The sequence below is a fragment of the Streptomyces sp. NPDC050549 genome (assembly GCF_040655035.1).
GTDB lineage: Bacteria > Actinomycetota > Actinomycetes > Streptomycetales > Streptomycetaceae > Streptomyces.
This window is the reverse complement of sequence record NZ_JBFAJD010000054.1, coordinates 1-50,066: the sequence shown is the minus strand read 5'-3', so window position 1 is coordinate 50,066 and position 50,066 is coordinate 1. Positions and strand designations below refer to the sequence as shown.

Genomic DNA, 50,066 nt, shown 5'->3' with positions numbered 1-50,066 from the left:
CCGGGGGCCCGCGGGGGGGGGGGGGGGCGCGCCCCCCGCCCCCCCCCCCACCCCCTTCCGTCAGCCGATGATGCGGTGCGTCGTCCAGAACGAGGTCAGGTCCGTGGTCGTCGCGGCCTGGGCCGCCGCCTTGAACTCGGCCGTGGTCGAGACGCCGTACCAGTGCGAAGCGGCGTAGTCCTTCAGGAGTTTGGCCATCACCGTGTCACCGAGGGTGCGGCGCAGGTCGTGCAGGGCGCACTTGCCGTAGCCGTAGACGACGGTGGAGTAGCGGGACGAGTGGGCGTCCCAGTAGGCCATCGAGTTGGTGATGTTCTCCGCGGAGGACGCCCAGGAGACGCTGTTCCAGCAGTTGGTGCCGGTCAGGCCCTGGGCCAGGTCGGTGGCGTAGTCGGTGAACGCCTCGTCCAGCCAGGGGCTGTTGTACTCGTCGTCGCCGACGATGCCGTAGAACCACTGGTGGCCGATCTCATGGGTGAGTGCCGTGGTGCTGACCAGGTCGAGGACGAAGCCGGGGTACTCCATGCCGCCGAACCAGAAGTTGTTGTCGATGACGGCGTCCAACTCGCCGTACGGGTAGGCGCCGAAGCGTCCCGCGTGGGCGTCGACCGCGGACTTGGCGGTGGTGAGCATCGACTGCGCGTTGGCCGAACTGATGCCGGTCACCGAGTAGATGTTGATCGGGGTGCCCGCCGTCGACGTACCGGAGATCTTGGTGAACGGGCCCGCCGCCCACGCGAAGTCGCGGACCTTGGACGCGGTGGCCGTGGTGACCGTGCGGCCGCTGGTGCCGGGGGTGTCGACCGAGGTGCCGGTGGCCGGGACCAGCAGGGTGGTCGGGTGGTCCAGGGTCACCTTGAAGTCGGCGGCCAGGGAGTAGAAGGACTCGCCGTTGTTCGTGTACGGGTCCAGGTGCCAGCCCGAGCCGTCCTTGATCGCGAGGACCGGCAGCGCGTTCCCGATCATGCTGAACGCGCCGTCGTAGCCGAACCGGTCGGCGCCGCTCGGGACGGTGATCCCCAAGTCGAAGCCGATGGTGGTCGATTGACCCTGTGCGAGCGGGGTCGGCAGCGCGATCTGGAGGGCCGTGCAGGCCACCGAGAGGGCTCCCGCGGTGCCGCCGGTGACGTTCGTGACGGTGATCGGCGGGGCGGAGCAGGTGCCGTGGTAGTTGTCCCACAGCCGCAGGTACACCTCGGTGAGCGGGGTCGCCGAGGCGTTGGTGAAGGTCGTGCTCTCGTGGCCGGTCCAGACCGTGCCGGCGGTGTTGCTGCTCAGACTCACGGTGTACGCCGGGGCGGCCGGGGTGCGCGTCGAGTCGGCCGGCGGGGCCGTGTCGCCCGAGGTGTTGAGGGCGATGTCGTCCAGGACGAAGCTCGTCTGGAGGCTGGAGTCCTCGACGCCGCTGAAGGCGAGGCTCACGGTCTGGCCCGCGAACGACGACACGTCGAACGACTTCTGGACGTAGCCGGTGGCCTTGTTCAGGTTCGAGTAGGTCGCCAGCGTCGTGCTGCCGATCTTCGCCGTGAGCTTGTCGTACGCGGTGGACGAGGTCGTCTCGGCGGTGTCGATGTGCAGCCAGAAGGTCAGCGTGGCGCTGCTGCAGCCGGACGGGATCGTCACGCTCTGGGAGAGCGTGTCGGTGTGCGTGCCTCCGGTGCCGTCCAGCCAGGCGAAGCTGGTGCCGCCGTGGGCGCTCTGGCCGGTGCGGCTGGTGATGACGGTCGTCGAGGACTGGGTCCAGGACGAGGTGCCGCTCTCGAAGTCGCCATTGCCGACCACCTGCGCCGGGGTGCAGGCTGCGGCAACGGGAGCCGCGGACGGTGCCGCGGCGGCCGGGGTGACGGGGAGTGAGAGGGCGGCCACCGCGGCGACGGCGAAGATGCCGGCTGCGAGGGCTCTGTGGGGGGTCGGTCTCACACGGAACTCCTTATACGGCGGCCGGGATCCCGGCCTGCTCGGTGGCCGCCCGGCCGGACTGGGTGTGCCGGTGGGCGGCCTCGGGAACGCGCGTAGTTGTTGCGTGATCGCGGAGGAAGCTTCGCAGATTTGACCGGGCCATGCCATAAAAAGAAGGAAGTGTGCGCATGAAGTGCAGGAAGGTGCGAGCGGGGGCCGGAGGGGGCCGTACGTACGCCCGCGTTGACCGGGCCATGCCTGGATTTGGTCTCGGGTTGGCCGAATGTACGCCTTCGGTTGCTTCCATCGAGCGATGGACCACATCACGTTCCTCGTGGCGGTCGTCATCGTCACGGCCTTGGCCTTCGACTTCACCAACGGATTCCACGACACCGCCAACGCGATGGCGACGTCCATCGCCACCGGGGCACTGAAGCCCAAGACGGCGGTTCTGATCAGTGGGGCTCTCAACATCGTCGGCGCCTTCCTGTCCACGGAAGTCGCCAAGACGATCTCCGGCGGCATCGTCGACGACACCCTGGTCACGCCGGGGATGATCTTCGCGGGGCTGGTCGGAGCGATCCTCTGGAATCTCCTCACCTGGCTGCTCGGGCTCCCTTCCAGCTCCTCGCACGCCCTGTTCGGTGGCCTGATCGGTGCCGTCTGGGTCGGCGCGGGCACCAGCGGGGTCCACTTCGACAAGGTCGTGGAGAAGATCCTGATCCCCGCGGTGGCCTCCCCGCTCGTGGCAGGAATCGCCGCTCTCCTCGCCACTTACCTCGCCTACAAGATCACCGCCCGGGCCCGCAAGGACTCGGTCACCAAGGGCTTCCGGATCGGCCAGATCGCCTCGGCCTCGCTGGTCTCCCTCGCGCACGGCACGAACGACGCCCAGAAGACGATGGGCGTCATCACCCTCACCCTGATCTCCGTGGGCGCGCTCGGCCACGACGCCGGCCCGCCGGTGTGGGTCATCGCCTCGGCGGGACTCGCGATCGGCCTCGGCACCTACATCGGCGGCTGGCGCATCATCCGCACGATGGGCAAGGGCCTCACCGACATCCAGTCCCCGCAGGGCTTCGCTGCCGAGGCCGCCTCCACGACCGTCATCCTGACCTCCGCCCACCTCGGCTTCGCGCTCTCCACCACCCAGGTCTGCTCCGGCGGCATCCTGGGCGCGGGCCTCGGCCGACGCCTCGCCGAGGTGCGCTGGGGCACGGCCGGCCGCATGGTCATCGCCTGGCTGGTCACCCTCCCGGCCGCCGCCGCGGTCGGCGGTCTGTCCGCGACCGTCGTCAAGCACGGCGGCAACCTCGGTACGGCCCTGATCGCCCTGATCGCCGCCGCCGTGGCCGGATTCATCGTGATCGCCTCGCGCCGCAACCCCGTGCACGCGGACAACGTCAACGAGACCCACGAGGTCACCATCCGCAGCGAGGCGTCCACGGACGTCCGTACGGCCGCCTGAGTCAAGGGAGTTGAGGAATGAGTCTGGACTGGAACGCCCTCGGCGAGGTCTTCGCGGTGAGTGTCGGAGTGACCGTCGGCGTGGTCGTCGTCTTCGCGCTGGGCGTGCTCGGCATCGCCCAGGTCGAGACCGCCCGCGAACAGGACGGCGGCACGCACGCCCTCGGGCTCGCACAGGCGGGCTTGTGCTTTCTCGCGTGTGCGGCTGTCGTGGCCTACGGCATATATCTCATCGTGCCGCAGTTCCACTGAATGCCGCTGATCAACCGAACACCATCGAGAAGGAGGCCGGGATGACCGAACTGTTGTCGGGGCTGCGCGTCGACTACACCGATCAGGACGACCCGGTGCTGATCCGGCCCGACGGCAGCCCGGTGGACACCTGGCGCGAGAACTACCCGTACGAACAGCGCATGGAGCGCAAGGAGTACGACTGGCACAAGCGGCTCCAGCAGATCGAACTGCTGAAGCTGCAGCGCTGGATCAAGGAGACCGGACGCCGGCTCGTCATCGTCTGCGAGGGGCGCGACGCGGCCGGCAAGGGCGGCACGATCAAACGGTTCACCGAGCACCTGAACCCGCGCGGCGCCCGCGTGGTCGCCCTGGAGAAGCCGAGCGAGCGCGAGAGCGGTCAGTGGTACTTCCAGCGCTACGTCCAGCATCTGCCCACGGCGGGCGAGATCGTGCTGTTCGACCGGTCCTGGTACAACCGGGCCGGCGTGGAGCGCGTGATGGGGTTCTGCTCGGACGACGAGTACCGCCGCTTCATGCGCCAGGCCCCGCTGTTCGAGCGGATGCTGGCGGACGACGGCATCGACCTGATCAAGTTCTGGTTCTCCGTCTCACAGGGGGAACAGCGCACCCGGTTCACGATCCGCCAGGTGGATCCCGTACGGCAGTGGAAGCTCAGCGCCATGGACCTGGAGTCCCTGGACCGCTGGGACGACTACACGGCCGCCAAGGTCGCCATGTTCCGGGAGACCGACACCGAGCAGGCGCCCTGGACCGTGGTGAAGAGCAACGACAAGAAGCGCGCCCGCGTCGAGGCCATGCGCAGCGTGCTGGCCCGCTTCGACTACGCCGACAAGGACGAGGAGGTCGTCGGCCGCCCAGATCCGCGTATCGTCGGCGCGGCGGCCACGCTCCTGGAGGCGGGGGAGGACGACACGGCGGCGGTGTTCTAGAGGACAGGGCCCTTGGGGACCGTGTCCTAGTCGCTGTCGCGCGGCACCAGCGTCACCCGGTGGAAGTTGCAGCCGGTCATGGGCGGGCTCCCGGACGGGGATCCGCCCGCGTGTGCCTTGAGGGCGACACTTACCAGGCTCAGCAGCAGGTCGACGTCCGTCTCGCAGTCCAGGTGGACGGTCACCCAGCGGGAGCCCGGGATGATCCGGATAGCGGTCGACTCACTGAGATCGTGATGGAACCGGAGGATGGCCCCGACAGTGAGATGCAGGTCCACATCGTGGTCGGAGTGGAAATGCACGATCTCGCTGTGGGCGGACCGCAGCGCCCGCCCCGTACCGCAACTGGCCGGGACCGCGCTGAGGTCGCGCCAGCCTTCCAGTCGCTGCATGGCTCTCTCGGCCAGGGTCATGTCCCCATCGTGGACTGCTCACCGCCTCGCAACCAGAGGTTGAGCGATTTGTAACCGTGGCGTGAGGTACCGCACACCTCCGGATCATCCGGTGTGCGGTACCTCGCGCCGGGTCAACTCGCGTCCGCCACCAGCTTTTCGTAGCCGACGAGCCGTACGCACGTGGCCACCCCCTCGATGATCTCCTCGATCTCCGAGGCGTCCGGGAAGGAGGGGGCGATCCGGATCGTACGGTCCCTGGGGTCGTCGCCGTACGGATGGGTGGCGCCCGCCGGCGTCAGGGCGAGACCGGCGTCCGCCGCGCGGCGCACCACCTCCCGGGCGCAGCCGTCGGGGACGTCGAGGGTGATGAAGTAACCGCCCCTGGGCGTGGACCAGGTGGCGAGACCGGTGTCTCCCAGCCGGTCGGTGAGGATGCGCAGCACGGTGTCGAACTTCGGCCGCAGCAGCTCGCGGTGCTTGCGCATATGGGCGCGCACCCCGTCGGGATCGCGCAGGAACATCGCGTGCCGCAGCTGGTTGACCTTGTCGGGTCCGATCGAGCGCTTGGCGCTGCAGGCGCGCAGCCAGGCCACGTTGGCCGGGGACGAGCCGAAGAAGGCCACGCCCGCACCGGCCAGCGTGATCTTCGAGGTGGAGCCGAAGACGAAGACCCGGTCGGGGTGTCCGCTGTCGGAGCAGGCCGCGAGGATGTCGGCGATCTCCACCTCCTCGTCGGTGAGGTGGTGCACGGCGTACGCGTTGTCCCAGAAGATCCGGAAGTCGGGGGCCGCCGTCGGCATCGCGGCGAGCCGTCGTACGACCTCGTCGCTGTAGCAAGTGCCGTCCGGGTTGCTGTACTTGGGCACACACCAGATGCCCTTGACCGCCGGGTCCTCGGCGACCAGCCGCTCCACCACGTCCAGGTCGGGACCCTCGGCGGTCATCGGCACCGGGATCATCTCGATGCCGAAGCGCTCGCACAGCGCGAAGTGCCGGTCGTAGCCGGGGACCGGGCACAGGAACGCGACCCGCTCCTCGTCGGCCCAGCGGCGTGCCGCCCCGGGAAGCGTGCCGAGCAGCGCGTGCACCAGACAGTCGTGCATCAGCTCCAGGCTGGAGTTGCCCACGGCGAGCAGCTGCCCGGCCGGCACCTGGAGGAACCCGGAGAAGATCTTCCGGAGCTCCAACAGCCCGTCCGCGCCACCGTAGTTGCGGCAGTCCGTGCCGTCGGCGGAGGTGTAGCGGCCGTCGGGCAGCGAGAGCAGTTCGGCAGACAGGTCGAGCTGCCGCGCGGAGGGCTTGCCGCGGGTCAGGTCGAGCGACAGCTTCTTCGTGAGGAGGGCTTCGTAGTCGCTCCGGGCCGCGTCGAGACGGGCCGGGAGGGAATCGGCGCTGTGCGAGGGTGAGGGAGGGGTCACAGAGGTCGACGCTACAAAGCCGGGCGTCACACTACAAACCGATGGGCGCGGCCTTCACCGGCAATGAACCGGACGGGGACCAGGCCACGGGACGTCGATGTCGGATTCCCGCCAGCCCCGGCCCAGCCCGTATCGGATGCTGGACACATGCAGAACGGGATGCACACCGACACGGAGCGCTGCGTGCGCGCGGTCCAGTCCAAGGATGCGCGCTTCGACGGCTGGTTCTTCACGGCCGTCCTGACCACCCGCATCTACTGCCGGCCCAGCTGCCCGGTCGTACCGCCCAAGCCGGAGAACATGACGTTCTACCCGAGCGCGGCGGCCTGCCAGCAGGCGGGGTTCCGCGCCTGCAAGCGCTGCCGCCCCGACACCAGCCCCGGTTCCCCGGAGTGGAACCAGCGGGCCGACCTGGTGGCCCGCGCGATGCGCCTGATCGCCGACGGAACCGTGGACCGCGAGGGCGTCCCCGGCCTCGCGGCCCGCCTCGGCTACAGCACCCGGCAGATCGAACGCCAGCTCCTCGCCGAACTCGGCGCCGGTCCGCTCGCCCTGGCCCGCGCCCAACGCGCCCAGACGGCAAGGCTGTTGATCGAGACGAGCGCGCTCCCGATGGCGGAGATCGCCTTCGCCGCCGGGTTCTCCTCGATCCGCACCTTCAACGACACCGTGCGCGAGGTCTTCGCCCTGACGCCGAGCGAGTTGCGCAACAGGCGCCCGAGGACGACCGTCCTCACCCCCGGCACGCTCACCCTCCGCCTGCCGTTCCGCGCCCCCCTCAACCCCGACAACCTCTTCGGCCACCTGGCGGCGACCGCCGTACCCGGGGTGGAGGAGTGGCGGGCCGGCGCGTACCGCCGCACCCTCCGCCTCCCCTACGGCCACGGCATCGTGTCCCTCACTCCCCAGTCCGACCACATCGCCTGCCGCCTCACCCTCAGCGACCTGCGCGATCTGCCCGTGGCCATCAGCCGCTGCCGCCGCATGCTCGACCTGGACGCCGACCCGGTCGCGGTGGACGACCAGCTGCGGACCGATCCGGTACTGGCGCCGCTGGTGGACAAGGCGCCGGGCCGCCGCGTCCCGCGCACGGTCGACGAGGCGGAGTTCGCCGTACGGGCCGTACTCGGCCAGCAGGTCTCCACGGCGGCGGCCCGCACCCACGCGGCCCGCCTGGTCACCGCCCACGGCGAACCGGTCGACGACCCCGAGGGCGGCCTGACCCACCTCTTCCCGTCCCCCGAGGCACTGGCGGCGGTGCACCCGGAGTCCCTGGCGATGCCGCACACCCGCCGCACCACCTTCACCACCCTGATCACCCAACTGGCCGACGGCAGCCTCCACCTGGGCGTGGAGAGCGACTGGGCGGAGACCCGAGCCCAGCTGTTGGGCCTCCCCGGCTTCGGCCCCTGGACGGTCGACGTCATCGCCATGCGCGCCCTCGGCGACCCCGACGCCTTCCTCCCCACCGACCTCGGAATCCGGCGCGCCGCCCAGGAGTTGGGCCTCCCGTCGACCCCGGCAGCGCTCACCGCCCGCGCGGCGGCCTGGCGGCCGTGGCGGGCCTACGCGGTCCAGTACCTGTGGGCGACCGACAGTCACCCGATCAACTTCCTGCCCGTATAAGGGAAGTGCAGACAAGCGGAGTGCAGACCAGATGAAGCAGCACACAGTGATCGACAGCCCCTACGGCCCCCTGACCCTCGTCGCGGACGACGACGGCACCCTCTGCGGCCTCTACATGGTCGACCAGCGCCACCGCCCCCCGGAGGAGAACTTCGGAACCCGGGACGACGCACCCTTCTCTTCCGCGATCGACGAGCTACAGGCCTATTTCGCGGGCGAGTTGAAGGAGTTCACCCTCGAACTGCGCCTGCACGGAACCCCGTTCCAACGCGCCGTCTGGGACCAGCTCCGCCGCATCCCCTACGGCGAGACCCGCTCCTACGGCGACCTCGCCGACGCCCTCGGCACCCCGGGCGCCTCCCGCGCGGTCGGCCTCGCCAACGGCAAGAACCCCATCGGGATCATCGTCCCCTGCCACCGGGTCGTCGGCGCGAACGGCAGCCTCACCGGCTACGGCGGTGGCCTGGACCGCAAGCAGCGGCTGCTGGACTTCGAGAGCGGGGCGGCGCTTTTCTAGACGCCCTGCAGGGTCAGCAAAAGCTCGGGCAGGGCCGTCCCGATCGGCTTCCGCACGATCTCGTCGGCGAGTTCGTCGTACGGCGTCGGCTCGGCGTTGACGATGATCAGCCGAGCCCCGTGGTCGGCGGCGACCCCGGCGAGTCCGGCAGCGGGCTGGACCTGGAGGCTGCTGCCGACGGCGATGAACACCTGGCAGGCCTTGGTGATGGCAGCGGCCTCGCCGAGGACGACGGGGTCGAGCCGCTCGCCGAAGAAGACGGTCGCCGACTTAAGGATCCCGCCGCACTCCAGGCACGCCGGATCCGCCTCGCCGGCCGCGACCCGGGCCAGGGCGTCCTCCATCGACCCGCGGGCATGGCATCCGGTGCAACTGAACTCCCGTGCGGTGCCGTGCAGTTCGAGCACCTTGCGGGCGGGCAGGCCGGCGAGCTGGTGCAGCCCGTCGACGTTCTGCGTGATGACCCGCACGGGTACGCCGGACTTCTCCAGCTCGACGATCGCCCGGTGCGCGGCGTTCGGCTCGGCCTGAAGCACGCGGTTGTCGCGGCGCATCTGCCACGAGCGGCGCCGGATCTCGGGGTCACCCATGTAGTACTCGTACGTCACGAGCTTCTCGGCCTCGGGGTCCCGCCGCCAGAGCCCGTCGGGACCGCGGTAGTCGGGGATCCCGGAGTCGGTGGAGATGCCCGCGCCACTCAGGACGGCGACGAGAGGCTTGTTCATGGGCCGAGGGTAGGTCGCCCGGGCGCGGGGAGGCGAACGGATATCAACTGCCCGTCGCCCAGCGGATCGCCGCGATCGCGCCGGTCAGCACGGCCGGGCCGGTCCACCACCAGCCCACGATCCGCCGCACGGACGGCAGCAGGCACACGGCCACCGCCGCACCGGCGGCACCGATCGCGAGGACGCACGAGAGCACGATCCCGGCGTACGCGTCGTCGTCCCAGGGCCCGGACGGGCGGATGGCCAGCGCCGTCCAGCAGCACAGCGCGGCGACGAGGGTGAGCAGTACGAGCGGTACGGCGAGGACCGGACGCAGGCAACCGTGGTCGTCGTCCACGGGGGAAGGGCTGGTCATCGGTGCGGTGGGCTCCTCGCCTCGTGCGGATGTTCGGGGTGTGCGCCGACTGGCACGGCCTGATGTTCGGGGTGCGCCGACCGACACGGCCCGGCGTCCGCCCATGGCCGGGTGATCGTCTCGCTTGACACAGCGCTCGTCGTGGAGGTCACGGTGCCCGCCGGCGTGAGCAACCCGCAGGACGCCCCCTGGGAGCGATCGGCGTCAGCTCGCCCTCTGTCCGTTCTCCAACTCCGCCGTCCCCGCACCCTCCGCCAGCACATCGAGGCCGACCAGGACCCGCAGCCCCAGGGAACCCGGCAGGTACTCGGTGAGTTCCGCGCGCGGGACGAGGCGCCAGGACAGGAGCTCCTCCTCCTGGAGCCGGATCGACTTGAGGTCGTTCGGGGTGAGGATCCCGCCGTCGTACAAGTAGGCCACCAGCGGCGGGTAGCCCGGCCCGTGGTAGATCCAGTCGACGGCCAGCAGTCGGCCGAGTTCGACGTCGAGGCCGATCTCCTCCAGCGTCTCGCGGCGCGCGCCCTGGCGCGGTGTCTCACCGTCGTCCGACTCGACGGTGCCGCCCGGAAGGGCCCAGCCCTCACGGTAGTTGGGCTCGACGAGCAGGACGTTGCCCTCGGTGTCACGGAAGAGCGCTGCCGCCCCGGCGAGGATGCGGGGGAGTCCGGCGAGGTACGTGGCGAAGTCTGGCGTGGTGGTCATTCAGGAAGGGTAACCAGCCCGTGCAGGCGCCTCTCCGACTCGCCGTCCGGCTCCGGGAAGCGACGGATCGCCGGGCAAGGTCTCAACGTCGGCCCGCCACCGCCGAGATGACCGAAGCGCTGCCACCCTCGGCCGCCCTGTGCCCGATGCCACGGTCCATCAGCGCCACCGTCGTCGCCGACAAGGCCATCGCCGAGCGTGAACTGCCCCCGAGGCCAATTCGGTTGGCGGCCTTCGAGTGTCCGTGTCGCGCCCTGCCGAGGTGAGACGGCAGGGCGGGACACCACGGCGCGGTGAGCCGGTCAGCCGAGCGAGACCAGACGTGCGCCCCCGTCGGTCTCGAAGACGGCGCCGGTGAGGTTGGCGTTGGTGGCGGTCAGGGCCACCACCTCCGCGATCTCGTGCGCCGAGGCGATGTGACGGACCGGCAGAACGTCGGCCGTCTGCGCGAAGTACGCGCGCTTGGCGTCCTCCGGCAGGCCGCTCCACCAGGGCGTGTCGACGAGCCCGGGAGAGACGGCGTTCACCCGTATCGGAGCGAGTTCCGCGGCCAGCGGCCTGACCAGGGCCTCGACGGCGCCGTTGAGGGCGGCGATGCCGGCGGTTCCCGGCATGCCGGCCCGCGCGGTGATGGCGCTGAGCAGGGTGATCGACCCGTCCGGTGCGAGGTGCGGCAGCACCGCCTGGATCGTGGTGATGTGCGGCCAGAACTTGGCCTCGAACGCACGTCGCAGCATCGTCAGGTCGAGATCGGAGACCGGCCCCGGCCCCTCGCTTCCCGCGGCGGCCAGGACCAGCCAGTCGACGCTGCCGATCGCCTCGGCGAGGGCACTCATCTCGTCGGGGTTTCCGGCGTCGGCCCGATGCCCGACCAGTCCGGGGTCGGTGTCGGCAAGGGCGTCGAGGCGCTCCTTGCCGCGGCCGGCGATATGGACCGCGGCACCCCGTGCCTGGAGCAGGCGGGCCGTCGCGAGCCCGATGCCGGACGTTCCCCCGACCACTAAGGCGGTGCGCTGGGACATGACGTCTCCTTATTTCGAACCGTGGCGTCTCGAATTAAGCTAGCCTCCATGGTCATGGACAAGCAACCCCCTTCGGAGTCACGCCCGGGACGCAAGCGCAGCGAGGAGAGCCGGATGGCGATCCTGGTCGCGGCGTTCGAACTGGTCGGCGAGGTCGGCTACGCGGGCCTGACGATCGAGGGAATCGCCCACCGCGCCGGATGCGGCAAGCAGACGATCTACCGCTGGTGGCCCTCCAGGGCCCACGTTCTTCTCGATGCGCTCGCCGTGAAGGCCGATCTGTACGTCACGAACGCCGACCACGGTTCCTATGCCGACGACCTGAGGGTCTTCCTGGAGGACTCGTTCCGGCTCGGCCGCCGACAGCGCGTCGTCGACATCCTGCGCGTCCTGATGGCGGAGGCCCAGATCAACGAGGAGTTCGGCCGGCTCTTCCGCAGCGCCTTCCTGCAGCGGCGGCGCGACGCACTCCAGGTCGTCCTCGACCGGGCCCGGGCGCGGGGCGACCTGCCGCCTCGTCCCGCTGCGTCCACCGTCCTGGACATCGTGTTCGGCACCTTGTGGTATCGCATCCTGGCCACGGGCGAGCCCCTGGGCGCCGACCTCGTCGAGGAGCTCACGGCTCTCCTCGTGCAGGCCGCACCACCCCCGACCGGCACAGCGACCGCCCTGGGAGACCGGCGATGACCCCTTCCCGCACCGTCCTCGTCACCGGCGCCACCGACGGCCTCGGCCTGGCCCTGGCCGAACGTCTGGCGGCGGACGGCGCCGACCTGATCCTGCACGGACGCGATCGGGCCAGACTCGACCGCATCGCGGACCGGTTCACCGCCCGCGGACCGGCCGGGCCCCGGACCGTGACCGCGGATCTCGCCGACCTCGACCAGGTCCGCCGTATGGCCGCCGAGATTCGCGCGTCGACGGACCGGCTCGACGTCCTGGTGAACAACGCGGGCATCGGCGGCGGGCAACCGGACGGCCGCACCCGCCGTACCAGCGCCGACGGCCACGAGCTGCGCTTCGCCGTCAACCATCTCGCCGGCGTCCTGCTCACCCTCGAACTCCTGCCGCTGCTGCGCGCGTCGGCACCGGCCCGCATCGTCAACGTCGCCTCCATCGGCCAACACCCGCTCGACTTCGGGAACCTGATGCTGGAGCACGACTACGACGGCTTCCGGGCCTACGGTCAGAGCAAGCTCGCCCAGATCGCGTTCGGCTTCGAACTCGCCGCCCGCCTGCCCGCCGGCGAGGTCACGGTCAACAGCCTCCATCCCGCCACCTACATGCCGACGAAGATCGTCCTCGCCGAGGTCGGATACAGCGTCGACACGCTGGAGGAAGGAGTGACCGCCACCCGCCGGCTCGTCACCGATCCCGCACTCGCCGGCATCACCGGACGCTTCTACGACCGCACCCGTGAGGCACGCGCCCATTCCCAGGCGTACGACACCGAGGACCGGCTGCGGCTGTGGCGGGCGAGCCTGGAACTCACCAAAGCCGAGAGCCCCCTGTGATGAGCGCCGCTGACGGCGTTCGCCGCGCCGACTAGTAGTGCTTCGTTGGGTTGTGGGCTGTCTGCGGCTGTTCCGGGGGCTGGGCAGGAGGCGTCCGCAGGTGGTGCAGGTACCGGTCCAGCACCTCAGCAGGTCCTGAAGAACGTCGAGGACCTGGTAGAGGGTCAGGCCGGTGTGCGGACTTTTGGGTCGAGTCGCCCGAGGGTGAGGAATGCCTGGGCGGCGGTGACGAGGGTGACGTGGTGGTGCCAGCCGCGCCAGGTGCGGCCCTCGAAGTGGTCCAGCCCGAGGCCGCGCTTGAGCTCGCGGTAATCGTGCTCGATCCGCCAGCGCATCGTGGCCCACCGCACCAGGTCAGCGGCCGGTGTGGTGGCGGGCAGGTTCGATATCCAGGCGTCCGTCGGAGTGTCCTGGCCGTCCGGCCATTCGACGCGGAGTGTCTGGACGGGCAGGACACCGTCCCAACGGTTGCGGCCGCCGCCCGCCTCCTGGGCTGCGGCCAGGGACTGCTTGCCCGCGGGCCGCACTGTCAGCACCGCGAACCGTGAGGTCATCGTGCCTTTGCCGCCCTGCCTCCAGGTCACCTCGGTGAACCTCGGCGCACCCGCCTGCGCTGCGAGGACGCAGACGGCCCGCGGTGGGGTGCGGTAGCGGGGAAGGGCGGGCGGTCCGAGCCCGCCGTAAGCAGGCTGGTGCGGTTCGACATCCTCCGGGTGGGCGACTTCCTTCCCGGTCAGGGCCAGGACATAGGACAGCCCTCGCTCCTCCAGGCCGAGCCGGAAGGGGGTGCTGACGCCGTAGCCGGCATCAGCGACCACCACCGGCGCCTTCAACTGCCAGTCGGCGAGTGTGTCCAGGAGGCCGAGTGCGAGACGCCACTTCTCCCGGTGCACCACGTCGTCGGGGCTCCTGCCCTGCGGCATCGGTCGGGCTCGTCCGCCCACTCGCGCGGCAGGTACAACTGCCACTCCAACGGGCACGAGGCGGTGTCGGCGGCGGCATGGACACTGACCGCGACCTGGCAGTTCGCCCGTTTGCCGACCGCTCCGCAGTACTGGCGGGCCACCCCGACCGACGCCTTGCCGCACTTGGGGAACGACACGTCGTCGATCACCCACACCTCGGGCCTGACAACTCCGGACAGCCGCTCGGCGATCCGCCGTCTGACCGGAAGCGGATCCCACGGCGACTGGTTCACGAACTGCTGCAGGGCCTGCATGTTCCCGTCCGGCAGACGCCCGGCCATCGGCTGGATCGACTTGCGCCGGCCATCCGGCATCAGCCCCCGCAGATAACACTCGCCCCGGAGCCGTTCCACTTCCCCCAACCTCACTCCGGGAAGCTGCCCACGATCAGCCGAGATCACTCAACGTAACGAAGCAGTACTAGCTGTCCGCGACCGCCAACTGCACGGTCCGCTTTGCCAGTTCACTGATCCGCACCCCGTCGAAACCGAACACCGCACTGCGCACGGTGTCCTCCAGCGGGTCCTTCCACTGCCCGGGGATCGCGTCCGCGCCGGTGAGGACCCCGGCGACCGAACCGGCGGTCGCGCCGTTCGAGTCGGTGTCGAGGCCGCCGCGGACGGTGAGCGTGATGGTGCGGGTGAAGTCGCCGTCGCCGTACAGGAGTCCGGCGGTGAGGACGGCCGCGTTCGGGATCGTGTGGATCCAGCCGAGCCCCGCCGTCTCCTCGGACAGTGTGGTGAGCGTGTCCTCCCAGGTCATCCGGGTCTCGTGCAGCGTGAGCACCCGGCGTACGGTGCGCGCGAGGCGGCAGCCCGGCGGGATCACGGTCAGCGCCGTGTCCAGCGCGTGCCGCACGGTCGGTGCGGTGAACGCCGCCGAGATCAGCGCGGCGGCCCACATCGAGCCGTAGACGCCGTTCCCCGTGTGGGACAACACGGCGTCCCTGCGCGCCAGTCGGGCCGCGCGGCGCGGGGAACCGGGACTGGTCCAGCCGTAGATGTCGGCGCGGATCAGGGCGCCGATCCACTCCTGGTAGGGGTTGTCGTGCGTGGCCGTCAGCGGGGGTTTGAGTCCGTTCGCGAGGTTGCGGTAGGCGGCGCGCTCGGCCGTGTACGTCTGGAGGTACGGCAGGCGCAGCAGCCACAGTTCGCCGACCTGCTCGGTGCTGAAGCCGAAGCCGTGGATCTCCAGGAGGTCGAGGCCGAGGACGGCGTAGTCGACGTCGTCGTCACGGCAGCTGCCGTGGATCCGGCCGCGCACGCACCGCTGCCACTCGGGGCGCAGCTCGAAGCCGTCGTCCTCGCCGGCCGGCTCGGGCAGGTAGTCGGTGAGCGGCAGGGCGGCGGCCCGCCGGAGATAGCGGTCGATGCGGTCGCGCGTCCACAGGTCGCCCTGCTCGACCGGCTTACCGAGCATGTTGCCCGCGATCCGGCCCAGCCAGCCCCCGAGGATGCGGTCCGCGAGCTCTGGCTCACTGCCCACAGGGGTCATAGGACCGGTCTACCCGATTCAGGGGGTGACCGCGCGGGGTTCGACCGGTCCGCACAGGGTACTCGTAGGCCGGTCCCAGGGTTCGGTCGGGGCATGACGTCGTGGGCGTCCGCCGGTTAAGGTCGCAGCGGCGCGACTGGCCCCGGAACACGCGGGGGCCCGTAGAGCAAGGGGATCGCAAGGTGGCGAACGCTGCACAGAGGGGCACCCACAGGGTGCTCATCGCCGCGGACAAGTTCAAGGGGTCGCTGACGGCCGTGCAGGTCGCCGAGCGGGTGACGGCCGGGCTGCGCCGGGTCGTACCCGAGCTGGAGGTCGCGGCGATGCCGGTCGCCGACGGCGGCGACGGCACGGTGGACGCGGCCGTCGCGGCCGGGTTCGAGCGACGGGAGATACGGGTCGCGGGCCCCCTCGGCGACGAGGTCACCGCGGCCTTCGCGGTACGCGGCGACACGGCCGTCGTGGAGATGGCCGAGGCGAGCGGGCTGCAGCGACTGCCCAAGGGCGTCTTCGCCCCGCTGACCTCCTCGACGTACGGTTCGGGCGAGCTGCTGCGGGCCGCGCTCGACGCGGGCGCGCGGACGATCGTGTTCGGCGTCGGCGGTAGCGCCACGACCGACGGCGGCGCGGGCATGCTCTCCGCGCTCGGCGCACGCTTCCTGGACGCGGACGGCGAACCGGTGCCCCCGGGCGGCGGCGGCCTGGGCGAGCTGGCCTCGGCCGACTTCTCCGGCCTCGACCCGCGTCTCGCCTCCGTAACCCTCGTCCTCGCCAGCGACGTCGACAACCCGCTCACCGGCCCCAAGGGCGCCGCCGCGGTCTACGGCCCCCAGAAGGGCGCCGCACCGGACGACGTGGACGCCCTCGACGCGGCCCTCGGCCACTACGCGAAGATCCTGGAGGAGACGATCGGTGCCAGGGCCGCCGAGTGCGCTATCGCACCCGGCGCAGGCGCGGCGGGCGGCATCGGCTACGGCGCCCTCCTCCTCGGCGCCCGCTTCCGACCCGGCATCGAGGTCATGCTCGACGTCCTCGGCTTCGCCTCCGCCCTGGAGGGCGCCACCCTCGTCATCACCGGCGAGGGCTCCCTCGACGAACAGACCCTGCACGGCAAGGCCCCGGCCGGCGTCGCCGCGGCGGCCCGCGCGGAGGGCAAGGAGGTCGTCGCCGTCTGCGGCCGCCTCGCCCTGCCCCCACAGGCCCTCGGCCACGCGGGCATCCGCCGCGCCTACCCGCTGACCTCGGTCGAGCCGGACGTCGTGAAGTGCATCGCCGACGCGGGACCGATCCTGGAGCGGGTGGCGGAGAACATCGCCCGCGACTTCCTGGTCTGAGCCGCGCCCGAGGAACGCCGAAGGGCCCCGAGCCAAGTGGGATGCTGTTGGTAAATCGGGGCCTTACGTCCGCTTCGCCCCGTCGATCGTTTGGTCGGCGGGGCGAAGTCGTGCGAAGTGGCTGGTTCGGGTGTGTGCTCGTGGGGTGCCGGTGAGGTGGGCGTCGATGCGAGCGAGGTTGAGGGCGGCGCCTGTGAGCTGGTGCTGGAGGCTGGTCTTCGTCAGGCCGCGGTAGCGGGATCTGCGCAGGGCGCTGACCAGGGCGGCGCCGGTGGGATAGCCGGCATCGACCCAGTGTTCGCCCGGTGTGCAGCCCCGTGCGGCGAGCTGGGTGTGGATCGTCTCGGCCATCGACCGGTCGGAGACGGTGGCCACCGTGGTGGCGACGTTCGTGATCAGGTTCGGGGTGTCCGGCTCGCAGGTCTCGGTCAGGTGGACCTTGTATCCGTCCCACATCGTGTCGCGTTTGACGCTGCAGCGTGCGTCGGTGTCATACGGGGTGACCGGGCGCATCGCGCCCGGCGGGCGGTCTTTTGGGCCCCGCCGCCTCACCTCGCCCTCGACCTGGTGGAAGTGCTGGACCCACATCTGCCGCAGTGTTTCCACCTCGGCAAGGGCGCGCAGACCGGCGGGAGCACCGGGCGCGAAGACGGCCGCCAGCAGGCGTGTTCCGTCCCGGCCGATCCGTTCACCCACCTCGTCGCGTTTCGCCCGGCCGGCGGGGAACCGGCTGTCCTCCGCCCTGGTCGCGTAGTGCCGAAACCAGTCCGGCTCGGCGATGCCGGCCAGCCAGTCCGGCGCCGTCTGTGCCAGAGCGTTCAACGCCGACCGCAAGGTCTCCGCCACCTGCTCCAGCCAGCACAGCTCACGCGCCGCCGTCAGCACGTGCGTGGAGTCCGTGCGGGCCCGGCCCGCCTTCCTGAGCAGCCCCTTCGCACGGGCTGCGGCCAGGACACCGTCCAGCACCCGCCGCCCGCCGTCCGCCTGGGCCAGCCGGTCCCTGAACTCCGACAACACGGAGAAGTCGAAGCCCGGATCGTCCAGTTCCAGCCCGAGCGCGTACTTGACGTCGATCCGCGCCCGCACCGCCTCCGCCGCCTGCCGGTCGGTCAGCCCCTCCACGAACTGCCACACCAGCGCCAGCGCCAGCCCCGCCGGGGACCATGCAGGACGCCCCCGGACGGGAAAAAGATCCGCGAACTCCTCGTCACGGAACAACGGCCCCAGCTCATCCCTCACCCGGATCGCCAGACTCCCCTTCGGGAACGCGGCCCCCGCCACCCGCACCGTCTCTGCCGGAATCTCCCCGGACCCCTTCGGCTGCATCGACATCCGCACCCACCCCAAACGACAACGTCGGCCTTCAAGACCACAACCAGGTCTTGAAGGCCGACGTCACGCACGACCCCGCCTTAACCAACAGCATCCCAAGTGGCTCGGGGCCCTTCGTATGGTCTGCTACGACCGCTACGGCAGCTGTGCGGCTCGCGCCTCACGCCGGTTGCCGCGGAAGGTGTTCACCCGGCGGGCCGTCGCGAACAGCGGGATCACCGCGCCCATGACCAGCTGGAGCGCGCAGCCCGTCTGCAGGAGCAGCTGACCGCTCGGGGCGTCGAACGCCCAGGCCGCCAGCAGGCCCATCGACAGGACGATCCAGGCGAGCATCGCCACCGCGAGGCGGCCCCGCGGCTTCGGGTACTCGACCCGGCTCACCATCAGCCAGGCGGTGCCCAGGATCGCCATGAGCGTCGCCACGAACGGCAGCTCCAGGAGCACGATCGAAACCACCGTCAGCGCGCCGAACGGGGAGGGCATGCCCTGGAACATGCCGTTCGGCGGGGTCACGCACGAGAAGCGGGCGAGTCTCAGCACCACCGCCAGCAGCACCACGATCGCGCCGACCGCGGCCACTCTCTGGTGCGCGTCGTCCGCGACCATGCCGTAGACGAGGACGAAGTACGCCGGTGCGAGGCCGAAGCTGATCAGGTCCGACAGGTTGTCCAGCTCCGCGCCCATGGGGGAGGAGCGCAGCTTGCGGGCGACGAGGCCGTCGAAGAGGTCGAAGACCGCCGCGCACAGCATCAGGATGACCGCGGTGGCCGCGCTGTGGCGGGCCATGCCGGTCGACTCGTCGTTGCCCGTCAGGTGCGGGATCAGGATGCCGGTGGTGGTGAAGTACACCGCCATGAAGCCGCAGGTGGCGTTGCCGAGGGTGAGGGTGTCCGCTATTGAGAGGCGGAGAGAAAGAGGCATCTCCTCCTCGTCGTCCACGTCATCGGCCTCGGGCACCCAGCCCGCCTGGGTCTCCGGATCAACCACGGTCAATGCGAGTCACCCCAGCCACCGTCTTCTGACCGACCTCCACGTCCACCTCGACACCCTCGGGGAGGTAGATGTCGACACGCGAACCGAAGCGGATCAGTCCGATGCGCTCGCCCTGCTCGACCTTCGTGCCCTGCGGAACGTAGGGGACGATGCGGCGGGCGACGGCGCCGGCGATCTGGATCATCTCGATGTCACCGAGCTCGGTGTCGAAGTGCCAGACGACCCGCTCGTTGTTCTCGCTCTCCTTGTTGAACGCGGGAACGAAACCGCCCGGGATGTGCTCGACCGACGTCACCGTGCCGGAGAGCGGCGCGCGGTTGACGTGGACGTTCAGCGGGCTCATGAAGATGGCGACGCGGGTGCGACCGTCCTTCCACGGCATGATGCTCTGCACCACACCGTCGGCGGGCGAGATGACCCGGCCCTGGGTGATCTCGCGCTCGGGGTCGCGGAAGAACCACAGCATGCCCGCCGCGAGCGCGGTGGCGGGTACGGCCACGGCCTTGGCGGCGCCGGACTTGCGCGCACGTACCAGGCTGAGGGCTGCGGTGGCGACGGTCGGCAGGAGCCACGGCGATGCTCCGCGCGCGAGGCGTACGCCTGCCAGGCTGTCGCGTGGTGCAGAGGTTTGGCTGTGGGGCATGGATGACCTTCGTAGCGGATGATGCCGCACTGTAACGGGGGACGGCGGCTTTCCCGGGATCGTACCGGTCGCGGGCCACAACTGGCTAAGCCAGTAAGTCGAGTCGGCGGCTGAAGAGCGTTGACGGGGTGTGATCTTCTTCTCGATGAAAACACCCCGAAACGGACAATCAGCCCTGGAATCGATACTCTTCGAGCAGTCTGCGCCCGATGATCATTTTCTGGATTTCGGCGGTACCTTCGCCGATCAACAGCATCGGCGCCTCGCGGTAAAGGCGTTCGATCTCGTACTCCTTGGAGAATCCGTACCCGCCGTGGATCCGGAAGGCGTCCTCCACAACCTCTTTGCAGTACTCGGAGGCGAGGTACTTCGCCATCCCTGCCTCAAGGTCGTTTCGTTCGCCGGAGTCCTTTTTGCGTGCCGCATTTACCATCATCGCATGGGCGGCCTCGACCTTGGTGGCCATCTCCGCCAGCTTGAACTGGATCGCCTGGTGCTGGGCGATGGGCTTCCCGAACGTGTGACGCTGCTGCGCGTAGGAGACGCCCAGTTCGAAGGCACGCTGAGCGACTCCGCAGCCACGCGCAGCCACATTTACGCGGCCCACCTCGACTCCGTCCATCATTTGGTAAAAACCTCGGCCGGTCTCGCCGCCGAGCACCCGGTCGGCCGGGATCCGGAGGCCGTCCATGATCAACTCGGTGGTGTCGACGCCCTTGTAGCCCATCTTGTCGATTTTCCCGGGGATGGTGAGACCGGGCCGGACCTCGCCGAATCCGGGTTCCTTCTCGACCAGGAAGGTCGTCATCGACTTGTGCGGCGCGGTGCCCTCGGGGTGCCCTTCGTCACTTCGCACGAGTACGGCCACGAGGGACGACGTACCGCCGTTGGTCAGCCACATCTTCTGGCCGTTCAGGACGTACTCGTCGCCGTCCCTGACCGCCTTCGACGTGATGGCCGAGACGTCGGAGCCCAACCCCGGCTCGGACATGGAGAACGCGCCCCGGATGTCGCCGGCCGCCATGCGCGGCAGGAAGTGGTCCTTCTGCTCCTGAGTGCCGTGCTGCTTGAGCATGTACGCCACGATGAAGTGGGTGTTGATGATGCCGGACACCGACATCCACCCGCGCGCGATCTCCTCCACGCACAGGGCGTACGTCAGCAGCGACTCGCCCAGGCCGCCGTACTCCTCCGGGATCATCAGGCCGAAGAGGCCCAACTCCTTGAGCCCGTCGACGATCTGCTGCGGATACTCGTCGCGGTGCTCCAGCTCGGTGGCGACCGGGAGGATCTCCTTGTCCACGAAGTCGCGGACGGTGGACAGGATTTCCCGCTGGATGTCGGTGAGACCGGCGGTCTGGGCGAGTCGCGCCATGGCTACTTCTCCGTCTGCTTCAGCTCCGGGCGGCCGGGCTGCTCGCCGCCGCGCTCCTTGATGTACGTCTCGGTCGGCACCATCACCTTGCGGCGGAACACGCAGACCAGAGTGCCGTCCTGCTTGTAGCCCTTGGTCTCGACGTAGACGATTCCGCGGTCGTTCTTCGACTTCGACGGCGTCTTGTCGAGGACCGTCGTCTCGCCGTAGATCGTGTCCCCGTGGAAGGTCGGCGCCACGTGCTTCAGCGACTCGATCTCCAGGTTGGCGATCGCCTTGCCCGACACGTCCGGCACCGACATGCCCAGCAGCAGCGAGTAGATGTAGTTGCCGACCACCACGTTCTTGCCGAAGTCCGTCGTGTTCTCGGCGTAGTTGGCGTCCATGTGGAGCGGGTGGTGGTTCATCGTGAGGAGACAGAAGAGGTGGTCGTCGTACTCCGTGACCGTCTTTCCGGGCCAGTGCTTGTAGACCGCGCCGACCTCGAACTCCTCGTAGGTGCGTCCGAACTGCATGGTGCTCAGGCCTCCGGGGCTTCGAACTTGGACGTGCGCTCCATGCCGGCGGCCCGGCCCTTGCCCGAGATGACGAGCGCCATCTTGCGGCTGGCCTCGTCGATCATCTCGTCGCCGAGCATCGCGGAGCCCTTCTTGCCGCCCGCCTCGGACGTGTAGTAGTCGTACGCGTCCAGGATCAGCTCGGCGTGGTCGAAGTCCTCCTGCGACGGCGAGAAGATCTCGTTGGACGCCTCGACCTGGCCCGGGTGCAGCACCCACTTGCCGTCGAAGCCGAGCGCGGCGGCCCGCTGGGCGACCGCGCGGTAGCCGTCGATGTTGCGGATCTGCAGGTAGGGACCGTCGATCGCCTGGAGGTTGTTGGCGCGGGCGGCCATCAGGATCTTCATCAGGATGTAGTGGTAGGCGTCGGCCGGGTAGCCAGGAGGCTGCTCGCCCACGACCAGCGACTTCATGTTGATCGACGCCATGAAGTCGGCCGGGCCGAAGATGATCGTCTCGACGCGCTGGGAGGCCGTCGCGATCTCATTGACGTTGTTGAGGCCCTGCGCGTTCTCGATCTGCGCCTCGATGCCGATCTTGCCGACCTCGAAGCCCATCGTCTTCTCGATCTGCGTCAGCAGCAGGTCCAGGGCGACGACCTGCTGGGCCGTCTGCACCTTCGGCAGCATGACGCAGTCGAGGTTCTGGCCCGCGCCCTCGACGACCGTGACGACATCGCGGTACGTCCACTCGGTCGTCCAGTCGTTGACGCGCACGACCCGTGTCTTGCCCGTCCAGTCGCCCTCGTTGAGGAACTTGACGATGGTGTGCCGCGCGTCGGGCTTGGCCAGCGGCGCGCACGCGTCCTCCAGGTCCAGGAAGACCTGGTCGGCCGGGAGGCCCTGCGCCTTCTCCAGGAAGCGCGGGTTGCTTCCCGGGACCGCGAGACAGGAGCGCCGCGGGCGGAGCCGGTTGACGGGGGCGGGCGTGGTCATGCGGGGACCTCCAAGGGGTCGAGCAGGGGGTCGAGCTTGTTCGCTTTCCGGATCTCGTCGACGATGCGGCCGATGATTCCGGTGATGTCGAAGTCCTTCGGTGTGAAGACCGCGGCCACTCCGGCCGCCCGGAGCTGTTCGGCGTCACCATTCGGGATGATGCCACCGGCGATCACCGGTATATCTGTGGCACCGGCCACACGGAGCCGGTCCAGGACGTCCGGCACCAGCTGGGCGTGCGATCCGGACAGGATGGACAGGCCGACCGCGTGCACGTCCTCGGCGAGGGCCGCGTCCACGATCTGCTCCGGGGTCAGCCGGATGCCCTGGTAGACCACCTCGAAGCCGGCGTCCCGCGCGCGTACGGCGATCTGCTCGGCGCCGTTGGAGTGCCCGTCCAGGCCCGGCTTGCCGACCAGGAAGCGCAGCTTGCCGACGCCCATCTCGCGCGCCGTGAGATCCACCTTGCGGCGTACCCCGGCCATCGCCGAGCCCTCCTCGGCGGGTACCGCGACCGGCGCCGACGAGACGCCCGTGGGCGCCCGGAACTCGCCGAACACCTCGCGCAGGGCCCCGGCCCACTCACCGGTCGTGACACCGGCGCGTGCGCACTCCAGGGTGGCCTCCATGAGGTTGTCGGTGCCCTTGGCGGCCTCCTTCAGCCGCTCCAGCGCCTTGCACGGGCGCGGATGGTTGAACGGCGGCTGGTAGCGCGTGTCCCGCCAGTGCTGCAACGACTTGACGACCCGCGCCTCGACGGCCGGGTCGACCGTCTGGATCGCCGTGTCGAGGTCGGCGGTGAGCGGATTGGGCTCGGTCGTGTCGAAAATGTTGACGCCGACGATCTTCTCCTGACCGGACTCGATACGGCCCCTGCGCTCCGCGTGCGAGGCGACGAGCTGCGACTTGAGATAGCCGGACTCGACGGCGGCCATCGCGCCGCCCATCTCCTCGATGCGTTCGATCTCCGCGAGGGACTCCTCGACCAGGGAGGCCACCTTCGCCTCGATGACGTGCGAGCCGTCGAAGATGTCCGCGTACTCCAGCAGGTCGCTCTCGTACGCCAGCACCTGTTGCATGCGCAGCGACCACTGCTGGTCCCAGGGGCGGGGGAGCCCCAACGCCTCGTTCCACGCCGGGAGTTGGACGGCACGCGCGCGTGCGTCCTTCGACAGCGTCACGGCCAGCATCTCCAGCACGATCCGCTGGACGTTGTTCTCCGGCTGCGCCTCCGTCAGCCCCAGCGAGTTGACCTGGACGCCGTAGCGGAACCGGCGCTGCTTCGGGTCCTCGATGCCGTAGCGCTCGCGCGTGATCTCGTCCCAGATGCGGCCGAAGGCCCGCATCTTGCACATCTCCTCGATGAAGCGGACGCCCGCGTTCACGAAGAAGGAGATACGGGCGACGACATCGCCCCTGCGGTCCTCGGGGATCTGGCCGGACGCGAACACCGCGTCCAGGACGGCGATCGCGGTGGACATCGCGTACGCGATCTCCTGGACCGGGGTGGCCCCGGCCTCCTGGAGGTGGTAGCTGCAGATGTTGATCGGGTTCCACTTGGGGATGTGGTTGACCGTGTAGCTGATCATGTCGGTCGTCAGCCGGAGCGAGGGGACCGGCGGGAACACGTGCGTGCCCCGCGACAGGTACTCCTTGACGATGTCGTTCTGGGTCGTCCCCTGGAGCTGGGTGATGTCGACGCCCTGTTCCTCGGCGACGACCTGATAGAGCGCCAGCAGCCACATGGCGGTGGCGTTGATCGTCATCGAGGTGTTCATCCGGTCCAGGGGGATGTCCTGGAACAGCCGGCGCATGTCCCCGAGGTGCGCGATCGGCACGCCGACCCGGCCGACCTCGCCGCGGGCGAGGATGTGGTCGGAGTCGTAGCCGGTCTGCGTCGGCAGGTCGAACGCGACCGACAGACCGGTCTGGCCCTTGGCGAGGTTGCGCCGGTACAGCTCGTTGGACGCCTCAGCCGTGGAGTGACCGGCGTACGTGCGCATGAGCCACGGCCGGTCTTTCTGACGCTCAGTCATCATCGACCTCAGGTGTCCTCAGATGTTCCGGAAGCGGTTGATCGCGTCGATGTGCTTGTCGCGCTTCTCCTCGTCGCGCACACCGAGGCCCTCCTCGGGGGCGAGGCACAGGACGCCGACCTTGCCCTGGTGGAGGTTGCGGTGGACGTCGTAGGCGGCCTGCCCGGTCTCCTCCAGGGAGTACACCTTGGAGAGCGTCGGGTGGATCTTGCCCTTCGCGACCAGCCGGTTGGCCTCCCAGGCCTCGCGGTAGTTGGCGAAGTGCGAGCCGATGATCCGCTTCAGGGACATCCACAGGTAGCGGTTGTCGTACTCGTGGTTGTAGCCGGAGGTCGAGGCGCAGGTGACGATCGTGCCGCCCTTGCGGGTGACGTAGACGCTCGCGCCGAAGGTCTCGCGGCCGGGGTGCTCGAAGACGATGTCCACGTCCTCGCCGCCGGTGAGTTCGCGGATCCGCTTGCCGAACCGCTTCCACTCCCGCGGGTCCTGGTTGTGCTCGTCCTTCCAGAACCGGTAGTCCTCGGCGTTGCGGTCGATGATCGCCTCGGCGCCCATCGCCCGGCAGATGTCCGCCTTCTGGGGCGAGGACACGACACAGATGGGGTTGGCGCCGCCGGCGAGCGCGAACTGCGTGGCGTACGAGCCGAGTCCGCCGCTCGCGCCCCAGATCAGGACGTTGTCGCCCTGCTTCATGCCGGCGCCGTTGCGGGAGACCAGCTGCCGGTAGGCGGTGGAGTTCACCAGCCCCGGTGCGGCGGCCTCCTCCCACGACAGGTGGTCCGGCTTGGGCATCAGCTGGTTGGACTTGACGAGCGCGATCTCGGCGAGCCCGCCGAAGTTGGTCTCGAAGCCCCAGATCCGCTGCTCGGGGTCGAGCATCGTGTCGTTGTGCCCGTCGGAGGACTCCAGCTCGACGGACAGGCAGTGTGCGACGACCTCGTCACCGGGCTTCCAGGCGTTGACGCCCGGGCCGGTGCGCAGGACGACGCCCGCGAGGTCGGAGCCGATGATGTGGTACGGCAGGTCGTGCCGCTTGGTGAGCTCGCTGAGCTTGCCGTAGCGCTCCAGGAAGCCGAAGGTCGACAGAGGCTCGAAGATCGAGGTCCACACGGAGTTGTAGTTGACGCTCGACGCCATCACGGCCACCAGGGCCTCGCCCGGGCCGAGTTCGGGCACCGGGACGTCGTCCAGGTGGATCGACTTGCGGGGGTCCTTGTCGCGGGTGGAGAGGCCCGCGAACATGTCCGTCTCGTCCTTGTGCACGGTGATCGCGCGGTACGACTCGGGGAGCGGCAGGGCGGCGAAGTCGGCCGGAGTCGAGTCCGGCGACTGGATCGCGGCGAGGATGTCCTTCACGGTCACGGTGTTGCCTCCGGCGAAGTGCGCCCTGAGGGAGGGGCGCCGATGGTTACGTCGGTGCTGCTGCTGAGGGTGGGTGGAGAGGTGCCGTCGGTTCGGCGGGTGGTGCTTCGGCAGCGCTTTGTGGCGCGGGAGGGTGCCTGTGACGCAGGCGTCCGGGCGCGCAGCCCAGTGGTGGGTTGCGGGGACAGCCGACGTACGGGAGATCTCTGTACGCCGGCCGCCCGGACACCTTCAACGTATGACACTGCGTGTCACCCCGCAAGGCACCGAGTGCCATGAATCGCTCTCAGGTGAAATCTTTACGTAACAAATGAGCGATGATCGATCGAACGAGGTCTGAAAGATGCGTGAAAAGGGGCTCTGGCATGCCAAAACGGCCACCCCGGAGGGTGGCCGTCATCACAGGGGACCGCAGGAGCTGGTGGGGCTCAGCGGTCCCTCAGTGCCTCTTCGATGGTCCGCATGACCTCGTCCAGCGGGGCGTCGGTGCGGGCGACCGTCACCAGGACCTCGCCCTGCTGGTGCACCATCGCCGTGGCCGGCTTGGGGGTCGTGGTGCGGCCGGCGCCGATGCCGCTGCCGAACGTCTTCCGTACGATCCCGAAGGCGTGGTCGAGCTGTGCCTCCACGTCGCCCTGGCCGCCGGCCCGCAGCCAGCGCCGCAGCACGTGGTTGTGGGCGGTGACCACGGCCGAGGCGGCGACCTCGGCGAGCAGCGGGTCGTCGTTGGCGTCGTCGTCGTGCGCGTGCTCGTCGAAGTGGCCCAGCAGATAACGCGTGAACAGCCGCTCGTAGCGGGCCACCGACGCGATCTCCGCCTCGCGCAGGGTGGGTACCTCGCGTGTCAGCTTGTAGCGGGCCACCGAGATCTCCGGCTGCGCCGCGTACATGCGCATGACTTCCTTGATGCCCCGGCACACCGTGTCGAGCGGGTGTTCGTGCGCGGGGGCGGCGTTGAGCACCGCCTCCGCCCGGATCAAGGTGTCGTCGTGGTCCGGGAAGATCGCCTCTTCCTTGGAGCGGAAGTGGCGGAAGAACGTCCGGCGCGCGACCCCGGCGGCGGCGGCGATCTCGTCGACGGTGGTCGCCTCGTACCCCTTCGTCGCGAACAGCTCCATCGCCGCCGCCGCCAGTTCGCGCCGCATCTTGAGGCGCTGGGCGGCGGCACGACTGCCCGCGGCACTCTCCGGTGCGTCGGGCGCGGCTGCGGTACGTGAGGGCTTGGCGGGCTGGGGCATGACCCGAACGTACTGCATGTGCGCAGCTTGCCGCGCACGTCGGGGGTTTCCCCCGCCCGGTGCGGGCAGGGGTCCTCCGGTGGGTTCGAGCAGCCCGCCCCAGTCTCCGTCGGCCGCGAACGGGTCGTCGGATCCCTCAGCGGCGGGCATATTCGCGGAAGCCGCGGCCCGTCTTGCGGCCGAGGCAGCCCGCGGCCACCAGGTGCTCCAGGAGCGGCGCCGGAGCGAGGCCCGGGTCCCTGAACTCGCGGTGCAGGACCTTCTCGATCGCCAGGGAGACGTCGAGGCCGACGACGTCCAACAGTTCGAAGGGGCCCATCGGGTAGCCGCCGCCCAGCTTCATCGCCGCGTCGATGTCGTCAAGAGACGCGTAGTGCTCCTGCACCATCTTGATCGCGTTGTTGAGGTACGGGAAAAGCAGTGCGTTGACGATGAATCCTGCCCGGTCACCACAGTCGACCGCATGCTTCTTGATCCTGACGCAGACCTCGTGAACCGTTGAGTGGACGTCGACATCCGTCAGCACCGTACGGACGACCTCGACCAGCTTCATCGCCGGCGCCGGGTTGAAGAAGTGCATGCCGATCACGTCCTGCGGACGTGAGGTGGCACGGGCGCACGCGACGACCGGCAGCGACGAGGTCGTGGTGGCCAGCACCGCGCCCGGCTTGCAGACCTTGTCCAGCGTCGCGAACAGCTGCTGCTTGATCTCCAGGTCCTCGGCGACCGCCTCGACGGCCAGATCGACGTCCGAGAACGCGTCGTAGGAGCCCGCCGGAGTGATCCGCTCCAGGGTCTGTGCGGCGGCCTCGGCGGTCATCCGCCCCCGGTCGACGGAGCGCGAGAGCGACTTGCCGATACGGGACTTGGCGAACTGCGCCTTCTCCTCGCTGCGGGCGGCGAGGACCACGTCGTAGCCGGCCTTGGCGAAGACTTCGGCGATACCGGACGCCATGGTCCCGGAGCCGGCGACCCCGACCGAGCGGACCGTACGGCCCTGGGCGAGCCGCGCGCCCTCCGGCGGGGTCAGGGCATCCCGCACGACCGTGGCGCTACCGGGGGTCTCGTAGGAGTAGAAGCCGCGGCCCGTCTTGCGGCCGGTCAGGCCCGCCTCGCTGAGCTGCTTCAGGATCGGCGCGGGGGCGTGCAGGCGGTCGTGGGACTCGGCGTACATGGCCTCAAGGACCGTGCGCGCGGTGTCGATGCCGATCAGGTCGAGGAGCGCGAGGGGGCCCATGGGCAGCCCGCAGCCGAGTCGCATCGCGGCGTCGATGTCCTCGCGGGAGGCGTACTTCGCCTCGTACATCGCGGCGGCCTGGTTGAGGTAGCCGAACAGCAGCCCGTCCGCGACGAATCCGGGCCGGTCGCCGACCGCGACGGGCTCCTTGCCCAGCTCGATCGCCAGCTCGGTGACCGCGGCGACGGCCGTGGGCGCGGTCAGCACCGAGGAGACCACCTCGACCAGCTTCATCGCGGGCGCCGGATTGAAGAAGTGCAGCCCGAGCACCCGCTCCGGCCGCGCCGAGTCGGCGGCGAGCCGGGTGACGGACAGGGCGTTCGTGCCGGTCGCGAGAATCGTCTCGGGGCGCACGATCCCGTCCAGTTCACGGAAGATCTGGTGCTTGATCTCGTACGACTCCGGGGCCACCTCGATGACGAGGTCGGCGTCGGCCGCCGCGCCCAGGTCGGTGGAGGTGCGGACGCGGGCCAGGGCGTCGGTGCGCTCCTGCTCGGTCAGCCGGCCGCGCCGCACGGCGTGGGCGGTCGCGGTCTCCAGGGCGGCGACGGCGTGGGCGGTCGCGGCCTCGCTGACGTCGATGCCGACGACCTCGCGGCCGGCCCGGGCGAGGACCTCGGTGATACCGGTGCCCATCGTGCCGAGACCGACGACGGCAATGGTCTTGAACGGGGACAGGGGAGCGTCGGACAGGGGAGCTGCCATCGCGGGACTCCTGGAATGAGGGTGACGACTGGGAGCGCACTCCGTACGCCGAGAGGGCGCACGGAGTGCGAGAAGGAGTGCGGGTGGGGCCGGGCAACGAGCGCACACGCCCGGCGAGTTGAGAGTTCCGACCGGCCCTGTCCCAGGCCGTGTCGTACTGCGGTACCTGAAGTACCGAACCGACTGCGCTCACCGCGGCTGCGTCACCAGGCCACGGCAAGGAGGGTGCGAGTGGGTAACTCGCTCACCTGAGCTTAACCGGTGGGTAACGAGCGCGCCAGCCCCCGGAGTTTGTGATGTAGGTCCCGTCTGTCCCGCGACCCCCATAGGCTCGGTTTCATGGACGAAGAGTTGCGATCACTCACTGAGCGCTTACGGCAGGAGTCGGGAGGAACGGCGCCGTACGAGCGACTTGTGTCGACCGACGACCTCGACGAACTGGCGGAGGTGCTCACGGCCGTCGGACAACCGCTCTGGGCCCGGGAACTGGCCGCGTTCCGGCTCGGCCTCGCGGGCGACCGGCGAGCCTTCGAGTCCCTCGTCCTGCTCCTCAACCACCGTGACCCACCGCGCTGCGCCTGCGCCGCGTACGCCCTCGCCCGCCTCCACGACCCCCGCACCGCCCGCGCGGCAGCGGCCCTCGCCACCAACGAACTCCGCGTCGCCTACGCCCTGCACCCCGTCCGGCTCCTGGCCGACCTGCGCGCTCCCGAGTCCGTGCCCGCCCTCATCACCACCCTGGAGCGACGCCTGCGCCCCCACGACCCGTACCGCCGCGTGGCCCTCGCCTGCGTACAGGGCCTGGGCGAACTCGGCGACCCCCGTGCCAGACCGGTCCTGAACGAGGCCCTCGCCCACCCGGCACTGGCGGAGGCGGCGGTGCACGCGCTGGGGCGGATCCCACGGCAGCGCTGAGCCCCACTCGTCACCGCCTCAGCGCGTCAGCTCCCTGACGCACCGGATCTCCGGCACCAGCACCCCGTCCACCTCGTACGGCTCCTCCGCCCCGTCCGCCCGGAAGCCCGCCCGCTCGTAGAAGCGGCGGGCGCGGGCGTTGCCCCGGACCACCCAGAGGTACACGCGGTCGTGACCGAGGGCCGCGCACTGTCGTAGCGCCTCCTGCATCAGTGCCCGGCCGGCGCCGGTGTTCAGGTGTCGCGGGCCGAGGTAGATCGCGTACAACTCGGCTTCCCCGGTGCGGACTTCGCCGTCCCGGCAGGGGCCGAGCGCGGCCCGGCCGACGATCTCCTCGCCCCGCCGGGCGACCAGGTTCACCACGCTGCCGTCGCCTTCTGCGAGGCGGGCCCGGCGGCGCTCGGCGTCGTCCTTCGCGCTGAGGGCGTCCAGGAAGGACTGCGGCATGAGGCCCTGGTACGCGAACTGCCAGCCGAGGACACGGATTTCGGAGACCCGGTCGCAGTCGGCGAGAACCACGGGGCGGACCCGAAGGGGCTCGGCGGTGTCGCACATGGCGGCACCCTGGGGACTCGGCCGGCGGGTCGGCCGCCCCCGATTATTCGCCGATCACCGCGAACGCCTCGATCTCCATCAGGAACTCCGGTCGCACCAGCGCGGCGACCTGCACGGCCGATGCGGCGGGGAGCCGGTCGTCGGGTATGTGGGCGGCGCGGGCCGCGCGGATCGCCGGCAGGTGGGCCATGTCCGTGACGAAGAAGGTCAGTTTGACCACGTCGTCGAAGCCGGCGCCCGCGGCGCCGAGGCAGCGACGGAGGTTTTCGAAGACCTGGCGGGCCTGGGCCGCAGCATCGCCCTCGCCCACGAGCTTGCCGTCCTCGTCCAGGGCGAGCTGACCGGAGACCGCGACGAAGCGGCCGGTGCCCATGACGACATGGGTGTAGGCCGCGGCGGGTGCGACGCCGTCGGGGGCGGGAATCCTCGTCAGATCACTCATGCGTCCATGGTGGACCATGGGTCTGACAACGAGGATTCCCGCCCCCGAGGGACCGTCATGCGGGGTTCAGCCGCGGAAGCCCAGCAAGCCGTGCAGCGTCGAACCGTGTGCCGTGCTCGTCGCCGACTTCGCCGTGGTCAGCGGTTTCGGGTCAGGCGTCTTCTGGCACACCGCGTCGACCTCGCCGCCGCTGCGCGGTACCTTGCCGTTGGTCAGATAGGTCGCCAGGTACTTGTCCAGACAGACGTTCCCGCTCAGCGTGATGCCGTGGTTGCCGCCGCCCTGCTCGACCACGAAGCTGGAGTCGGCGATGAGTTGGTGGACCGTCGCGCCGCCCTCGTACGGGGTGGCCGCGTCGTTGGTCGCCTGGAAGAGCAGCACCGGCGGCAGCTTGCCGTTGGCGATGTTGACCGGGTGCTCGGACTCCGTCGGCCAGAAGGCGCACGGCGCGTTGTACCAGGCGTTGTTCCAGGCCATGAAGGGTGCCTTGTCGTAGACCGCCCAGTTGTCCTTGCGCCACTGGTTCCAGTCGCGGGGCCAGGACGCGTCACGGCACTGCACCGAGGTGTAGACGCTGTACCCGTTGTCCCCGGAGGCGTCGATGGCGGCGAAGTTGTCGTATGCCTCGACCAGCGGTTCGGCGTTCTTGTCGTTCACGTACGCCGCGAACGCCTCGGCGAGGTAGGGCCAGTAGCCGTTGTAGTACCCGCCGGGGATGAACGTGTCCTCCAGTTCCGAGGCGCCCACCTTCCCGCCGGCCGGCTTCTTGGCCAGTGCCTTCCGCATCGCGTACCACTTGGCCTCGATCCTGGCCGGGTCGGTGCCGAGCTTGTACGTGGAGTCGTATTTCGCGATCCACGCCATCAGCGCCAGCTGGCGGTCGTTGAAGGCGTAGTCCTGCCCGAGGTTGTCGTCGTACCAGACACCCGTGGGGTCGACGATGGAGTCCAGGACCAGGCGGCGCACGCGCTCCGGGTAGAGCTTGGCGTACACGGCGCCCAGGTAGGTGCCGTACGAGTAGCCGAAGTAGTTGATCTTCTTGGCGCCGAGCGCGGCCCGGATCGAGTCCATGTCCCGCACGGCGCTGACCGTGTTGATGTACGGCAGCACGCTCGCGTACTTCTTGCCGCAGGCCGCCGCGAAGGACTTCGCGCGCGTGAGGTTGGCCTTCTCCAGCGCGGGGGTGCTCGGCACCGAGTCGGGCCGGACCGGGTTGAAGTGGCCGGGCTTGCAGTCGAGGGTGGGGGTGCTCTTGCCGACGCCGCGCGGGTCGAAGCCGATGACGTCGTACTGGGACGCCACCGCCTTGGGCAGCGAGGAGGCGACGAAGCCCGCGAGGGTCAGTCCGCTGCCGCCGGGGCCGCCGGGGTTGACCAACAGGGGTCCCTGGTACGTCTTCGCGGTGTGCGGGACCCGGGACAGGGCGAGCGTGATCTGCTTGCCGTGCGGGTTCGTGTGGTCGAGCGGCACCTTGACGCTCGCGCACTGGAGCGTCGGATAGCTGGTGGTGGCGCAGCTCTTCCAGCTGAGCTTCGCCGCCTGGACGGTGGTCGCGGAATGCGTGGTGCTCGCGTCGGCGGGGAGAGCGGTGACCGTCCCGGCCACGACGACGGCGGCACCGCACAGTACGGCTGCGCGTTTTCTCATGAGTCCTCCCAGGACGGAGAGGCAGCCGACCGCGGTTCTCGCGGCCGGTCCTCGCCGCATAGTCCCGAAAAGCCGGGGCGGAAGAACCTGTTCAGCCGATACTTGACCCAATTGGGCCGCCGGATGCGCTCGAACGCCCTCGGATCAGCTCATGGAGAAGCACCTTCGGATCAGCTCATGACGAAGCGCCTTCAGATCAGCGAGAGCTGCGTCGGCCCGCTCACCGGCTCGTCGGCCGACTCCACCGGCTCGGGAATCCGGCGCGGCATGCCCGCGCGCGCGGGACCGATGCCGTACTCCTGTGCCAGGTCGTGGACCTGACGGGTGATCCGGCGCTGGTACCACTTCGGGGCGTACGCGCCCTCCGCGTACAGCCGCTCGTAACGGCGCACCAGATGCGGGTGGTGCTGCCCGAGCCAGGCCATGAACCACTCGCGGGCGCCGGGCCGCAGATGCAGCACCAGGGGAGTCACCGAGGTGGCTCCGGAGGCGGCTATCGCCCTTACTGTGGCGCGCAGTTGGGCCGGGTGGTCGCTCAGGAAGGGGATCACCGGGGCCATCAGGACGCCGACGTCGATGCCGTGCTCGGTCAGTGTCCGCACGGCGTCCAGGCGCCGCTCCGGGGAGGGGGTGCCGGGCTCCACCGTGCGCCACAGCGCGGGGTCCGTGAAGCCGACCGAGACGGAGATGCCGACGTCGGTGACCTCGGAGGCCTGCACCAGGAGGTCCAGGTCGCGCAGGATCAGGGTGCCCTTCGTCAGGATCGAGAAGGGGTTCGCGTGGTCGCGCAGGGCGCTCAGGATGCCCGGCATCAGCCGGTAGCGGCCCTCCGCGCGCTGGTAGCAGTCGACGTTCGTGCCCATCGCTATGTGCTCGCCGAGCCAGCGCCGTGAGCCGAGCTGGCGGCGCAGCAGGTCCGGCGCGTTCACCTTGACGACGATCTGGGAGTCGAAGCCGAGGCCGGTGTCGAGGTCCAGATAGCTGTGGGACTTGCGGGCGAAGCAGTAGACGCAAGCGTGCGAGCAGCCCCGGTACGGGTTGACCGTCCACTCGAAGGGCATGCGGGAGGCCCCCGGCACCCGGTTGATGATCGAGCGGGCCCGCACCTCGTGGAAGGTGATTCCGCGGAACTCGGGCGTGTCGAAGGTACGGGTGGTCACCGCGTCCGCGCCGAACAGCGCGACGTCGGCCGTCCGGCTGTGGCCGTCGGACTCCACTGTGAGGTTTTCCCAGCGCATGACGCCTCCTCGGTAGTCCTGCCCCCAGAGTGAAACACTTGTTCGAATTACTGTGCAAGTGAACTTCCTCATCACTCCTGATCGCTTCCGGCGCCCCGGGGCACCCCGATTTGGGTGACCGAGTGCGGGGGTGGTTGGCTTGCCCCGACCCCGAGAACGCAAGTCCTGGAGGAATGAAATGGCGCAGGTCGAGGCCACCACCGAGCGGGTCGTCGCAGCCGACGCGGAGAAGGTGTTCGACGCCCTCGCCGACTACACCGGCACGCGCGCGAAGCTGCTGCCCGAGCAGTTCAGCGAGTACGAGGTGCGTGAGGGCGGCGACGGCGAGGGCACCCTCGTCCACTGGAAGCTCCAGGCCACCAGCAAGCGCGTCCGCGACTGCCTCCTGGAGGTCGGCGAGCCGACCGACGGTGAACTGGTCGAGAAGGACCGCAACTCCACCATGGTCACCACCTGGCGGGTCACCCCGGCCGGCGAGGGCAAGTCCCGCGTCGTCGTGACCAGCACCTGGAACGGCGCCACCGGCATCGGCGGCTTCTTCGAGCGCACCTTCGCGCCCAAGGGCCTCGGCCGGATCTACGACCTGGTTCTCGACAGGCTCGCCGCCGAGGTCGAGAAGTAGACCCCAAGGGCCAAGCCTCCAGGGCGCGTTGACGCTCCGGCAGCGTTCCTCACCGGTTCGAGTGGATCTCCGTTCGAGCCGGGCGTACGCCGTAACTCGTCACGCTTGCACGCAGTTGTCGCCCAAAGCGGGAATTGTGCGGCAGGCGCGACGAGGGGAGCGGTACGTGGGCGGGACGACTCTGGTGCAGGACGAACGGCCCTCGACACCTCCGGAGACCCCGGTCCCCGCACCCGTCGAGAGGGCCGAACTCAGCCCGCGCCGCGTGCGGTTGGTCTTCCTCGGTCTCATGCTCGCGCTGCTCCTCGCCGCCCTCGACCAGATGATCGTCGCGACCGCCCTCCCGAAGATCGTCGGCGAGCTGCACGGCCTGGACAAGATGTCCTGGGCGATCACCGCCTACCTCCTCACCTCCACGGTCGGACTCCCGGTCTACGGCAAACTCGGCGACCTCCTCGGCCGCAAGAGCGTGTTCCAGTTCGCGATCGCGGTCTTCGTGGTCGGCTCCGCGCTCGCGGGCCGCGCCCAGTCCATGGACCAACTCATCGCGTTCCGCGCGGTGCAGGGCATCGGCGCGGGCGGGCTCATGATCGGCGTGCAGGCGATCATCGCGGACATCGTGCCGCCCCGGCAGCGCGGCCGTTTCATGGGCCTGATCGGCGCCACCTTCGGACTCGCCTCCGTCGCTGGCCCGTTGCTCGGCGGCTACTTCACGGACCACCTCTCCTGGCGTTGGTGCTTCTACGTCAACGTGCCCTTCGGCGTGGTGACTCTGGCCGTCGTGACCGTCGTACTGAAACTGCCCAAACCCACCGCCAGGGCCCGCCTCGACATCCTCGGCGCGCTGCTCCTCGCCGCCGCGTCGACGTGCCTCGTCCTGCTGACCAGTTGGGGCGGGACCGAGTACGCCTGGGGCTCGCGCGTCATCCTCGGTCTCGGCGCGGGAGCCGTGGCCGCCGCCGTCCTCTTCCTCGTCGCCGAGCGCTTCGCGCCCGAACCCCTCATCCCGCTACGGCTGTTCAGGGACCCCGTCTTCGACGTCACCGCTCTGGTGGGCCTGGTGATCGGGGTCGCGCTGTTCGGGGCCGCCAGCTATCTGCCGACCTTCCTGCAGATGGTCGACGGGGCGAGCGCGACGGAGTCCGGACTGCTGATGCTGCCCATGATGGGCGGCATCGTCGGCGCGTCCATCATCTCCGGCCAGCTCATCAGCCACACCGGCCGGTACAAGATCTACCCGATCCTCGGCAGCGCCCTCGCCGCGCTCGGCATGTGGCTGCTGTCCCGGCTCGAAGTGGACACGTCCCGGTTGCAGTACAGCGTCTGGATGGCCGTCCTCGGGGCCGGTATCGGCCTGGTGATGCCAGTCCTCGTCCTCGCCGTGCAGAACTCCGTGGGGCCCACCGACCTCGGCACCGCCACCAGCGCCAACAACTACTTCCGGCAGATCGGCGGCAGCGTCGGCGCCGCCGTCTTCGGCACCCTCTTCGCCGACCGGCTCACCGGCGCGCTGCGCGAACGCCTCCCCGCTGGCGCGGGCGCCGGTCTCCCCGACCCCGAGTCCATCACCCCGCAGCTCGTCCACGCGCTGCCCCCGGCGCTGCGCGACAGCTACATCCGGGCCTATGCCGACGCGATGCCCCGGATCTTCCTCTACCTGGTGCCGGTGCTCGCCCTCGGCCTGCTCATCGCCTTCTTCCTCAAGGAGAAACCACTGGTGTCCCACAACGCCCCCGCCGAGACCTCGGAGACCGCGCCCTTCAACTCCCCGATCCCGCAGGCCCGTTCGGGATACGCCGCCGGAATCCCCGTCTGCGGCAGGGTGCAGCACCCCGACGGGACCGTCGTGCCCCGGGCCGCGCTCACCCTCATCGACGTCTCCGGGCAGCAGATCGGGCGCGGTGCCAGCGGTTCGGACGGGCGGTACGCGCTGTCGACGCCCGGCTCCGGGTCGTACGTCCTGATCGCGGCGGCCGGCGGGCACCAGCCGCAGGCGGTGTCGGTGACCGTGGGCGAGCGGCCCGTCGAACTCGATGTCGTCCTCGGCGGCGCCGGACGCCTCGCCGGGAGTGTGCTGACCGCGGACGGCACCCCGGTGCGGGAGGCCGCCGTGACGCTCACCAATGTGCACGGCGAGGTCGTCGCCAGTAGCCGCAGCGGGCGCGAAGGCGGCTATGTGATCAGCGAGTTGGTCGCCGGCGAGTACACCCTCGCGGCCAGCGCGCCCGCGTTCCGCCCGGCCGCCCTACCGGTCAGCGTGCAGGCTTCCCGCGAGACCCGGCAGGACGTCGAACTCGCCGGCGGCTCCGTGCTGCGCGGCACCGTCCGGGCGAGCGGCGGGCGGCCCGTCGAGGACGCGCGCGTGACCCTCCTGGACGCGGCCGGCAACGTCGTCGACACCCTCACCACCGGACCCGACGGCACCTTCCGGTTCGTCGACCTGTCCTCGGGCGAATACACGGTGATCGCCGCGGGGTATCCGCCCGTGGCCACCGTGCTCCAGGTGGCGGGCGGGGGACGCACCGAGCGCGATCTGCAACTCGGTCACGAGGACTGACCCCCTGCCCCACGGGGCGCGCAGGCGCACGCCGGTGCGGATCGGATGGAACCAATTCCAGGAATGCCGCACATCGCCACCGGCCGTCCCCGTAGCGTGGTGGGTGGCGGCACAGATCTTGCGGAGCCGTGGGGAGAGAGGGCCTGGGCCATGGACGTGGCACCGAGCGGGAGGCGCCTCCCGGCCGCGGAGCCGGGGACGACGTGGTGAGCGAGCACACCGCGGCGGGCCGTATCCCGCTGGCCGTGATCCTCATCGACCGCGACGGACTCGTCTCGCACTGGAGCCGAGGCGCCCGGCGACTGTTCGGCACCACCAAGGAAGAGGCGATCGGCCAGACGGCGGTCGACCTGCTCCCCGTCTCAGGCGCCCTGCCCGACGACGAAGAGACCAGCCCCTACGGCGTGTTCGCGTCCTACGACGGTCTGGGCCCGGACCTGGAGTCCTCCCTCGACGGACAGCTGTCCTACCCGGCCGCCGGACGCGCCCGCCTCACCGTGCCCGAGCGAGGCGAGACGGGGGTCACCCCGGCCGAAGACTCGGCGAGCGATCGCGTGGACGTCCTGTGGTGGGCGTACCCCCTGGTCGGCCCCGGCCGGGAGCGGCTGCTCGTACTCGCCGCCGACGCGGGCGGCCTGCGCGAGGACCTCCCCGAGGCGGACGGCGCCTTCGAGCGCATAGCACCCGCCTTCGCGCACCACACCGACTTCCCGGGCGCCGACGAACTCGCCCGCAGGCTCCCCGAGATCCTGCCCAGCATGAGCGTCGACGAAAGCGCCCGCATCGTCGCCCAGGTCCTCGAACTCGGCTATCCCGTCCTGGAGTTCAGCCAGAACGAGCGGGTGCCCGTGACCCCCGACTGGGGCGTCGCCCGCCGCGCCGAGCGCAAGGCGCGCCGCGAGCGGGCCGCCCTCGCGGCCGCCGAGGGCCTGCCCCTGCCCGAGGAGGTCGTGGACGAGCGCGAGGACCTCGAATACGTCGCCGTACGCGAGCGCCTGGAGTTCCTCAACGAGGTCAGCGGACGCATCGGCACCTCGCTCGACCTCGCCACCACCATCCTCGAGGTCAGCCGGGCCGTCGTACCCCGCTTCACGGATGTCGCCGGCACCTATCTGCGCGAACAGGTCGTCGCAGGCGAGGGGTTTCCCGACGGTGTGCCGGACACCACCACCATGTGGCACCGGGTCGCCCTGGAGCACACCGACGAACCCGGCCGCTGGGACGACGTCGTACCGGTCGGCGAGGCCATGCCGTTCCCGGCGCACACCCCGTTCTTCCAGTGCATGACCACCGGCGACCCCGTCCTCGTGCCGCGCATCAGCGAGCAGATGGGGCACATGATCGCCTCGCAGTTCGAGAAGCGCGACATCCGGCCGCTGATCACCGGCCGCTCCATGCTGGTCGTCCCGCTCAAGGCGCGCAATGTCGTCCTCGGCTTCATGATCCTGCTGCGCCACCCCGAGCGCGTCGAGTTCAACGACATGGACCGCGTCACCGGCGCCGAACTCGCCGCCCGCGCGGGCCTCGTGCTCGACAACGCGCGTATGTACACCTACCAGGAGTCCGTCGCCGAGACCCTCCAGGACAGCATGCTGCCGCACATCCCGGCACGCATGGCGGGCTGCGACATCGCCACCCGCTACCTGCCGGGCACGCTCCTCGGACGCGTGGGCGGCGACTGGTTCGACTCGGTGAAACTGCCCGGCGCCCGCACCGCGCTCGTCGTCGGCGACGTCATGGGCCACGGCCTCAACTCGGCAGCCATGATGGGCCAGTTGCGCACCGCCGTACAGACCATGGCCGCCATGGACCTCCCGCCCGCCCAACTCCTGCGCAACCTGGACGACTTGGCGCAGCGCCTCGGCGACAACTACCTCGCGACCTGCCTGTACGTCGTCTACGACCCGATCGCGGGCGAACTCCACATCGCCAACGCGGGACACATCCCGCCGGTGATCGTGCGGGCCCGGGACGGCCGCAGCGAACTGCTCGACCTGCCCACGGGCGCGCCCATCGGCGTCGGCGGGGTGCCCTTCGAGTCGGTACGCGTGCGTGTGGACCCCGGCGACCGGCTGGTGATGTGCACCGACGGTCTGGTGGAGGTGCGGGGCGAGGACATCGGCGTAGGACTCGCGACGCTGAGCGAGTCGGCCGCACATCCGGCCGCGTCCATGGACGACGCCTGCGACACGATCATCCGCTCCCTCAACACACGCGGCGGCCGCAAGGACGACGTCGCTCTCCTGATGGCCCGCCTGAACGGCATCGAGCCGGACGACGTCGCCGAATGGCGGCTCGCCCTCGACCCGGCCGAGGCCGGCCGGGCCCGCGCGGTGGTCCGCGAACAGCTCCACGAGTGGGGCCTCGCCAAACTCGCCGACACCGCGGCCCTGTTGGCCGACGAGCTGGTCACCAACGCCGTACGGCACTCCCACGGCCGCCGGATCGAACTGCGCCTCGTGCGCGGCGACACCCTGCTGTGCGAGGTGGACGACGACGACCCCACCCTGCCGACCCTGCTCAGCGCGGGCCCGGGCGACGAGTTCGGCCGCGGACTGCACGTGGTCGGTGGACTCGCCCGTGAGTGGGGCGCCAGCCGTACCACCGCCGGCAAGACCGTCTGGTTCGAACTCACCCTGCCGCGCCGCTGACGCGCAGGTGACGGCGGGGGCGCACGAGGCGCACACCGGCGTACACGGGTCGAATGAGCGGTGAAGGAATGCGCCGCGTGCTTGTGAGCGGGACCAGGGCGCGATAGACCGTACTGGCCCGTCACTTACGGCGGAACGGCCTTGTATCCTGGGGAGTTGGGCATGAGCGTGACGAGTCGGTACCGGGACGCCTGGGAGGGTTTCTGGCGCGAGGCGCCCGAGGAACAGGGGGCCGTCTTCTGGGACGCGTCGCCGACCCAGACCGTCGGACTCCATCTCGCCCTGTTCGAACCGAAGTTGCGGGACCCCGGCCTCCAGATGATCGACCTCGGCTGCGGCAACGGCACTCAGACCCGGTTCCTCGCCGACCGGTTCAACCACGTCGTGGGCGCCGACCTGTCCGCCGCGGCCGTCGACCACGCCAGGCGTGCGGACCCGGCGGGGCAGGCGACCTACCGGCTGCTGGACGCGACCGACAAGACCGAGGTCGAGACACTGCACGCCGAACTCGGCGACGCCAACGTCTACATGAGGGGCGTGCTGCACCAGGTCGACCCCGACGACCGGCAGCCGCTGGTGGACGGGATCGCCACACTCGTCGGAGAGCGCGGCCGTCTCTTCCTCGTCGAACTCGCCGAGGCCGCCCGCCCGATCATCGGAGGCCTGTCCCAGGACCCGGAGGGGCCGCCCGCGAAGCTCGCCCCGATCCTCCGCCACGGCCTCGCCCCCGGCGAGGTTTCCGACGGCGAGGTGCCCGAACTCCTCCGCGCGGCCGGCCTCGCCATTCTCGCGAGCGGTGAACTCCCCCTGATCACCACCGAGTTCAGGGCCGACGGCGCCCGCATCGAGCTGCCGTCGAAGTGGCACATCGCGGGCCGCGCGACCACCTGAGGCGACAGGGGGAGGCGGGGCGGCTCACCGCCTCCCCCCGTCCGTCCTAGCCGAACTGGTGCTTGAGGAACGAGCCGGACCACGCCATCAGGTCTGCGGGCACGTAGTAGCCCTTCTCGTCGTTGATCGCGTCCCAGTTCTTCGCGACGTCCTCGACGGAGGCCGCGCCGCCCTCGTGCGCGTACCCCTCCGTCGAGGCCAGGAAGACCCGCGCGAACCGCCCCGCACCGGCCGTGTAGATCTCCCCGCTCACCGGGACGCTCTCGTGCGCGAGGTAGGCCACCATCGGCGCCACCGCCGACGACGGCATGTACGGCATGCCCTCCGCGGTCTCGGCGGGCTCCTCCTCGGGGCCGCCGCCCATCCGGGTCATCGCGGCCGGCGCGATCAGGTTGACCTTGATGTCGTGCGGCTCGCCCGCCAGTTTCGCGCTGCGTGCCATGCCGACCGTGCCCGCCTTCGCGGCGGCGTAGGACAGGTTGTTGTCCATGCCGAACATGCCGCTGGAGGTGGTCAGGACGACCCGGCCGTAGCCCTGCTCCACGAAGTGCGGCCAGGCGGCCCGCATCGTGTTGAAGGAACCGAGGAGGTGGACGGCCAAGTGCCGTTCCAGGTTGTCGAGTTCGATCTCCGGCAGGCCCGCGTAGCGGATGATCCCGGCGTTGTTGACGAGGACGTCGATCCGCCCGAAGCTCTGGATCGCGGTGTCGACGATGGCCTCGCCGCCGGCCTGCGTGGAGACGTCGTGGGTGTCGGCCACGGCCTGGCCGCCCGCGGCGATGATCCCGTCGACGACCTTCTGCGCGGGTCCGGCGTCGGAGCCCTCGCCCTCCATCGACCCGCCCAGGTCGTTGACGACGACCTTCGCCCCGCGCTCCGCCAGCAGACGGGCGTAGGCGCGGCCGAGGCCACGGCCCGCGCCGGTGACGACGGCGACGCGTCCTTCGAAGCCGAACTCGCTCATGGGTGACTCCAGTTGTGTGCGGGAAGGCGTGGGGTGGCTACCAGGTGACCGGCAGCTCGTGAATGCCGTAGGCGAGCGCGTCGTCCCGGCGGAACCTCAGCTCGTCGAAGCCGACCGCGAGGCGCAGGGTCGGGACGCGGCGGTACAACGTGCCGTAGACGACCTGCAGTTCGATGCGGGCGAGCTGCTGGCCGAGGCACTGGTGGATGCCCCAGGCGAAGGCGTGGTGGTGCCGGGCCTCGCGGGTGATGCCGAACTTCTCCGGCTCGGGGAAGGCCGCCGGGTCCCAGTTGCCCGCGGGCAGCGGGACGACGATGCCCTCGCCGGCCTTGATGGTGACGCCCTCGATCTCGATGTCCTCGGCGGCGATCCGCCGCTGGCCGAGGGCCGGGATCGTCAGATAGCGCAGGATCTCCTCGACCGCGTTGGCGACGGCCTTCGGGTCGTCCGTCCCGCGCAGCAGGGCGAGTTGTCCGGGGTTCTGCAGCAGCAGGGCGGTGCCCAGGGTGATCATGCTGGCGCTGGTCTCGTGACCGGCGATCAGCAGGATCATGCAGAGCATGACGGCCTCGGGCAGGGTGACTTCGCCCGCCTTGATCCGCCCGGCGAAGTCCGAGATGACGTCGTCGCTCGGCTCCTCCATCCGCTTCTGCAGCAGCCCGGCCAGATAGCCGCCCAGCGCTTCCATGGCCGTCCGGTCCTGCTCGGCGGTCTTGTCGCTGCGGGTCGCCAGCGAGGCGTGCTCCTGGAAGAACTCGTGGTCCTCGTACGGCACTCCGAGCAGCGCGCAGATCATCAGCGAGGGCAGCGGCAGCGCGAGCGCCTCCACCAGGTCGACCGGTTTCGGGCCCGCGAGCATGGGGCCGGCTTCCCCAACTTCTTCTTCCCCGGCGGCCCGCACGGCGCGACCGGCAACAACCCGCGCTACGCCGGCGACCAGGTCGAGATCATCACCGAGGTCATCGTCCACACCCGCGACAGCGGCTACGACGTCATCGAGGTCACCGAGGCCGCCGAGGAGGAGTGGACGGACGCCATGAACAACAGCACGATGTCCTCCTTCCTGGAGAGCAGCTACTTCTACGGCGGCAACATCCCCGGCAAGCCGGTCAAGCAGCTCCTCAACCCGACGGGCCGCTGGGCGCTCCAGGAGACGATCAACGCCGTCAGGCAGAACGACTTCCCGACCTTCGTCCTGTCCAAGGCCGAGCACCCGGAAGCCTGAACGCCCGGATGCCCGTGCCGCCCTGGACGTGGGCGGCACGGGCATCCGGGCTTCCGCCGAGGTCTACTCCGCGAACGTCGTGACCCGGTGCTGGAACAGCCATGCGCCGTCGTGCCGGCGCAGGACGTCGTCGTAGCGTCCGACCGTCTGTACCGTCCAGCCGGCCTTGCCGCGCGCGAAGAAGGCCAGGTTGCTGGTGGCGGTCGCCTCGTCCTCGGTGGCGGAGGTGACGACGGTGTTGGCGATCAGGTGCAACTGCGGCGTCTGGGGTGCGAAGCCGCCGAAGCCCTGCCGTATCGCCTCCCGGCCCTCGAACCTGGCCATGCCGACGATCTCGGCGACGCCGTCGGGGGTGTACAGGGCGGCGATCTCGTCGGCCCGCCCGGCGTCCAGGGCCTGGGCGTAGGCCGCGATGGCGGTCTGGACGGCCGCCGCGACGGACGCGTCGATCGATGTGGTCATCTCACTCCAAGATCGAGAAGGTCAACGGGATTGCCGAGGACGGCCGTTACGCCTGGTACGTGGTCTTCCTGCGGTGCAGCAGCCAGGTGCCGTCCTGGCGGTGCAGGGTGTCGTCGTAGTGCCCGACCACGCCGATCGCCCAGCCCGTCTCGCCGCGCTGGAGGAAGACCACGTCGCTCAGCGCGCGGGCCTCGTCCTCGCCCGTGGACGTCACGACGGTGTTGGTCACCAGGTGGAGCTGCGGCTGGACCGGCTCCCAGCCCTTGAAGGCCGCGTGGATCGCGTCGCGCCCCTGGACCGGGTCCATGCCCGGGATCTCCAGGACGGCGTCGGGCGTGTACAGCGCGACGAGGTCGTCGGTGCGGCCGGCGTCCTGGGCCTGGGTGTGCGCGCCGAGCACGGCCCGTACGCCCGCCACGACCCACGCCTGTGTGGATTCGCTCATTCTTCGCTCCAAGGTCGGGTGTTTCGACCACTCGGTCTATTGATGAGTCGAAGATAAAGGGAGGGGGTGCGCAGGATTCGTTGACCGATCGGTACAATCACAAATAACATGCGGGCGGCTGGTCAACGGGGACTGTCGCCGAAGGAGGCGTGATCATGACGAAGCGTTGGAAGCAGCGTCCGCCGGGCTCTACGTGGGGCGATTGGGGTGAGGGCGACGAACTGGGTCGTATCAACCTGCTCACTCCCGAGAAGGTGCTCCAAGGGGTCCGCGAGGTCGAGCACGGCATCAGCTTCAGCCTGAGCCTGCCGCTCGACTATCCGGGCGGGAGCGAGCTGAACCAGCGGCGCTACCCTCCGCTCCTGCGGCCCACCGAGGACCTCGAACACAAGCAGGACGTCTTCTACAACATCAAGGCGCGCGAGCACTTCTCGCCGCACCTCAGGGACGTCTGGTCCGACGACGTGGTGACCCTCTGGCTCCAGTACTCGACGCAGTGGGACGCACTCGCCCACCAGGGCCAGGAGTTCGACGCCGACGGTGACGGCGTCGAGGAGGCGGTCTACTACAACGGGTACCGCGCCGACGTCGACATCGTCGGACCGCAGGAGGACGCCAAGGGCGACGGCAGCGGCACCCTCGGCTTCGCCCGCCACCTCGGCCTCGAGCACATGGCGGAGCGCGGGGTCCAGGGCCGGGGCGTCCTGATCGACCTCGCCCACCACCTGGGCAACACCTGGCAGCCGGTCAACCTGAAGACCCTTCAGGAGATCATGGCGGCGGACAACATCGTCGTCGAACCCGGCGACATGCTCCTCCTGCACACCGGGTTCGACACCGCCGTGATGGCCTGGGGCAAGAACCCCGACCCCGTGGGCATCCACACCACGGCCTCCTACCTCGACGCGTTCGACCCGGCGCTGCTGGAGTGGATCGCCGACTCGCAGATCTCGGCGCTGATCTCGGACAACTACGCCGTCGAGGGCGTGGGCGTCGGCCCCGAGGGCAACACCCCGCACTCGCTGCTCCCGATCCACAACCTCTGCCTCTTCAAACTGGGCGTTCCCCTGGGCGAGTTGTGGTACCTGGAGAAGCTCGCGGCCTGGCTGCGGGAGCACAACCGCAGCCGCTTCCTGCTCACCGCGCCCCCGCTCAACCTGCCCGGCACACAGGGCAGTCCGCTGACGCCGGTCGCGACCGTCTGACCGCCTGACAGCCGCTACGACGGGAAGGGCCCCCAGAGATTCTGGGGGCCCTTCCCGTCGTAGAACCGCTCGTCCCTGCTCAGACCGCGGCGATCCGCCGCACCGTGTCCGCGATCGTGTCCCGCGACGGCAGCCAGACGCGCTCCAGCGAGGGGGCGTACGGCGCCGGGACGGACGGCGGGGCCACGCGGGTGACTGGGGCGTCCAGGTGCCAGAAGCCCTCGTCGACGGCCATCGCGGAGAGTTCCGCGCCGACGCCGAAGTCGCGTACCGCCTCGTGCGCGATGACCAGGCGGTTGGTCTTGGCGAGCGAGGCGAGGACGGTCTCGCGGTCCAGCGGGGCGATGGTGCGCAGGTCGATCACCTCGACGCTGATGCCCTCCCCGGCGAGCAACTCGGCTGCCGCCAGGGCGTCCTGGACCATTCGCGACCAGGAGACGAGCGTGAGGTCGGTGCCCTCGCGGATCACCTTGGCCCTCCCCAGCGGGATCAGGTGGTCGGCCGGGGGCTTGGGGCCCTTGAGGCCGTACTGGAGGCGGTTCTCGACGAAGACCACCGGGTTGGGGTCCTGGACCGCGGCGCGCAACAGGCCATAGGTGTCAGCGGGGTTGGACGGCATCACCACCGTCAGCCCGGGGATGTGCGCGAGCAGCGCCTCCAGGCTCTGCGAGTGCTGGCTGCCCGAGGAGCGGCCGGCGCCGAACTGGGTGCGGACGACCAGCGGCATGGAGGCCCGGCCGCCGGTCATGAAGCGGAGTTTGGCGGCCTGGTTGAGGAGCATGTCGAGGCAGACGCCGATGAAGTCCATGTACATGATCTCGACCACCGGCTTCATCCCGGCCATCGCCGCCCCCACCGCCGTACCGACGATGGCGCTCTCGCTGATCGGCGTGTCCCGCACCCGGCCGGGGAAGGCCTGGGCGAGTCCGCGGGTGAGCCCGAAGACGTTGCCGCCCGCTCCGACATCGATGCCGGCGACGAACACGCTGGGATCCGTGGTGAGTTCGTGCTTCAGGGCCAGTCGTACGGCGTCCATGGACCGGAAGATCTCGGCGTCGGCCGGGAGCGGCGCGGGCTCGGGGATCGGGAGGCGGGGGGCCGAGACGTAGTCGTGCAGGGTCTCTGGGGCGGGTTCCGGCAGGCTCCTCGCCCAGTCGATCGCCGCCTCTGTCTCCTTGTCGATCTCCTCGTCCACGGCGTCGGCAGCCGCCGCGTCCAGCCGGCGGCGGGCGATCAGCAGCGGGTCGCGCTCCTTGGCGGCGGCGACCTCCTCGGCGGGGCGGTAGCGCTCGGGGTCGCCCTCGTAGTGGCCGTGCCAGCGGTAGGTCTCGGCCTCGACGAGGACCGGGCCGCCGCCCGCGCGCAGCCCGGCGACCACTCCGGTCATGGTCTGGGCGACCGCCAGCACGTCGTTGCCGTCGACGTGTTGGTACTCGATGCCGTACCCGGCGGCGCGCGCGGAGAGCGGGGCGCGGTGCTGCTCGGCGGCGGGGGAGAACTCGGAGTAGTGGTTGTTCTCACAGAGGAAGACGACCGGCAGATCCCATACGGCGGCCAGGTTCACGGCCTCGTGGAACATGCCCTGGGCCACCGCCCCGTCCCCGAAGAACGCCACCACCACGTCACCGGCCGTCCGCAGTTTCGCGGTGGTGGCGACCCCTGCGGCGATCGGGAGGCCCGCGCCGACGATGCCGTTCGCGCCGTAGATCCCGAGACCGGGGTCCGCGATGTGCATCGAGCCGCCGCGGCCGTGGCAGGTGCCCGCGTCCTTGCCCATCAGCTCGGCCATCATCGACGCCGAGTCCAGGCCCTTGGCCAGGACGTGGCCGTGGCCGCGGTGGGTGGAGGTGATGCCGTCGCGCGCGCCGAGCGGCCAGCAGGCGCCCACGGCGCTCGCCTCCTGGCCGATCGACAGATGCAGGAAGCCCGGGATCTCCGTCGCCCTGTACAGGTCGGACGCCCGCTCCTCGAAGCGCCGGATGCGGCGCATCCGCCGGTACATCTCCAGGAGCTGGTCCGCCTGTGCGGTGCCGGAGCCGGTGCCGATGTGGTGCGATGCCTGAGTCATACGGTCCTCGCTTTAATGTACCGTTTGGTCTAGCAAACTAGAGCGACGTCCCCGGATCCGCTTCCCCCGGGCGTGCCGTGACGCGGCGCCCGTGCGGACCCGGGACAGCACGCACGTCGTCACAGCCAGGGGAGAGAAGACATGCCACGACCGCCGGGTCATGGGCCGGGCTTCGAAGTCAGGCGCCAGAAGATCATCGACACCGCGGCGTCCCTGTTCGCGCAACAGGGCTACGCGGCGACCTCCATCAACGACCTGGGCCGCGCGGTCGGGCTCGCCAAGGGTGCCCTGTACTACTACATCGGCTCCAAGGAGAACCTGCTCATCGAGATCCAGTCGCGGGTGCTCGGCCCGCTGCTGGCCCGGGCCAAGGAGATCGCGGCCCTCGACGAGGTGCCGCTGCTGCGGCTGCGCCTGCTGTCCGAGTCGCTGCTGACGATCATCTTCCGCAGACTCGACCACATCTGGGTCTACGAACACGACTACCGCAGCCTCAGCGGCAAGGAGCTGGAGATCGTGCTGCGGCAGCGCTCCGACTTCGAGCACCTGATCACCGGGCTGCTCACCGAGGCCGTCGAGGAGGGGACCTTCCGCGCGGTCGAGCCGCACCTGGCCACCCTCCAGTTCCTCAACCTGCACAACCACACCTACCAGTGGGTGCGGCCGGACGGCAGCTGGGACGCCGCGTTCCTGTCCGGCGAGTACTGCGCGACCCTGTTCCGCGGTTTCGCCGCGAACGTCGGCGAACTCCCGGACGTCGAGGCGCTGGCCGCCGAGTTCAAGCACGCCCGGCCCGAACTGCCCCTCGATCCCGAGGCGTTGTGGGAGTCGGAGTCGGTCTCCGTCGCGAGCTGACCGGATCCGCGGTGCGCCGCCGCTTCGGCGCGCCGCGGGACCCGTCGCCTCACGCGCCCTTGACGAGGGCCTTGGCGATGACATTGCGCTGGATCTCGTTCGTGCCCTCGCCGATCTCCAGGATCTTGGCGTCGGCGTAGAAACGGGAGATCTCCGACTCGCGTACGTACCCGTAGCCGCCGTGGATCTGAAGTGCCTGCGAGGCCGCCCGGTTGGCGACCTCGGAGGCGTACAGCTTGGCCATCGCGGCCTCCGTGCTGTGCGGGCGGCCCCGGTCGGCGAGCCACGCGGCGCGGTACACCATCCAGCGGGCCGCCTGGTACTCCGTACCGATGTCCGCGATCTTGTGCGCGACCGCCTGGAAGTCGGAGAGCGGACGCCCGAACTGGTGCCGTTCCTTGGCGTGTTTGACCGCGAGGGCGAGTGCCGCCTTCGCGAGCGAGAGGCCCAGCGCGGCGACGCTGATCCGGCCGCCGTCGAGCACGGACAGGAACTGCCGCAGTCCGTTGCCCTCCTCGCCGATCAGATGGTCGTCGGCGACCCAGCAGTCGGTGAACACCAACTCCCTTGTGTCCATGGCGTGCCAGCCGAGCTTCTTCAGCTTCGCGCCGACCGTGTATCCGGGCGTCCCGGTCGGCACGTAGAAGGTCGCGTACCCCTTGCGGCCGTCCGCGCCCTTGCCGGTCGTGGCCAGCAGGGTGACGCCCTGGCTGATGTCGGTCCCTGCGTTGGTGATGAACATCTTGGTGCCGTTGATCACCCAACCCCCGTCCGCGCGGCGGGCGGTGGTCGCGATACCGGCCGCGTCGGAGCCGGCCTCCGGCTCGGTCAGCCCGAACGCGCCGATCGCCTCGCCCTTGGCCAGCGGGGTCAGCCAGCGGTGCTTCTGTTCCTCGGTGCCGTACGCGAGCAACGGCAGCGTGCCGATGGTCGAGTGCGCGTTCCACGAGGAGGCCACGGACTGGTCGGCGGTGCCGAGTTCCTCCATCACCGCGACATAGGTGACCGTGTCCGAGCCCGCCCCGCCGTACTCCTCCGGCACGAGCATGCCCATCAGGCCGAGTTCGCCGAGCTTGGTGAAGATCTTGGTGGGGAAGATCTCGTTCTCGGACCACTCGGCCGCGTGGGGCGTGATCTCGTTGGCCGCGAACTCGCGGACCATGTCCTGGAGAGCGAGGGTCTCCTCGGGCAGGTCGAAGTCCATGTCACAGTCCCTTCGGGGTCAGCAGCACCTTCAGGTGCTTGGCCCGGTCGGCGGCCAGGTCCTCGAAGACACCGGCTCCTCCCGAGAGCGGAAAACGGCCGGTGATCAGGGCGGAGGCATCCAGACGTCCGGTGCTCATCAGGTCGATCACGCGGGATGTCGAAGTTGTAGCCGAGGGTGCCGACCACCGACCGCTCGTAGAACACGAGTTGGCCCATGTCGAACTCGACGCTGCCGTGCCCGACGCCGGCGAGTACGACCCGCCCGCCGCGCCGGACGATCGACACGGCCTGGCCCGCGAGGGCGGGCACGCCGGTCGCGTCGATCACGACGTCCGGGCCGATGCGGTTCGTTCGCACGAACACCTCGCGCCGTACGTCCGTCGCGCGCGGGTCGAAGGCCTCGGTGACACCGATGCCGAGCAGCATCCCGCGGCGACCCGCGAGGGGTTCGCTCACGAACAGGCCTGCGGCGCCCGCGATCTGGGCGGCCAGGACCACGGCCACGCCGATCGGGCCGCCGCCGACCACGAGGACGTTGTCGCCCGGTTTGACGCCGGCCCGGGTCACGGCGTGCAGGCCTACCGCCAGCGGCTCTGCTACGGCGGCCAGTTCGTCGCTGACGTTGTCCGGGAGGCGGGTCAGGCCGGCCAGCGGGACGGTGACGCGTTCCGCGAAGGCGCCGGGGGAGGCGAGCCCCACGGAGCCGCTCTTGGGGCAGATGTGGTACTCGCCGCGCGTGCACCAGAAGCAGGTGCCGCAGCGCCAGACCGGGTCCGCGGCGACGCGGTCTCCGATGGTGATGCCGGGTACCGGGGTGCCCAACGCGACCACTGTGCCGCTGAGTTCGTGGCCGAGGGCGAGGGGTGGTTTGGTGCCGGTGAGGGGGTGGGGGCCCTCTCGGATCATGTGGGGGCCTTCCAGGTATTCGTGGAGGTCCGTGCCGCAGACTCCGCACCACGACACTTCTACGACTGCTTCGTGGGGGGCGGGTCCGGGGGGGTGCCCCTATCTGTTTCGTCAACCCTGGTGGGGTCGGCTTGTAGGGGTTGATCCTGGTTTTTGGGAACGTCCCGCGAAGCGGGATGTTC

The 50,066-nt window shown here is 70.0% G+C and carries 45 protein-coding genes and 2 pseudogenes; 16 read left to right on the top strand and 31 right to left on the bottom strand.

Annotated elements, in window-relative coordinates:
* Positions 1-60: 60 nt before the first annotated feature.
* Positions 61-1,920: a M1 family aminopeptidase gene (locus tag AB0I51_RS43550; protein WP_362984260.1), complete on the bottom strand. Its 1,860-nt coding sequence runs from the start codon at positions 1,918-1,920 to the stop codon at positions 61-63.
* 292 nt (positions 1,921-2,212) lie between these two features.
* Between AB0I51_RS43550 and AB0I51_RS43545 the strand changes: the two genes are divergently transcribed.
* Genes AB0I51_RS43545 through ppk2 form a run of 3 tightly spaced genes read left to right on the top strand, consistent with a single transcriptional unit; the run spans position 2,213 to position 4,550 of the window.
* On the top strand, positions 2,213-3,367 hold the full coding sequence (locus tag AB0I51_RS43545; protein ID WP_362984258.1) for an inorganic phosphate transporter: 1,155 nt from the start codon (positions 2,213-2,215) through the stop codon (positions 3,365-3,367).
* 17 nt (positions 3,368-3,384) lie between these two features.
* Positions 3,385-3,618: a hypothetical protein gene (locus AB0I51_RS43540; RefSeq protein ID WP_362984257.1), complete on the top strand. Its 234-nt coding sequence runs from the start codon at positions 3,385-3,387 to the stop codon at positions 3,616-3,618.
* Positions 3,619-3,659: 41 nt separating this feature from the next.
* Complete coding sequence (gene ppk2 / locus AB0I51_RS43535; protein WP_362984255.1) at positions 3,660-4,550, top strand: polyphosphate kinase 2; 891 nt, start codon at positions 3,660-3,662, stop codon at positions 4,548-4,550.
* A 26-nt stretch (positions 4,551-4,576) separates the two neighbouring features.
* Here the strand turns inward: ppk2 and AB0I51_RS43530 are convergent, their stop codons facing one another.
* A complete protein-coding gene (locus AB0I51_RS43530; protein WP_362984253.1) occupies positions 4,577-4,963 on the bottom strand; it encodes a luciferase family protein in 387 nt (128 codons plus the stop codon).
* Between the two features lie 113 nt (positions 4,964-5,076).
* The gene (locus AB0I51_RS43525; RefSeq protein ID WP_362984251.1) at positions 5,077-6,363 is read right to left on the bottom strand and encodes an aminotransferase class I/II-fold pyridoxal phosphate-dependent enzyme; all 1,287 of its coding nucleotides are present in this window, start codon (positions 6,361-6,363) and stop codon (positions 5,077-5,079) included.
* 147 nt (positions 6,364-6,510) lie between these two features.
* Between AB0I51_RS43525 and AB0I51_RS43520 the strand changes: the two genes are divergently transcribed.
* Together AB0I51_RS43520 and AB0I51_RS43515 are read left to right on the top strand one after the other, a co-directional pair.
* Positions 6,511-7,989 carry an AlkA N-terminal domain-containing protein gene (locus tag AB0I51_RS43520; protein WP_362984249.1) on the top strand — a complete coding sequence of 493 codons (1,479 nt, stop codon included), beginning with the start codon at positions 6,511-6,513 and terminating at the stop codon, positions 7,987-7,989.
* Between the two features lie 31 nt (positions 7,990-8,020).
* On the top strand, positions 8,021-8,506 hold the full coding sequence (locus AB0I51_RS43515) for a methylated-DNA--[protein]-cysteine S-methyltransferase (protein ID WP_362984248.1): 486 nt from the start codon (positions 8,021-8,023) through the stop codon (positions 8,504-8,506).
* Here AB0I51_RS43515 and AB0I51_RS43510 read toward each other — a convergent pair.
* The 4 genes from AB0I51_RS43510 to AB0I51_RS43495 form a co-directional block, all read right to left on the bottom strand.
* Positions 8,503-9,231, bottom strand: a complete 729-nt coding sequence (locus tag AB0I51_RS43510) for a Sir2 family NAD-dependent protein deacetylase (RefSeq protein ID WP_362984246.1) — start codon at positions 9,229-9,231, stop codon at positions 8,503-8,505. The genes AB0I51_RS43515 and AB0I51_RS43510 overlap by 4 nt on opposite strands.
* A 43-nt stretch (positions 9,232-9,274) precedes the next feature.
* Positions 9,275-9,586: a hypothetical protein gene (locus tag AB0I51_RS43505; protein WP_362984244.1), complete on the bottom strand. Its 312-nt coding sequence runs from the start codon at positions 9,584-9,586 to the stop codon at positions 9,275-9,277.
* Between the two features lie 204 nt (positions 9,587-9,790).
* On the bottom strand, positions 9,791-10,288 hold the full coding sequence (locus AB0I51_RS43500; RefSeq protein WP_362984242.1) for an NUDIX hydrolase: 498 nt from the start codon (positions 10,286-10,288) through the stop codon (positions 9,791-9,793).
* A 302-nt stretch (positions 10,289-10,590) separates the two neighbouring features.
* Positions 10,591-11,310 (bottom strand): SDR family oxidoreductase, encoded by a 720-nt coding sequence (locus tag AB0I51_RS43495; protein WP_362984240.1) that lies wholly within the window; start codon positions 11,308-11,310, stop codon positions 10,591-10,593.
* A gap of 54 nt (positions 11,311-11,364) precedes the next feature.
* On the opposite strand from AB0I51_RS43495, the gene AB0I51_RS43490 reads away from it, so the two are divergent.
* Together AB0I51_RS43490 and AB0I51_RS43485 are read left to right on the top strand one after the other, a co-directional pair.
* Complete coding sequence (locus AB0I51_RS43490) at positions 11,365-11,997, top strand: TetR/AcrR family transcriptional regulator (RefSeq protein WP_362984238.1); 633 nt, start codon at positions 11,365-11,367, stop codon at positions 11,995-11,997.
* The gene (locus AB0I51_RS43485) at positions 11,994-12,824 is read left to right on the top strand and encodes an SDR family NAD(P)-dependent oxidoreductase (RefSeq protein WP_362984236.1); all 831 of its coding nucleotides are present in this window, start codon (positions 11,994-11,996) and stop codon (positions 12,822-12,824) included. The genes AB0I51_RS43490 and AB0I51_RS43485 overlap by 4 nt, the downstream gene beginning before the upstream one ends.
* 164 nt (positions 12,825-12,988) lie before the next feature.
* Here AB0I51_RS43485 and AB0I51_RS43480 read toward each other — a convergent pair.
* Positions 12,989-14,190: pseudogene (locus tag AB0I51_RS43480) on the bottom strand (IS701 family transposase).
* A 19-nt stretch (positions 14,191-14,209) separates the two neighbouring features.
* A complete protein-coding gene (locus tag AB0I51_RS43475) occupies positions 14,210-15,283 on the bottom strand; it encodes an ADP-ribosylglycohydrolase family protein (protein ID WP_362984234.1) in 1,074 nt (357 codons plus the stop codon).
* Positions 15,284-15,498: 215 nt separating this feature from the next.
* Here AB0I51_RS43475 and AB0I51_RS43470 point away from each other — a divergent pair, with 215 nt between their 5' ends.
* On the top strand, positions 15,499-16,617 hold the full coding sequence (locus AB0I51_RS43470; RefSeq protein ID WP_362984268.1) for a glycerate kinase: 1,119 nt from the start codon (positions 15,499-15,501) through the stop codon (positions 16,615-16,617).
* A gap of 63 nt (positions 16,618-16,680) precedes the next feature.
* Here AB0I51_RS43470 and AB0I51_RS43465 read toward each other — a convergent pair whose 3' ends face one another.
* The 10 genes from AB0I51_RS43465 to AB0I51_RS43420 all read right to left on the bottom strand — a co-directional run bounded on the left by AB0I51_RS43465 (position 16,681) and on the right by AB0I51_RS43420 (position 29,030).
* Complete coding sequence (locus AB0I51_RS43465; protein ID WP_362984232.1) at positions 16,681-17,949, bottom strand: transposase; 1,269 nt, start codon at positions 17,947-17,949, stop codon at positions 16,681-16,683.
* Between the two features lie 135 nt (positions 17,950-18,084).
* Complete coding sequence (pssA, locus tag AB0I51_RS43460) at positions 18,085-18,906, bottom strand: CDP-diacylglycerol--serine O-phosphatidyltransferase (RefSeq protein WP_362984266.1); 822 nt, start codon at positions 18,904-18,906, stop codon at positions 18,085-18,087.
* Between the two features lie 22 nt (positions 18,907-18,928).
* Positions 18,929-19,585 (bottom strand): phosphatidylserine decarboxylase, encoded by a 657-nt coding sequence (locus tag AB0I51_RS43455; RefSeq protein WP_362984230.1) that lies wholly within the window; start codon positions 19,583-19,585, stop codon positions 18,929-18,931.
* Positions 19,586-19,754: 169 nt separating this feature from the next.
* Positions 19,755-20,960 (bottom strand): acyl-CoA dehydrogenase family protein, encoded by a 1,206-nt coding sequence (locus AB0I51_RS43450; RefSeq protein WP_362984228.1) that lies wholly within the window; start codon positions 20,958-20,960, stop codon positions 19,755-19,757.
* A gap of 2 nt (positions 20,961-20,962) precedes the next feature.
* On the bottom strand, positions 20,963-21,475 hold the full coding sequence (locus AB0I51_RS43445) for a MaoC family dehydratase (protein WP_362984226.1): 513 nt from the start codon (positions 21,473-21,475) through the stop codon (positions 20,963-20,965).
* A gap of 5 nt (positions 21,476-21,480) precedes the next feature.
* Positions 21,481-22,452, bottom strand: a complete 972-nt coding sequence (locus tag AB0I51_RS43440; RefSeq protein WP_362984224.1) for a CoA ester lyase — start codon at positions 22,450-22,452, stop codon at positions 21,481-21,483.
* Complete coding sequence (locus AB0I51_RS43435; protein ID WP_362984264.1) at positions 22,449-24,488, bottom strand: protein meaA; 2,040 nt, start codon at positions 24,486-24,488, stop codon at positions 22,449-22,451. Before AB0I51_RS43435 ends, AB0I51_RS43440 begins: the two co-directional genes overlap by 4 nt.
* Positions 24,489-24,506: 18 nt before the next feature.
* Positions 24,507-25,844 carry a crotonyl-CoA carboxylase/reductase gene (ccrA, locus tag AB0I51_RS43430; RefSeq protein WP_362984262.1) on the bottom strand — a complete coding sequence of 446 codons (1,338 nt, stop codon included), beginning with the start codon at positions 25,842-25,844 and terminating at the stop codon, positions 24,507-24,509.
* Positions 25,845-26,278: 434 nt separating this feature from the next.
* Complete coding sequence (locus AB0I51_RS43425; protein WP_200711542.1) at positions 26,279-27,088, bottom strand: TetR family transcriptional regulator; 810 nt, start codon at positions 27,086-27,088, stop codon at positions 26,279-26,281.
* Positions 27,089-27,224: 136 nt separating this feature from the next.
* Positions 27,225-29,030, bottom strand: a complete 1,806-nt coding sequence (locus tag AB0I51_RS43420) for a 3-hydroxyacyl-CoA dehydrogenase family protein (RefSeq protein ID WP_362984222.1) — start codon at positions 29,028-29,030, stop codon at positions 27,225-27,227.
* Positions 29,031-29,369: 339 nt separating this feature from the next.
* On the opposite strand from AB0I51_RS43420, the gene AB0I51_RS43415 reads away from it, so the two are divergent.
* Positions 29,370-29,945: an adenylosuccinate lyase gene (locus AB0I51_RS43415; RefSeq protein WP_362984220.1), complete on the top strand. Its 576-nt coding sequence runs from the start codon at positions 29,370-29,372 to the stop codon at positions 29,943-29,945.
* Positions 29,946-29,963: 18 nt separating this feature from the next.
* On the opposite strand, the gene AB0I51_RS43410 is transcribed toward AB0I51_RS43415, so the two are convergent.
* The 4 genes from AB0I51_RS43410 to AB0I51_RS43395 form a co-directional block, all read right to left on the bottom strand.
* Positions 29,964-30,500, bottom strand: a complete 537-nt coding sequence (locus AB0I51_RS43410; RefSeq protein ID WP_362984218.1) for a GNAT family N-acetyltransferase — start codon at positions 30,498-30,500, stop codon at positions 29,964-29,966.
* Positions 30,501-30,543: 43 nt separating this feature from the next.
* The gene (locus AB0I51_RS43405; protein WP_362984216.1) at positions 30,544-30,942 is read right to left on the bottom strand and encodes a RidA family protein; all 399 of its coding nucleotides are present in this window, start codon (positions 30,940-30,942) and stop codon (positions 30,544-30,546) included.
* 66 nt (positions 30,943-31,008) lie between these two features.
* Positions 31,009-32,589: an alpha/beta hydrolase gene (locus tag AB0I51_RS43400; RefSeq protein WP_362984214.1), complete on the bottom strand. Its 1,581-nt coding sequence runs from the start codon at positions 32,587-32,589 to the stop codon at positions 31,009-31,011.
* Positions 32,590-32,780: 191 nt separating this feature from the next.
* The gene (locus tag AB0I51_RS43395; RefSeq protein ID WP_362984212.1) at positions 32,781-33,827 is read right to left on the bottom strand and encodes an Rv2578c family radical SAM protein; all 1,047 of its coding nucleotides are present in this window, start codon (positions 33,825-33,827) and stop codon (positions 32,781-32,783) included.
* 178 nt (positions 33,828-34,005) lie between these two features.
* Here AB0I51_RS43395 and AB0I51_RS43390 point away from each other — a divergent pair, with 178 nt between their 5' ends.
* The 4 genes from AB0I51_RS43390 (at position 34,006) to AB0I51_RS43375 (ending at position 40,548) form a co-directional block, all read left to right on the top strand.
* Positions 34,006-34,449 carry an SRPBCC family protein gene (locus AB0I51_RS43390; protein WP_362984210.1) on the top strand — a complete coding sequence of 148 codons (444 nt, stop codon included), beginning with the start codon at positions 34,006-34,008 and terminating at the stop codon, positions 34,447-34,449.
* Positions 34,450-34,615: 166 nt separating this feature from the next.
* A complete protein-coding gene (locus AB0I51_RS43385; protein WP_362984208.1) occupies positions 34,616-37,006 on the top strand; it encodes an MFS transporter in 2,391 nt (796 codons plus the stop codon).
* A gap of 206 nt (positions 37,007-37,212) precedes the next feature.
* Entirely contained in the window at positions 37,213-39,657 is a 2,445-nt protein-coding gene (locus AB0I51_RS43380) for a SpoIIE family protein phosphatase (RefSeq protein WP_362984206.1), read from the top strand.
* Between the two features lie 162 nt (positions 39,658-39,819).
* Complete coding sequence (locus tag AB0I51_RS43375) at positions 39,820-40,548, top strand: class I SAM-dependent methyltransferase (protein ID WP_362984204.1); 729 nt, start codon at positions 39,820-39,822, stop codon at positions 40,546-40,548.
* 46 nt (positions 40,549-40,594) lie between these two features.
* Here AB0I51_RS43375 and AB0I51_RS43370 read toward each other — a convergent pair whose 3' ends face one another.
* Complete coding sequence (locus tag AB0I51_RS43370; RefSeq protein ID WP_362984202.1) at positions 40,595-41,512, bottom strand: SDR family NAD(P)-dependent oxidoreductase; 918 nt, start codon at positions 41,510-41,512, stop codon at positions 40,595-40,597.
* A 37-nt stretch (positions 41,513-41,549) separates the two neighbouring features.
* Positions 41,550-42,287 carry a cytochrome P450 gene (locus AB0I51_RS43365; RefSeq protein ID WP_362984200.1) on the bottom strand — a complete coding sequence of 246 codons (738 nt, stop codon included), beginning with the start codon at positions 42,285-42,287 and terminating at the stop codon, positions 41,550-41,552.
* Between AB0I51_RS43365 and AB0I51_RS43360 the strand changes: the two genes are divergently transcribed.
* Entirely contained in the window at positions 42,252-42,737 is a 486-nt protein-coding gene (locus AB0I51_RS43360; RefSeq protein WP_362984198.1) for a hypothetical protein, read from the top strand. The two genes, AB0I51_RS43365 and AB0I51_RS43360, sit on opposite strands and share 36 nt — an antisense overlap.
* 63 nt (positions 42,738-42,800) lie before the next feature.
* Here the strand turns inward: AB0I51_RS43360 and AB0I51_RS43355 are convergent, their stop codons facing one another.
* Together AB0I51_RS43355 and AB0I51_RS43350 are read right to left on the bottom strand one after the other, a co-directional pair.
* Positions 42,801-43,199, bottom strand: coding sequence for a nuclear transport factor 2 family protein (locus AB0I51_RS43355; RefSeq protein ID WP_362984196.1), 399 nt, complete (start codon positions 43,197-43,199; stop codon positions 42,801-42,803).
* 46 nt (positions 43,200-43,245) lie between these two features.
* Positions 43,246-43,644 (bottom strand): nuclear transport factor 2 family protein, encoded by a 399-nt coding sequence (locus tag AB0I51_RS43350; protein WP_362984194.1) that lies wholly within the window; start codon positions 43,642-43,644, stop codon positions 43,246-43,248.
* 155 nt (positions 43,645-43,799) lie between these two features.
* Here AB0I51_RS43350 and AB0I51_RS43345 point away from each other — a divergent pair, with 155 nt between their 5' ends.
* A complete protein-coding gene (locus AB0I51_RS43345) occupies positions 43,800-44,849 on the top strand; it encodes a cyclase family protein (RefSeq protein ID WP_362984192.1) in 1,050 nt (349 codons plus the stop codon).
* A gap of 79 nt (positions 44,850-44,928) precedes the next feature.
* On the opposite strand, the gene AB0I51_RS43340 is transcribed toward AB0I51_RS43345, so the two are convergent.
* Positions 44,929-46,917, bottom strand: coding sequence for a dehydrogenase E1 component subunit alpha/beta (locus AB0I51_RS43340; RefSeq protein WP_362984190.1), 1,989 nt, complete (start codon positions 46,915-46,917; stop codon positions 44,929-44,931).
* Between the two features lie 141 nt (positions 46,918-47,058).
* On the opposite strand from AB0I51_RS43340, the gene AB0I51_RS43335 reads away from it, so the two are divergent.
* Complete coding sequence (locus AB0I51_RS43335; protein ID WP_362984188.1) at positions 47,059-47,772, top strand: TetR/AcrR family transcriptional regulator; 714 nt, start codon at positions 47,059-47,061, stop codon at positions 47,770-47,772.
* Between the two features lie 49 nt (positions 47,773-47,821).
* On the opposite strand, the gene AB0I51_RS43330 is transcribed toward AB0I51_RS43335, so the two are convergent.
* The 3 genes and pseudogenes from AB0I51_RS43330 to AB0I51_RS43320 all read right to left on the bottom strand — a co-directional run.
* A complete protein-coding gene (locus AB0I51_RS43330) occupies positions 47,822-48,976 on the bottom strand; it encodes an acyl-CoA dehydrogenase family protein (protein ID WP_362984186.1) in 1,155 nt (384 codons plus the stop codon).
* A 1-nt stretch (position 48,977) separates the two neighbouring features.
* Positions 48,978-49,115 carry a hypothetical protein gene (locus tag AB0I51_RS43325; RefSeq protein ID WP_362984270.1) on the bottom strand — a complete coding sequence of 46 codons (138 nt, stop codon included), beginning with the start codon at positions 49,113-49,115 and terminating at the stop codon, positions 48,978-48,980.
* A gap of 85 nt (positions 49,116-49,200) precedes the next feature.
* Positions 49,201-49,941: pseudogene (locus tag AB0I51_RS43320) on the bottom strand (alcohol dehydrogenase catalytic domain-containing protein); the annotation flags it as partial.
* Between the last annotated feature and the right edge of the window lie 125 nt (positions 49,942-50,066).

Excerpts from the sequence above, each read along its gene's own strand:
- AB0I51_RS43545 (WP_362984258.1), top strand. The coding sequence starts at position 2,213 with ATGGACCACATCACGTTCCTCGTGGCGGTCGTCATCGTCACGGCCTTG.
- AB0I51_RS43540 (WP_362984257.1), top strand. The coding sequence starts at position 3,385 with ATGAGTCTGGACTGGAACGCCCTCGGCGAGGTCTTCGCGGTGAGTGTC.
- ppk2 (WP_362984255.1), top strand. The coding sequence starts at position 3,660 with ATGACCGAACTGTTGTCGGGGCTGCGCGTCGACTACACCGATCAGGAC.
- AB0I51_RS43530 (WP_362984253.1), bottom strand. The coding sequence starts at position 4,963 with ATGACCCTGGCCGAGAGAGCCATGCAGCGACTGGAAGGCTGGCGCGAC.
- AB0I51_RS43520 (WP_362984249.1), top strand. The coding sequence starts at position 6,511 with ATGCAGAACGGGATGCACACCGACACGGAGCGCTGCGTGCGCGCGGTC.
- AB0I51_RS43515 (WP_362984248.1), top strand. The coding sequence starts at position 8,021 with ATGAAGCAGCACACAGTGATCGACAGCCCCTACGGCCCCCTGACCCTC.
- AB0I51_RS43510 (WP_362984246.1), bottom strand. The coding sequence starts at position 9,231 with ATGAACAAGCCTCTCGTCGCCGTCCTGAGTGGCGCGGGCATCTCCACC.
- AB0I51_RS43505 (WP_362984244.1), bottom strand. The coding sequence starts at position 9,586 with ATGACCAGCCCTTCCCCCGTGGACGACGACCACGGTTGCCTGCGTCCG.
- AB0I51_RS43500 (WP_362984242.1), bottom strand. The coding sequence starts at position 10,288 with ATGACCACCACGCCAGACTTCGCCACGTACCTCGCCGGACTCCCCCGC.
- AB0I51_RS43495 (WP_362984240.1), bottom strand. The coding sequence starts at position 11,310 with ATGTCCCAGCGCACCGCCTTAGTGGTCGGGGGAACGTCCGGCATCGGG.
- AB0I51_RS43490 (WP_362984238.1), top strand. The coding sequence starts at position 11,365 with ATGGACAAGCAACCCCCTTCGGAGTCACGCCCGGGACGCAAGCGCAGC.
- AB0I51_RS43485 (WP_362984236.1), top strand. The coding sequence starts at position 11,994 with ATGACCCCTTCCCGCACCGTCCTCGTCACCGGCGCCACCGACGGCCTC.
- AB0I51_RS43475 (WP_362984234.1), bottom strand. The coding sequence starts at position 15,283 with ATGACCCCTGTGGGCAGTGAGCCAGAGCTCGCGGACCGCATCCTCGGG.
- AB0I51_RS43465 (WP_362984232.1), bottom strand. The coding sequence starts at position 17,949 with ATGTCGATGCAGCCGAAGGGGTCCGGGGAGATTCCGGCAGAGACGGTG.
- AB0I51_RS43455 (WP_362984230.1), bottom strand. The coding sequence starts at position 19,585 with ATGCCCCACAGCCAAACCTCTGCACCACGCGACAGCCTGGCAGGCGTA.
- AB0I51_RS43450 (WP_362984228.1), bottom strand. The coding sequence starts at position 20,960 with ATGGCGCGACTCGCCCAGACCGCCGGTCTCACCGACATCCAGCGGGAA.
- AB0I51_RS43445 (WP_362984226.1), bottom strand. The coding sequence starts at position 21,475 with ATGCAGTTCGGACGCACCTACGAGGAGTTCGAGGTCGGCGCGGTCTAC.
- AB0I51_RS43440 (WP_362984224.1), bottom strand. The coding sequence starts at position 22,452 with ATGACCACGCCCGCCCCCGTCAACCGGCTCCGCCCGCGGCGCTCCTGT.
- AB0I51_RS43435 (WP_362984264.1), bottom strand. The coding sequence starts at position 24,488 with ATGACTGAGCGTCAGAAAGACCGGCCGTGGCTCATGCGCACGTACGCC.
- AB0I51_RS43425 (WP_200711542.1), bottom strand. The coding sequence starts at position 27,088 with ATGCCCCAGCCCGCCAAGCCCTCACGTACCGCAGCCGCGCCCGACGCA.
- AB0I51_RS43420 (WP_362984222.1), bottom strand. The coding sequence starts at position 29,030 with ATGGCAGCTCCCCTGTCCGACGCTCCCCTGTCCCCGTTCAAGACCATT.
- AB0I51_RS43415 (WP_362984220.1), top strand. The coding sequence starts at position 29,370 with ATGGACGAAGAGTTGCGATCACTCACTGAGCGCTTACGGCAGGAGTCG.
- AB0I51_RS43410 (WP_362984218.1), bottom strand. The coding sequence starts at position 30,500 with ATGTGCGACACCGCCGAGCCCCTTCGGGTCCGCCCCGTGGTTCTCGCC.
- AB0I51_RS43405 (WP_362984216.1), bottom strand. The coding sequence starts at position 30,942 with ATGAGTGATCTGACGAGGATTCCCGCCCCCGACGGCGTCGCACCCGCC.
- AB0I51_RS43400 (WP_362984214.1), bottom strand. The coding sequence starts at position 32,589 with ATGAGAAAACGCGCAGCCGTACTGTGCGGTGCCGCCGTCGTCGTGGCC.
- AB0I51_RS43395 (WP_362984212.1), bottom strand. The coding sequence starts at position 33,827 with ATGCGCTGGGAAAACCTCACAGTGGAGTCCGACGGCCACAGCCGGACG.
- AB0I51_RS43390 (WP_362984210.1), top strand. The coding sequence starts at position 34,006 with ATGGCGCAGGTCGAGGCCACCACCGAGCGGGTCGTCGCAGCCGACGCG.
- AB0I51_RS43375 (WP_362984204.1), top strand. The coding sequence starts at position 39,820 with ATGAGCGTGACGAGTCGGTACCGGGACGCCTGGGAGGGTTTCTGGCGC.
- AB0I51_RS43370 (WP_362984202.1), bottom strand. The coding sequence starts at position 41,512 with ATGAGCGAGTTCGGCTTCGAAGGACGCGTCGCCGTCGTCACCGGCGCG.
- AB0I51_RS43355 (WP_362984196.1), bottom strand. The coding sequence starts at position 43,199 with ATGACCACATCGATCGACGCGTCCGTCGCGGCGGCCGTCCAGACCGCC.
- AB0I51_RS43350 (WP_362984194.1), bottom strand. The coding sequence starts at position 43,644 with ATGAGCGAATCCACACAGGCGTGGGTCGTGGCGGGCGTACGGGCCGTG.
- AB0I51_RS43345 (WP_362984192.1), top strand. The coding sequence starts at position 43,800 with ATGACGAAGCGTTGGAAGCAGCGTCCGCCGGGCTCTACGTGGGGCGAT.
- AB0I51_RS43340 (WP_362984190.1), bottom strand. The coding sequence starts at position 46,917 with ATGACTCAGGCATCGCACCACATCGGCACCGGCTCCGGCACCGCACAG.
- AB0I51_RS43335 (WP_362984188.1), top strand. The coding sequence starts at position 47,059 with ATGCCACGACCGCCGGGTCATGGGCCGGGCTTCGAAGTCAGGCGCCAG.
- AB0I51_RS43330 (WP_362984186.1), bottom strand. The coding sequence starts at position 48,976 with ATGGACTTCGACCTGCCCGAGGAGACCCTCGCTCTCCAGGACATGGTC.
- AB0I51_RS43325 (WP_362984270.1), bottom strand. The coding sequence starts at position 49,115 with ATGAGCACCGGACGTCTGGATGCCTCCGCCCTGATCACCGGCCGTTTT.